This window comes from Burkholderia sp. 4M9327F10, assembly GCF_005503145.1.
GTDB lineage: Bacteria > Pseudomonadota > Gammaproteobacteria > Burkholderiales > Burkholderiaceae > Paraburkholderia.
On the sequence record NZ_SCNV01000001.1, the window covers coordinates 459,179 to 514,763 of the forward strand.

At 62.2% G+C, this 55,585-nt stretch carries 57 protein-coding genes and 1 riboswitch (2 of these 58 cut by a window edge); of the genes, 27 read left to right on the forward strand and 30 right to left on the reverse strand.

Going from position 1 to position 55,585, the window contains the following annotated elements; all coding sequences use genetic code 11:
• The 4 genes from FFS45_RS02050 to FFS45_RS02065 form a co-directional block, all read right to left on the reverse strand.
• Positions 1–149: the beginning of a response regulator transcription factor gene (locus FFS45_RS02050; RefSeq protein WP_137952994.1), read on the reverse strand. Its footprint begins 532 nt before the window's first position; 149 of the gene's 681 nt are visible here — the first part of the coding sequence; the start codon lies at positions 147–149; its stop codon lies off the left edge, out of view.
• A 13-nt stretch (positions 150–162) separates the two neighbouring features.
• Positions 163–1,560, reverse strand: a complete 1,398-nt coding sequence (locus FFS45_RS02055) for a HAMP domain-containing sensor histidine kinase (RefSeq protein WP_137953107.1) — start codon at positions 1,558–1,560, stop codon at positions 163–165.
• Between the two features lie 358 nt (positions 1,561–1,918).
• Positions 1,919–3,064: a porin gene (locus FFS45_RS02060; protein ID WP_137952995.1), complete on the reverse strand. Its 1,146-nt coding sequence runs from the start codon at positions 3,062–3,064 to the stop codon at positions 1,919–1,921.
• Positions 3,065–3,606: 542 nt separating this feature from the next.
• On the reverse strand, positions 3,607–3,906 hold the full coding sequence (locus tag FFS45_RS02065; protein WP_137952996.1) for a hypothetical protein: 300 nt from the start codon (positions 3,904–3,906) through the stop codon (positions 3,607–3,609).
• Positions 3,907–4,420: 514 nt separating this feature from the next.
• On the opposite strand from FFS45_RS02065, the gene FFS45_RS02070 reads away from it, so the two are divergent.
• From FFS45_RS02070 to FFS45_RS02080, 3 genes are all read left to right on the forward strand, one after another.
• Positions 4,421–6,436 (forward strand): bifunctional DedA family/phosphatase PAP2 family protein, encoded by a 2,016-nt coding sequence (locus FFS45_RS02070; protein WP_137952997.1) that lies wholly within the window; start codon positions 4,421–4,423, stop codon positions 6,434–6,436.
• A gap of 97 nt (positions 6,437–6,533) precedes the next feature.
• The gene (locus tag FFS45_RS02075) at positions 6,534–7,610 is read left to right on the forward strand and encodes a VTT domain-containing protein (protein WP_137952998.1); all 1,077 of its coding nucleotides are present in this window, start codon (positions 6,534–6,536) and stop codon (positions 7,608–7,610) included.
• 264 nt (positions 7,611–7,874) lie between these two features.
• Complete coding sequence (locus FFS45_RS02080) at positions 7,875–8,078, forward strand: cold-shock protein (RefSeq protein ID WP_074266324.1); 204 nt, start codon at positions 7,875–7,877, stop codon at positions 8,076–8,078.
• Positions 8,079–8,162: 84 nt separating this feature from the next.
• On the opposite strand, the gene FFS45_RS02085 is transcribed toward FFS45_RS02080, so the two are convergent.
• From FFS45_RS02085 to FFS45_RS02095, 3 genes are all read right to left on the reverse strand, one after another.
• Positions 8,163–8,816, reverse strand: coding sequence for an H-NS histone family protein (locus tag FFS45_RS02085; RefSeq protein ID WP_137952999.1), 654 nt, complete (start codon positions 8,814–8,816; stop codon positions 8,163–8,165).
• 382 nt (positions 8,817–9,198) lie between these two features.
• On the reverse strand, positions 9,199–11,007 hold the full coding sequence (locus FFS45_RS02090) for a GGDEF domain-containing protein (RefSeq protein WP_171029540.1): 1,809 nt from the start codon (positions 11,005–11,007) through the stop codon (positions 9,199–9,201).
• A gap of 342 nt (positions 11,008–11,349) precedes the next feature.
• Positions 11,350–12,291, reverse strand: coding sequence for a LysR substrate-binding domain-containing protein (locus tag FFS45_RS02095; protein ID WP_137953001.1), 942 nt, complete (start codon positions 12,289–12,291; stop codon positions 11,350–11,352).
• Positions 12,292–12,788: 497 nt separating this feature from the next.
• On the opposite strand from FFS45_RS02095, the gene FFS45_RS02100 reads away from it, so the two are divergent.
• On the forward strand, positions 12,789–14,375 hold the full coding sequence (locus FFS45_RS02100; RefSeq protein ID WP_137953002.1) for an inorganic phosphate transporter: 1,587 nt from the start codon (positions 12,789–12,791) through the stop codon (positions 14,373–14,375).
• 156 nt (positions 14,376–14,531) lie between these two features.
• On the opposite strand, the gene ppk2 is transcribed toward FFS45_RS02100, so the two are convergent.
• Complete coding sequence (gene ppk2 / locus FFS45_RS02105; RefSeq protein WP_137953003.1) at positions 14,532–15,458, reverse strand: polyphosphate kinase 2; 927 nt, start codon at positions 15,456–15,458, stop codon at positions 14,532–14,534.
• A 313-nt stretch (positions 15,459–15,771) separates the two neighbouring features.
• Between ppk2 and FFS45_RS02110 the strand changes: the two genes are divergently transcribed.
• Positions 15,772–16,860, forward strand: coding sequence for a trypsin-like peptidase domain-containing protein (locus FFS45_RS02110; protein WP_137953004.1), 1,089 nt, complete (start codon positions 15,772–15,774; stop codon positions 16,858–16,860).
• Positions 16,861–17,061: 201 nt separating this feature from the next.
• A complete protein-coding gene (locus tag FFS45_RS02120; protein ID WP_137953005.1) occupies positions 17,062–17,331 on the forward strand; it encodes a hypothetical protein in 270 nt (89 codons plus the stop codon).
• A gap of 29 nt (positions 17,332–17,360) precedes the next feature.
• On the opposite strand, the gene ggt is transcribed toward FFS45_RS02120, so the two are convergent.
• The 6 genes from ggt to FFS45_RS02150 form a co-directional block, all read right to left on the reverse strand.
• Complete coding sequence (ggt, locus tag FFS45_RS02125) at positions 17,361–19,088, reverse strand: gamma-glutamyltransferase (protein WP_137953006.1); 1,728 nt, start codon at positions 19,086–19,088, stop codon at positions 17,361–17,363.
• A gap of 104 nt (positions 19,089–19,192) precedes the next feature.
• Complete coding sequence (locus FFS45_RS02130) at positions 19,193–20,596, reverse strand: MFS transporter (protein ID WP_137953007.1); 1,404 nt, start codon at positions 20,594–20,596, stop codon at positions 19,193–19,195.
• Positions 20,597–20,813: 217 nt separating this feature from the next.
• Positions 20,814–21,578, reverse strand: coding sequence for a phosphocholine cytidylyltransferase family protein (locus FFS45_RS02135; RefSeq protein WP_137953008.1), 765 nt, complete (start codon positions 21,576–21,578; stop codon positions 20,814–20,816).
• A 25-nt stretch (positions 21,579–21,603) separates the two neighbouring features.
• Positions 21,604–22,608, reverse strand: coding sequence for a flippase-like domain-containing protein (locus FFS45_RS02140; protein ID WP_137953009.1), 1,005 nt, complete (start codon positions 22,606–22,608; stop codon positions 21,604–21,606).
• A complete protein-coding gene (locus FFS45_RS02145) occupies positions 22,605–23,426 on the reverse strand; it encodes a 2OG-Fe(II) oxygenase family protein (protein ID WP_137953010.1) in 822 nt (273 codons plus the stop codon). Before FFS45_RS02145 ends, FFS45_RS02140 begins: the two co-directional genes overlap by 4 nt.
• Complete coding sequence (locus tag FFS45_RS02150) at positions 23,423–24,106, reverse strand: CDP-alcohol phosphatidyltransferase family protein (RefSeq protein WP_137953011.1); 684 nt, start codon at positions 24,104–24,106, stop codon at positions 23,423–23,425. Before FFS45_RS02150 ends, FFS45_RS02145 begins: the two co-directional genes overlap by 4 nt.
• 230 nt (positions 24,107–24,336) lie before the next feature.
• Between FFS45_RS02150 and FFS45_RS02155 the strand changes: the two genes are divergently transcribed.
• Positions 24,337–24,771, forward strand: coding sequence for a hypothetical protein (locus FFS45_RS02155; RefSeq protein WP_137953012.1), 435 nt, complete (start codon positions 24,337–24,339; stop codon positions 24,769–24,771).
• Between the two features lie 47 nt (positions 24,772–24,818).
• On the opposite strand, the gene FFS45_RS02160 is transcribed toward FFS45_RS02155, so the two are convergent.
• The gene (locus FFS45_RS02160) at positions 24,819–25,349 is read right to left on the reverse strand and encodes a hypothetical protein (RefSeq protein WP_137953013.1); all 531 of its coding nucleotides are present in this window, start codon (positions 25,347–25,349) and stop codon (positions 24,819–24,821) included.
• A 622-nt stretch (positions 25,350–25,971) separates the two neighbouring features.
• Between FFS45_RS02160 and FFS45_RS02165 the strand changes: the two genes are divergently transcribed.
• From FFS45_RS02165 to FFS45_RS02175, 3 genes are all read left to right on the forward strand, one after another.
• A complete protein-coding gene (locus FFS45_RS02165; protein ID WP_137953014.1) occupies positions 25,972–27,129 on the forward strand; it encodes a porin in 1,158 nt (385 codons plus the stop codon).
• Positions 27,130–27,391: 262 nt separating this feature from the next.
• On the forward strand, positions 27,392–27,739 hold the full coding sequence (locus FFS45_RS02170) for a sugar ABC transporter ATPase (protein WP_137953015.1): 348 nt from the start codon (positions 27,392–27,394) through the stop codon (positions 27,737–27,739).
• Positions 27,740–27,937: 198 nt separating this feature from the next.
• Positions 27,938–28,459: a metal-dependent hydrolase gene (locus tag FFS45_RS02175; RefSeq protein ID WP_137953016.1), complete on the forward strand. Its 522-nt coding sequence runs from the start codon at positions 27,938–27,940 to the stop codon at positions 28,457–28,459.
• Between the two features lie 361 nt (positions 28,460–28,820).
• Here the strand turns inward: FFS45_RS02175 and FFS45_RS02180 are convergent, their stop codons facing one another.
• The gene (locus tag FFS45_RS02180) at positions 28,821–29,045 is read right to left on the reverse strand and encodes a hypothetical protein (protein ID WP_137953017.1); all 225 of its coding nucleotides are present in this window, start codon (positions 29,043–29,045) and stop codon (positions 28,821–28,823) included.
• Between the two features lie 681 nt (positions 29,046–29,726).
• Positions 29,727–30,425, reverse strand: coding sequence for a DJ-1/PfpI family protein (locus FFS45_RS02185; RefSeq protein WP_137953018.1), 699 nt, complete (start codon positions 30,423–30,425; stop codon positions 29,727–29,729).
• 72 nt (positions 30,426–30,497) lie between these two features.
• Here FFS45_RS02185 and FFS45_RS02190 point away from each other — a divergent pair, with 72 nt between their 5' ends.
• Positions 30,498–31,487, forward strand: a complete 990-nt coding sequence (locus tag FFS45_RS02190) for a GlxA family transcriptional regulator (protein ID WP_212745680.1) — start codon at positions 30,498–30,500, stop codon at positions 31,485–31,487.
• A gap of 11 nt (positions 31,488–31,498) precedes the next feature.
• Here the strand turns inward: FFS45_RS02190 and FFS45_RS02195 are convergent, their stop codons facing one another.
• Both FFS45_RS02195 and FFS45_RS02200 read right to left on the reverse strand, forming a co-directional pair.
• Complete coding sequence (locus FFS45_RS02195; RefSeq protein WP_137953019.1) at positions 31,499–31,945, reverse strand: hypothetical protein; 447 nt, start codon at positions 31,943–31,945, stop codon at positions 31,499–31,501.
• Positions 31,946–32,059: 114 nt separating this feature from the next.
• Entirely contained in the window at positions 32,060–32,911 is an 852-nt protein-coding gene (locus FFS45_RS02200; RefSeq protein ID WP_137953020.1) for an FCD domain-containing protein, read from the reverse strand.
• A 243-nt stretch (positions 32,912–33,154) separates the two neighbouring features.
• On the opposite strand from FFS45_RS02200, the gene FFS45_RS02205 reads away from it, so the two are divergent.
• Genes FFS45_RS02205 through FFS45_RS02230 form a run of 6 tightly spaced genes read left to right on the forward strand, consistent with a single transcriptional unit; the run spans position 33,155 to position 39,302 of the window.
• On the forward strand, positions 33,155–34,363 hold the full coding sequence (locus FFS45_RS02205; RefSeq protein WP_137953021.1) for an ABC transporter substrate-binding protein: 1,209 nt from the start codon (positions 33,155–33,157) through the stop codon (positions 34,361–34,363).
• Between the two features lie 57 nt (positions 34,364–34,420).
• The gene (locus FFS45_RS02210; RefSeq protein WP_137953022.1) at positions 34,421–35,281 is read left to right on the forward strand and encodes a branched-chain amino acid ABC transporter permease; all 861 of its coding nucleotides are present in this window, start codon (positions 34,421–34,423) and stop codon (positions 35,279–35,281) included.
• The gene (locus FFS45_RS02215; RefSeq protein WP_137953023.1) at positions 35,278–36,327 is read left to right on the forward strand and encodes a branched-chain amino acid ABC transporter permease; all 1,050 of its coding nucleotides are present in this window, start codon (positions 35,278–35,280) and stop codon (positions 36,325–36,327) included. The genes FFS45_RS02210 and FFS45_RS02215 overlap by 4 nt, the downstream gene beginning before the upstream one ends.
• Entirely contained in the window at positions 36,324–37,091 is a 768-nt protein-coding gene (locus tag FFS45_RS02220; protein ID WP_137953024.1) for an ABC transporter ATP-binding protein, read from the forward strand. The genes FFS45_RS02215 and FFS45_RS02220 overlap by 4 nt, the downstream gene beginning before the upstream one ends.
• Positions 37,088–37,789, forward strand: a complete 702-nt coding sequence (locus FFS45_RS02225; protein ID WP_137953025.1) for an ABC transporter ATP-binding protein — start codon at positions 37,088–37,090, stop codon at positions 37,787–37,789. Before FFS45_RS02220 ends, FFS45_RS02225 begins: the two co-directional genes overlap by 4 nt.
• Before the next feature lie 31 nt (positions 37,790–37,820).
• On the forward strand, positions 37,821–39,302 hold the full coding sequence (locus tag FFS45_RS02230; protein ID WP_137953026.1) for a M81 family metallopeptidase: 1,482 nt from the start codon (positions 37,821–37,823) through the stop codon (positions 39,300–39,302).
• A gap of 46 nt (positions 39,303–39,348) precedes the next feature.
• Here the strand turns inward: FFS45_RS02230 and FFS45_RS02235 are convergent, their stop codons facing one another.
• Complete coding sequence (locus FFS45_RS02235; RefSeq protein WP_137953027.1) at positions 39,349–40,248, reverse strand: LysR family transcriptional regulator; 900 nt, start codon at positions 40,246–40,248, stop codon at positions 39,349–39,351.
• Positions 40,249–40,352: 104 nt separating this feature from the next.
• On the opposite strand from FFS45_RS02235, the gene FFS45_RS02240 reads away from it, so the two are divergent.
• The 4 genes from FFS45_RS02240 to FFS45_RS02255 all read left to right on the forward strand — a co-directional run bounded on the left by FFS45_RS02240 (position 40,353) and on the right by FFS45_RS02255 (position 43,151).
• On the forward strand, positions 40,353–41,420 hold the full coding sequence (locus FFS45_RS02240) for an alkene reductase (protein WP_137953028.1): 1,068 nt from the start codon (positions 40,353–40,355) through the stop codon (positions 41,418–41,420).
• A complete protein-coding gene (locus tag FFS45_RS02245; protein WP_137953029.1) occupies positions 41,417–42,340 on the forward strand; it encodes an NADP-dependent oxidoreductase in 924 nt (307 codons plus the stop codon). The genes FFS45_RS02240 and FFS45_RS02245 overlap by 4 nt, the downstream gene beginning before the upstream one ends.
• A 223-nt stretch (positions 42,341–42,563) precedes the next feature.
• Complete coding sequence (locus FFS45_RS02250; RefSeq protein WP_137953030.1) at positions 42,564–42,785, forward strand: hypothetical protein; 222 nt, start codon at positions 42,564–42,566, stop codon at positions 42,783–42,785.
• Between the two features lie 108 nt (positions 42,786–42,893).
• Complete coding sequence (locus FFS45_RS02255) at positions 42,894–43,151, forward strand: hypothetical protein (RefSeq protein WP_137953031.1); 258 nt, start codon at positions 42,894–42,896, stop codon at positions 43,149–43,151.
• A gap of 4 nt (positions 43,152–43,155) precedes the next feature.
• On the opposite strand, the gene FFS45_RS02260 is transcribed toward FFS45_RS02255, so the two are convergent.
• Positions 43,156–44,070, reverse strand: a complete 915-nt coding sequence (locus FFS45_RS02260) for a CHAD domain-containing protein (RefSeq protein WP_171029541.1) — start codon at positions 44,068–44,070, stop codon at positions 43,156–43,158.
• Positions 44,071–44,404: 334 nt separating this feature from the next.
• Between FFS45_RS02260 and FFS45_RS02265 the strand changes: the two genes are divergently transcribed.
• Positions 44,405–45,859 (forward strand): alkaline phosphatase family protein, encoded by a 1,455-nt coding sequence (locus FFS45_RS02265; RefSeq protein WP_137953033.1) that lies wholly within the window; start codon positions 44,405–44,407, stop codon positions 45,857–45,859.
• Between the two features lie 102 nt (positions 45,860–45,961).
• On the opposite strand, the gene FFS45_RS02270 is transcribed toward FFS45_RS02265, so the two are convergent.
• Positions 45,962–46,546 carry a TetR/AcrR family transcriptional regulator gene (locus FFS45_RS02270; protein WP_137953034.1) on the reverse strand — a complete coding sequence of 195 codons (585 nt, stop codon included), beginning with the start codon at positions 46,544–46,546 and terminating at the stop codon, positions 45,962–45,964.
• A gap of 223 nt (positions 46,547–46,769) precedes the next feature.
• On the opposite strand from FFS45_RS02270, the gene FFS45_RS02275 reads away from it, so the two are divergent.
• Positions 46,770–47,546, forward strand: coding sequence for an SDR family oxidoreductase (locus tag FFS45_RS02275; RefSeq protein ID WP_137953035.1), 777 nt, complete (start codon positions 46,770–46,772; stop codon positions 47,544–47,546).
• Between the two features lie 97 nt (positions 47,547–47,643).
• On the opposite strand, the gene FFS45_RS41550 is transcribed toward FFS45_RS02275, so the two are convergent.
• The 5 genes from FFS45_RS41550 to FFS45_RS02295 form a co-directional block, all read right to left on the reverse strand.
• Positions 47,644–47,796 (reverse strand): hypothetical protein, encoded by a 153-nt coding sequence (locus FFS45_RS41550; protein WP_171029523.1) that lies wholly within the window; start codon positions 47,794–47,796, stop codon positions 47,644–47,646.
• A gap of 39 nt (positions 47,797–47,835) precedes the next feature.
• Positions 47,836–48,921, reverse strand: coding sequence for an iron ABC transporter permease (locus FFS45_RS02280; RefSeq protein WP_137953036.1), 1,086 nt, complete (start codon positions 48,919–48,921; stop codon positions 47,836–47,838).
• Positions 48,922–48,975: 54 nt separating this feature from the next.
• Complete coding sequence (locus FFS45_RS02285) at positions 48,976–49,893, reverse strand: ABC transporter substrate-binding protein (RefSeq protein ID WP_249362552.1); 918 nt, start codon at positions 49,891–49,893, stop codon at positions 48,976–48,978.
• 61 nt (positions 49,894–49,954) lie between these two features.
• On the reverse strand, positions 49,955–50,755 hold the full coding sequence (locus FFS45_RS02290) for an ABC transporter ATP-binding protein (RefSeq protein WP_137953109.1): 801 nt from the start codon (positions 50,753–50,755) through the stop codon (positions 49,955–49,957).
• Positions 50,756–50,925: 170 nt separating this feature from the next.
• A riboswitch (adenosylcobalamin (AdoCbl) riboswitch) is annotated at positions 50,926–51,017 on the reverse strand.
• Positions 51,018–51,130: 113 nt separating this feature from the next.
• Positions 51,131–51,925 carry a helix-turn-helix transcriptional regulator gene (locus FFS45_RS02295; RefSeq protein WP_137953038.1) on the reverse strand — a complete coding sequence of 265 codons (795 nt, stop codon included), beginning with the start codon at positions 51,923–51,925 and terminating at the stop codon, positions 51,131–51,133.
• Between the two features lie 151 nt (positions 51,926–52,076).
• Here FFS45_RS02295 and FFS45_RS02300 point away from each other — a divergent pair, with 151 nt between their 5' ends.
• From FFS45_RS02300 to FFS45_RS02310, 4 genes are read left to right on the forward strand one after another with little or no spacing between them, the layout of a single operon-like run.
• Complete coding sequence (locus FFS45_RS02300; protein ID WP_137953039.1) at positions 52,077–53,285, forward strand: NAD(P)/FAD-dependent oxidoreductase; 1,209 nt, start codon at positions 52,077–52,079, stop codon at positions 53,283–53,285.
• A gap of 9 nt (positions 53,286–53,294) precedes the next feature.
• Positions 53,295–53,699 (forward strand): hypothetical protein, encoded by a 405-nt coding sequence (locus FFS45_RS02305; RefSeq protein ID WP_137953040.1) that lies wholly within the window; start codon positions 53,295–53,297, stop codon positions 53,697–53,699.
• Complete coding sequence (locus FFS45_RS41555) at positions 53,696–53,857, forward strand: hypothetical protein (RefSeq protein ID WP_171029542.1); 162 nt, start codon at positions 53,696–53,698, stop codon at positions 53,855–53,857. Before FFS45_RS02305 ends, FFS45_RS41555 begins: the two co-directional genes overlap by 4 nt.
• 15 nt (positions 53,858–53,872) lie before the next feature.
• Positions 53,873–54,496: an ATP-binding cassette domain-containing protein gene (locus FFS45_RS02310; protein WP_137953041.1), complete on the forward strand. Its 624-nt coding sequence runs from the start codon at positions 53,873–53,875 to the stop codon at positions 54,494–54,496.
• A gap of 82 nt (positions 54,497–54,578) precedes the next feature.
• Here the strand turns inward: FFS45_RS02310 and FFS45_RS02315 are convergent, their stop codons facing one another.
• The 3 genes from FFS45_RS02315 to FFS45_RS02325 all read right to left on the reverse strand — a co-directional run.
• Complete coding sequence (locus FFS45_RS02315; RefSeq protein WP_137953042.1) at positions 54,579–54,989, reverse strand: DUF2000 domain-containing protein; 411 nt, start codon at positions 54,987–54,989, stop codon at positions 54,579–54,581.
• Between the two features lie 148 nt (positions 54,990–55,137).
• Entirely contained in the window at positions 55,138–55,536 is a 399-nt protein-coding gene (locus FFS45_RS02320; RefSeq protein ID WP_137953043.1) for an AraC family transcriptional regulator, read from the reverse strand.
• A gap of 12 nt (positions 55,537–55,548) precedes the next feature.
• A protein-coding gene (locus FFS45_RS02325) for a sugar efflux transporter (RefSeq protein WP_137953044.1) crosses the window boundary here: on the reverse strand, positions 55,549–55,585 show its 3' end. It continues 1,250 nt past the right edge of the window; the window shows 37 of its 1,287 coding nt (coding positions 1,251–1,287); its start codon lies off the right edge, out of view — the gene reads right to left on this strand; it ends in the stop codon at positions 55,549–55,551.

Here is a 55,585-nt window from a genome sequence, read left to right on the forward strand (position 1 = left end):
ATCACGATCGCATCGAATTCTTCGTGCGCCGCAAGGTAAAGGGCATAGCGCAGGTTGTCCGCTGCATGCACGCTGTGCGCGCTTTCCCTAAACGCCTTGTGTAGGTAAACCGTCTCCGCCTCGGAGGACGAAACCAGCAGGATTCTCATCTAAGCCTATGACCTACTGCAGGTTGTGTGGCCAGCAATCGATGGTGATGGTCGTGCCGCGATCTTCGCCGCCAATATGCAGCTCGAAGTCGTGCAGCCGGATGACGGCCGAGACAATACCCAGTCCGAGGCCAGTGCCCGGCACATCGCGCGTCTGTTCGACGCGATAGAAGCGGTTGAGGACCGCGTTGCGCTCGCTGACCGGAATGCCCGGTCCGTTATCGGCGATCACCAGTTGCGGCCCGGCCCGCCCTGCATGCAGCTCGACGCTGACATCGCCGCCTTGCGGGGCAAACTTGATCGCATTGTCGAGCAGGTTGCTGAATGCCTCGAACAGCAAGGCGCGGTCCGCATGAACCGGTTCGACCGCTTCGATGCGCGACGCCAATACGATCGCTCTCTCCTCGGCAAGCGGCTGATACAGGTCACACAGTTCGTCGACGAGCGTCTGCAAGGCCACCTCATCGAAGCCGCTGCGCCGCTGCAATGCGCCGATTTCCGAAATGCGCAGCATCGCGCCGAAGCGTTCGAGAATCGAATCGGCTTCCGCCCGTGCATTGGCAAGCAGTGCGTTAGCGGGTTCATCGCCGCCCATGCGCACGCGTTCGGCAAGATTCGCCAGTTGCAGGCGCATGCGTACCAGCGGTGTGCGCAGATCGTGTGCAATGCCGTCGCACGCACCCTTGACCTCGTTCATCAAACGCTCCACTTCGTCGAGCATGTGATTGACGAGGTGGCACAGCATGTCCAGTTCGTCGCGGCCGCCGGTCGGCAAGCGTTGTGCAAGATCGCCGTTGGCGATGCGCGTCGTCACGCGCCGCATGGCCGTGACACGGCGCATCTGGTGCAGACTGAGCAACAAGCCGGTAGCAAGACTGAGAACGAGGCATAGCAAGCCGCCGCCGATCAGCGCCTTGGTCAATTCCTCGCGCACGTGCCGCACGTCGGCGAGGCTGCGGCCGATCACGAGCTTGACGCCGTTGTCGCGCGTCTCCCCCATCACCCGTACCGTGGGCATCGAAGGGTTGTCCGCCAGCACAAGCGTGCGGCCAGTCGACGCACTATGCGATTCGCCCGCCTGATCCAGCTTCAGACCAGGCGGCATGGCGACGATATCTCCTGCGAGACGATGTCCGTCTGGCGCAAACAGGCCGTAGTAATTCGAGTGCCCATTCTCGTGTTCGAGCCTGCGGCCAATCACGAGAGCGACCTGATCGTCGCTTTTCGAATCGAAATAGCGCATCTGCCAGCGAATCCCGCTGTCGGCCTCGCGCTCCATTGCCGCGCCCACCGAATACTCGAGAAAACCCAGCAAGGCCATGAAACACAGCGAAAAGATCGCGGCGTAAGCGGAGAGCCATCTAAAGGTTGTCGTATGCCAGCGCTGGTCCGAACGGGGCGTTGAAGGCATATGCTGGGTGTCGGTGGAGATCGTCGTTCCCCGTACCTTGCCAAATTCCAGAGCGGACACCGTCATCGGCTCCTCGCTTGTTGATGCGTTAAGAACGTGAGCCTGATCGGCTTGGTTTCGGCATCATAGCCCTGCGTGAATAAATACCGGGCGGCACAAAGATGAAAAACCCGTCACTTTGATGTGCATTGGATGAAACACCAAGACATGTTCTTTACAGCGAGCCTTCTGAGTCCTATTGAACGGAAACAAAGCAAGCGAATCGAATCAGAATAACCGCTAAAACACGCAATAGTAAAAAAACACGGGCCGCAATGCGGCCCGTGTTTTCCGGTGCTGAAGCTAAAGCGCGTTGGCTTTAGAAGCGGTGCATCATCGCGATGCGATACACCATCTGATTGCAGCTCGACGACTGGCTCGGCGCACCCATGATGTTCGCATAGTCGAAGTCCTGGCCGGTCTTGCCGTCCGCGTGCTGGTAGGCTCCTTGCACGTAAACCGAGGTGCGAGCGCTCAGGTCGTAGTCGAGCATGAGCGACAGCTGGTTCCAGTTTGGATCCGAGCTGCCCGTCACCGTGGAAACGTGGGCACGCGTAAACGTATAGGCGGCGCCAAGCCAGAAATCATGCGCAAAGAAGTACTGGCCGTTGATTTCGAAGTTATCGAACTTCCATGAGTCTTGCGTGCCGGCCGCCGGCTGCGTAGTGAAATAGGCGTTGTACGTCGGGTTATAGATGTCGACGTGCGAATACGCCAGCGAGACGATCGCCTTGTCCGCGAACTTGTACGACACGCCCGCGTCGATGTTCTGTTGCGAAGTGCCGATAAACACTACGGTCGCGCTCGGCGCTGCACCACCGCTTGTGGCACCGCCGTTGTTGGTCCTCATATACGCCAGGGCCGCGGAAAGCGGGCCCATCTGATACTGGAGCGCCGCGCTGTACATGCGGTTATCCGCGAAGCCACCGGCCTCGTTACTAAAGCCGTACATGGCTTCGCCCGTGAAGCCTGCCACCGTCGGCGAAACGTACTTGACCGAGTTCTGGATGCGGTAGTCCCAGTCCGCGTTGTCGTTGTCATACGGGTGCGAGCCGAGATCGCCTTCCCAGTTGCCTGCCGCGGTGTAGCCGCTCCACATGTCGATGGTCGGATCGTACTGGCGCCCCATCGTGAATGTGCCGTACTGCGCCGACGACAAACCGACATACGCCTGGCGGCCGAACAGCAGATCGCCCTGGCCCATCGCCCCGGTGTTGGTGTTAAAGCCGTTTTCCAGCTGGAAGATAGCCTTCATGCCGCCGCCCAGATCTTCACTGCCTTTCAGGCCGAAGCGGCTGCCGGCTGTGTCGCCGCTCACCATCTGGTAGCTCCGGTTGCCGCCTGCGTTGGTGGTAAAGTCCAGGCCCTCGTCGATAATGCCGTAGAGCGTGACACTGTTCTGAGCATGCGCGACATTGCACAGCGCGACTGCGGACAACAGTCCGGCCAAACACGTTTTCGTCATTTGCCTTGTACCTGATGAGTAAAGTGGAGGGATTTGCCGTTTCCGTCTGTGCACTTCTGCGCTCTTCGGCGACGCGCCGCTATGTGTGCGGCGGCGAAATAAAAGTGCAAGCGGAGTTTAAGGAGCAACCCTCTCTTACGAGAGCGGTACAGACGAAACTCAGTCTTTCAACAAGTGCAAGTACGAAACGCGGAGCCGCAATCGCCTTTAGCGACGGGGGCTCGTGTTTCGTTTTGGAAAAAAATGTCTGATTTAGCGCTTGATAAGTGTCGTAAAGGAACGACAGCTTCGGTCTTGAGGAGAATTACAAAGGCTCCGGCGGCGGCACTTCCGGCGGCGATGATGACCCTCTGTACGGCCATATCCAGCCGGGTGCTCTTATGAGCATTCAGCATTCCTTCTGAATTCGCCATCTATCCCGGGGTTTTAGCGTCCCCTCAAGTTTTCACCCCGCGGTCAGAAGCGCGTCGCGGTGCAGCGCCAGACCTGGCACTGCACCGTCTGTTTGTTCCCGGTTTTGCCCCCATCGAGCCTGCGGCTCGTCAGCGGCCGCGAAAAATGCTGCACTGCGGCCCCGTGACACAACGGGGGCCGCCCGACTCGCCCGTGAAATCGGCCGTGCCACCATACGAGACATTGTTGACGCGCGCCGGCAGATTGCCGGCTTGCCCGGTTTCGCTATACGACATGTCAGTCGCGTCCTGCGCGGACTCGTTTGCGTTCTGCTCGAGAATTGCGCGGCCGCGCGCTTGCATGTTCGTCTGGACGTCTTGCCCGTTTGCGAGAGCAGTTGCCAGAATCAGCCCCGCTCCCGCCAACGGCACCACGAAAAGTAATTTCATCTCGACACTCCTTGCATCGGGTACCCATTGCCTGAGTCCGTTGCCCGGCAGTACGCCAATCTGAATGAAGGTCGGCTCCCCTATGCTTTGCCTGTCAACCCAACTGCGCGCCCCGGAAGCAGGATGGACCGGCATGGTCCACCGGAGCATGCTCCCGTCGCGCTACCTAAGTAACGACTCCACTGGCTCATCCTCATTGCCGGAAGTTGCAGGAAAGACCCGTGCGGTGCGGTGCACAAAAATTGCTCTGAACCGTCTGTGCCCGGTCCCGGCGCAGACGTTGACCGTGCCGCACCTCCGTTATAGGTCAAGTTCGCAGGACGTCAACGCCGCGCCGACGAGGCCTGCAGCGGGGCGCCGCCACGGGCCGGAAGCCTGCCGCGGCGGCGCCTCACGGCCGCCCGGCGGCTGCGGGCGTGGGCACGGCACAGCGCCGCTGAGGTTATATTTCGACATGGCGCGCGATCCCGCTCGCGCGCCTCACCCCAATCGCGCCGAACCGCCGGAGAGGTAGATGGAGCACGCATATCTTCACCTGTTGCACCTGCTCGGCGGCCATGCGGGATGGACGCTGGCAGTGGTGTTCCTGGCCGCCTTCCTGGAGTCGGTTGCCGTGATCGGCACGTTTATCCCGGGCAGCACGGCCATGTTTCTGGCGGGCGCGCTGGTCGGCACCGGCTCGCTCAACCTCGGCTGGCTATTTGCCTGCGCGCTCGCGGGCGCCATCGGCGGCGACGGCCTCAGTTACTGGCTGGGCCGCCGCTATCGCAACACGCTCGTCCAGCTTTGGCCGTTCTCCACCCATCCTCAGATTCTCGAGACCGGAAAGCGCTACTTCGCTCAGCACGGCGCGCGCAGTGTCGTGTTTGCCCGCTTCATTGCACCGGTGCGCGCCATCGTGCCGGTTGTCGCCGGAATGCTCGGCATGACGCCGGTGCGCTTCTACGCGATGAACGTTTTGTCCGCGCTGCTGTGGGCGCCTGCGCATATTCTTCCGGGCGTCGTGTTCGGCGCGTCGCTGCAACTGGCGGGCGCGGTTTCGTTTCGTCTGGTCGCGGTCATCGCGATTCTGGCTGCGCTTGGCTGGCTCAGTTTTCGGGCGATGCAGGTGGTTCTTTCGCGCGCCCATGCATGGACCGTTGCCTCGCGCCGCAAACTCTTCGCCTGGGCCTGCGGCCGCAAGGGACAGGCCGCGGCCATCCTGCTGCTGGTGCTGGATCCCGAGCGGCCGGCAATGGGCATCGTCGCCGCGATCTCGGTGCTGGTGCTGCTATTCGCAGCGATCTTCTTCGGCGTGTTTCAGGGCGTCGCCAACGGCGACCCGCTGGTACAGGTCGACATGTCCGTCTACCGCTTCCTGCAATCGATCCACTCCCCCTGGGCCGACACCGTCATCTCGGGCCTCGCGACCTTGGGCAGCGTCCCGACGCTGGCCGCTGTCGTGATCACCGTGATTGTCTGGATGGCGTATGAGCGGCGCTGGCTCGCCGTGGCCTACTGGCTCGCCGCCGTCGCCTTCTCGCAGCTGCTGATTTTCGCCATTCAGCTGACCATACGACGCGCGCCACCCGGCTACGCGGGTCCCGACGTCTACGCGTTTCCCAGCAATCACGTGGCGGCAAGCGCGATTGTCTACGGCTTCCTGGCGTTCCTGCTGGCGCGGCGCGTCGGCAAGGTAGAGGGTGTTCTGGTGACGACCATCGGCACCGCGATCGTCGTGGCTGTGGCGTTCGCCGGGCTTTACTTCGGGCGCTTTTCGTTTTCGGATGCCGTTGGCGGCGCGGCGTTCGCGGCCATCTGGGTCGCAGTCGTCGCCCTGACCGCCGTATGGCGCAACCCCAAGACGCCCGCGCCGCGCAAGTTCATGCCGCTCGTGATGCTGGCCGTAATCTGCGCCAGCGCGACACCGCAGATTGCGGTACTGCGGCCGGCCAGCGCCTCGTCGAACGCACCAGTTCACCCACTGCACGTGGTTAGCAAAGCGCAATGGACGGACACGCTCTGGAAAACCTTTGCCTGCTACCGGTCCGATATGACCGGCGAGCGGCGTGAGCCGATCACGGTGCAATGGGCCGCGAACCGCGAGCAGATCGAAAGCCAGCTAAACAGCCGGGGCTGGACTGAGGGCACCCAGTTGTCGGTACGCTCATTGCTGTATCTGGTGGCGCCGGATCCCGCTGCCACCGCGCTGCCGGTTTTGCCGAAGCTCGACAACGGCCAACCGTCCGCTATGGTGTTCACGCGTGCTCGCGATGCGCGCGACGAACGCGACGTGCTGCGTTTCTGGCCGACCGACTATGCGGTGCAACGCAAAAGCGACGCGCCCGCCACGCCGATCTGGCTCGGCTCGCTGGTGCATGAGCGCTTGCGCCGCCCTTCATGGCCGTTCAATGTGTTGCGTCCGGACAGGCAAGTCGATCCGCTGATTTCGGTGCAGGGACAAGCGAGTGCATGGCGCGAACTGGAAGTATCGAGCATTAGCGGATGCGAAGGCGTGCGCGTGACGCTGATCGATTCGAACCTGAAATGAAACCGTAGCGAGCCTTGCCAGGATTCTCCTGACACAGGTTCAATACTCCACGCAGCCGGCCGCGGCGGCCGTTAGCGTGACCTGGGGAGCACCGCAATTGATAGAGTTTCCGCAATCGGAGATTTCGACCTGGGGTGGCGGCGTCGTCTTTCTAAACGTTCTTCTAACCCGGCTTGGCGTCCCTATTCCCGCTGTACCCGTTCTGCTGTTTGCCGGCTCCGCGATCGCCAGCGGCGCCCTGTCGTTCTGGTACGTGATGCCATTGGCCGTGTTGGGCGCGCTGATCGGCGACGGCGTCTGGTTCACAGCTGGGCGCCTCTATGGCCATCGTCTGATTAGCAGCCTCTCGCGGCTTTCGATGTCCGTCGGCCAGCACGTGCGCACCACACGCTCGCTATTCGAACGCTTCGGAGCGCCAATTGTATCGATGTCCAAATTCATTCCCGGTCTTGCGATTGCCACGCCACCCCTGATGGGCACGACACGGGTCGACCCGCGCATATTTATTGGCTGGGACATGCTCGGTGCGGCAGCATGGGCCACCTTCTGGCTGCTCGGCGGCGCCGTCTTCGAGAAGCAGCTAGGCATGCTGGTGCTGGCCGTGCGCGCACACGGCACGACAGTGATCGATCTGGTGCTGGCCGCTTCGTTTCTTTATTTTGTGTTTCGCTGCATCCAGCGCTGGCGCTTCAAACGCTGGCTCAAGCAGGTTCAGATAACCCAGCAACAGCTTGAAGCGATGCTGCGTACCGAGTCGCCCCCCGTCATTCTGGATGCACGCCCGGAATCGGCATTGCTGGACGAGACGTACCGGATTCCCGGCGCGCAGCCACTCGACGCGACTTCGCCGGCGGACATCGAAGCGGCTTTGCCGGCTGCGCGCCGTGTGGTGTATTGCGTATGTCAGGATGAGGCGACGGCCATGCGCATTACCCAACATATGCGCCATAGAGGGTTTACGAGGATTCGCGCACTGAGGGGTGGACTGGATGCCTGGGCACGCCGCGGCTATGCGTTCGAACCGTTCTCCCACGAGGCGCATGCGGCCACACTTGCGGCGCGGGTGAAAAGCCTGCGCAACGAGACAGAAGCGGTCACGCTGCGCGGTGTCGCACCGCGCCGGGGCGCCCCCGGCAAGGCCGAGCCCGCCCAGACCGAGCACCAGCGCAATTGATTCACTGCCGCAGCGCCGCGGCGCTAAACGTCAAGCGTCACAACCCGCAGCGCTAGCCATTGCGCGCCTTGCATTTAGTTAGCCATGCAGTCAATCTGCATCGTTTTAGCGCGATTTTTACGCATTTTTAATGCGTTTATAGGCGCACGGTAGCGGCCCTGGTTGTGAATTGTCATTTTCCTGTGGTAAAAAGCGACGTCGTCTCTCGCCGATCCCGGCTAAGCGATACCAACACAACACAGTCTTTTTTGGAAATTCAGGAAAATGGCAACTGGTACAGTAAAGTGGTTTAACGATGCAAAGGGCTTTGGTTTCATTACGCCGGACGGCGGCGGTGAAGACCTGTTCGCGCATTTTTCTGAAGTCCAGGGAAGCGGCTTCAAATCGTTGCAAGAAAACCAGAAGGTCAGCTTTGAAGTGAAGCAAGGCCCGAAGGGCAAGCAAGCGGCCAATATCACGCCGCTGTAATAGGCCGGAACTCTCGTTCCGTAGCCACATTGGCCCGCCCTGGCGGGCCAACAATGTCGTTTCAGGAGCGACGAATCGTCTCTGTCACGCTGCAGCGCGTGGCGCCGCCTTCCTCGCAGCCTGCTTCGCCGCGGAAGCTTTTTTCGCAACCGTGCGCTTAGCCACCCCTTTCTTCGCTGCCGCCTTCTTTGCGGCGGGATGCTTAGTCGCGGCTTGCTTTGTAGCCGCTTTCCTTGCCGTCACTTTCTTTGCCGTCACTTTCCTGGCTGCAACCGGTTTGGCCGCGGCGTTCTTCGCAGGCGCTTTCCTGGCGGCGGCTTTCTTCGCGGACACCTTCTTTGCTGCCGCGCTCGCCGTACTTGCGCCGCTGCCGTTCAGCGCAACCGCAGCGCTCTGGTCAATCAGGTAGCGGGTACGGTCTTTCACATTTTTGATCCAGGCCGGTGGCCGGGCATGACCGCTCCACGTTGCGCCAGTTTCAGGATCCCTATATTTCGGCGGCATCTTGCCTTTGGCACTCAGGGCATGCTTCGCCGCGCCATTGCCAGCACGGCGTCCACTGGCTCTCGCCTCACGTTTGGCTTTGGCGCGCGCCTCGATGTCGGCAGTAGTCAAGCCATGCTTGAGCATCAATTCGCGGATCTGGTCGACGGCCGCTTGCGCCCGTTTGGCAAGCAACGCTTCGGCTTGCGCCTGAAGTTTCTTCATACGTGCTTGAATCTGTTCGAGAGTGGCCATTACCGCCTCCTTATGTGTGGGTAATGGACGCACTATGCCATGAGCGCATAGCGGAACGCTACGGTTTCGCGTGTGAAAATGCGTGAAGTAGCGGGTTTTAGCGCTTCTAGTCCCGCCTTTAGTCGCGCTTCTAGTCCCGCTTCCAGTCCCATCAACGCCACAATTGACTCAAGCTCGTATTGAGCCGAAATGTCCGGTTAGCATCTGTCATATATACCGCGCGCCGGTCGAGGCAGGCGTGACGATGACGCAATTGACCCGGCGCCACGCCGCTCCCCTTGCCGGCAATTGTTTCATTAATAGAACTGACTATGCGTGAATCCAAAGCGTTGCTGCGGCAGGATCTGGCAGCAATGAAGATGTTTCTGGCCGACCTGAAGCCTCAGTCAAGCGGACCCGGTCCTGCATCGTCGCTCCCGGCCACGCAGGTCTGATTGCGGCCTCGCCGTTTGGCGAGATAGAGCGCGCGGTCCGCTGCCGCCACAAGGCTGTGTGCGTCGCCACCCTGGCGCGGCTGTTGAGCGGCGACTCCAAGGCTCACGGTAACCACGCCTTCATTGCTGGCGAGGTGGGGTACATGAAGGGCTTCGACTGCGCGACGGATGCGTTCGGCCACCACATGTGCGCCTTGCAGATCGGTATCCCTAAGGATCAGCGCGAACTCTTCGCCGCCGTAGCGCGCGACGATATCCGTGGGACGTCGCGCGGATGTCGCAATGGTCCGCGCAATGGTGCGCAGACACTCGTCGCCGTGTTGATGACCGTAGTGGTCGTTATAGTTCTTGTAAGCGTCGACGTCGATCATCACGACAGCCGTAAATCCCAAGCCATCCCCACCCGCGAGTTGACGCCATTGCAGCTCCAGTTCGCGGTCGAAGTGCCGGCGATTGAACAGGCCCGTCAGTCCGTCTCGAAACGCGAGTCCCTGCAGTTCGAGACGTTCGTCTGCAAGACGCTGCTCGGCGGCTTTGCGAGCGGTAATATCGCGAGTCGTCGCGGTCAGCGTTTCCGGTTGCCCTGAATACGGATCGATCACCGGCCTCAGATAGGTTTCCAGCCATAGGACCTGGCCGTCCGAGCGGCGGAAGCGGCTGACTTGCGAAACCTCGCTTGCGCCCGTGGCGAGTTTCTCGATGGCAGCGGCCAGCGCATCGCGGTCGTCCACCATCACCAGATCCGGCAAGTACGCGCCGATCAGATCGTCGGGGTCGCGCAGCATGACTGTCTTTACGCGCGGCGAAACATAGGTGAGCCGGCCGTCAAGCGCCACGCTCATGACGATGTCCGTGGCGTTTTCGGCGAGGATCCGATAGCGCCGCTCGCCTTCGCGCAACAGGCCCACCAGCCGCCTACGCGAAACCTGCGTGACGCTGATCGGCAACGCAATGCCCAATGCGGCAAGAAAAAACAGTTGCAGCGAAAAAATGCGCGAGCCCATGTTCGGGTACGGAAACATCCACAGCGGTCCAATGCCGCGCATGGTGAACGAGACGGCAATCGCAAGACACAGCAGCAGGCCGACGAGGACACCGGCGATATCGGCCTGAAACGCCAGCAGCACGATAGGCAACAGCGCCCAGTAGAGCAACGGAAATCGGCTTTGCCCGAATACGCCGGTCGTCACAACACACACCAGCAAGAGCAATCCGATATTTTTCAGGCGACCGTCTGCGCGCAACAGGTTCAACGCTTCGCCGCTCCAGATCACCACCGCAGCGGGCGTAAAGACTGCGAGACTGAGTGCGTCCGCGACGAACCAGTTAGCGAAGTTGGGAAGAGGCTGGCCGTTCAACTGGCCGCGTAGCAAGGTGGTGGCAAGCGCTCCTGAGACGAGCGGCGCGAGGATCACACCTCCGGCCAAAAACCGCACGAGCGCTTTAGGACGAAACAGTTCGGCGATTGCGTCAAGCCGGGGCGCAAAGGCGAATGCAATCAGCACTTCGATCGTATTGGCGAACGTATAGGAGAGCGACACAGCCAGGTTTTCGCCCAGCAGATTGGCCGCCAGGTTTCCTGCTATGCCACCGGCGAGCACCCAGTCACGCTGCCTCGGCGCGGCCACCAGCATCTGGCCCAGCAATACCGCGTTCGCCAGCCAGATTGCCGCAATTTCCCCCGCCATGCTTTTTAGCGCGCCGCTCAACCTGCAAGAGAGCATTGTCACCACGAACGCAAGCAGCAGAGCGCGCACCGTTGACGCCATTTGCTGCGAAAGCATTGCCTGCAGACATGATCGAGACTCTACCGTTGGCCCTTCGACCGGCTTCCCCATACGCTTGCTCTCAATTCTTCTCGTTGGTGCCGGCTTGCACAGCACGACCCAATCGTTACCCGTTTGTTGCCCGTTGCGTGGCTTAAACCTTGCTCTCCGAGACGATGGTGTAGTTCGCCTCGATGCGCTCAGTGTATCGACATTCGGGCGAATCCGGCGAGCAGAGCCCGTCGCGCTACGTGCAGAACCCCGCAGAAGTCAAACGTTTAGACGCGTGTATCAGTCTGGCAGGCGCAAGCCCAAGGGAGCGGGAGCAAGCGCTCAATGGCCGCTGATCAGCCGCTCCGGCGACGAGGCGGACGGCTCCAGGTTGCGTTCAGTCGACCACACCTCGTGCTGCAGCCAGTCGCGAAACAGGGCCAGTTGAGGCAGATCGCCCTGCTCCGGACGCGTCACCAGCCAGTACGACTGATGACCGTCGACATGCACGTTCAGCACCTGCACGAGTTCGCCGGTGGCGAGTTCGCGGGCAATCATATGGCGGTCGGCAATCGTGATGCCGAGACCGTCGACGGCCGCGCGAATCGCCAGATCCAGCAGATCGAACTCGTAACCGCCGCTCGTATCGACACCCTCGATGCCGGCCGCCTTGAGCCAGTGCTGCCAGGTCAAATAACGCTGATCGTCGCTCGCCAGCACGTGTAGCAAGGTGAACTGATTCAGGTCGATCTCCGCCTGCCCCGAATGCCGCGCGAGCAGTGCCGGCGAGCAGACCGCCACGTGACGCTCGCTCATCAACAGGCGATTGTCGAAGCCTTCCCATTCGCCGTCGCCGAAACGGATCGCGCAATCGAGCACGCCCGACTCGGCGAGCTTGTCCACGACGCGTGTCGACAGGCTCAGTTCGAGTTCCGGATGCTCGTCGCGCAAACGCCCCAGGCGCGGCATCAGCCAGCGGCTGGTAAACGTGGGCGGGGCGTTGAGGCGCAGACGGTTCAGATGGGTCTTTTCCTGAATGCTGCGCACCGTCAGTTCGATTTTGTCGAACGATTGCTGCAACGCCTGCAGCAGCAGCCGTCCGGCCGCGGAAAGCTCGAGGTGATGATGCCGGCGCTGCAGCAGCGATTCGCCGAGTTGCTCTTCCAGCTGGCGCACTTGCCGGCTAACCGCGCTCTGCGTGACGTTAAGCAGTTCCGCGGCACGGGTAAAGCTGCCGGTGCGGCCGGCAACTTCAAAGGCTTTGAGCGCGTTAAGCGCAGGCATTTTTCGTTTCAAGGGCGTCTCTGATCGAATGCGGCAAACCGGAGCGCCATTTTACGCGTTCGCGGCCCATGTCTTGCCAGGCGTGGACCGCCGCGAGATCCGGCATCAGGTCAATGGCATGCGCGGATACTATGCAGTCCGCAACGAATCACACCGTTGCGTGGCTTGCGCGCGGGTGTTCAACCCGATGGTTGCGCCTGCATCCATTTCGCTGAAACACCTTCGCAGCAAGGTCTGATTCGTCTGGAAAAGCATTCGCTTTGCTCATATCAATTCAATTCCTGCCTGCACGTACCCAGCGGGCATGGAGAAGAAGGCCATCGCATTCGCATACTGGTCGCCACCGTTATGCGATTTGACGATGCCACCCCCGCGCCACACAAGGCGCGAGCCTTTCGTATCCCTACAAAGGGCCCGAATGACATATATTTGTCATGGTATCGACATGTGGATGAACCAGCATGAAAAGTTGACGCGACTACTACAGGGAACACGCCATGCCGGAACTTTCGTACCCGCAGACGACCGACACCCATGCCCGGGGCCGCAGTATTGGTCTGATTATTTTCCTGCTTGTGATCGGCATCGGAGCGGCGTATTGCGCCGTTCATCTGGTCAGCGATCTGCAGTCGGTTCAGGCACTCAGTTTTCTGCCTTACCTGTTGCTCGCGGTCGCTTTGCTCATCGCGCTCGGCTTCGAGTTCGTCAACGGCTTTCACGACACCGCAAACGCCGTTGCCACTGTTATCTACACGCACTCGCTAACGCCGAATCTCGCGGTCATCTGGTCCGGTACGTGGAACTTCCTCGGTGTGCTGACCTCGACCGGCGCCGTTGCGTTCGGCGTGCTGCAGCTTCTGCCGGTTGAACTGATTCTGCAGGTCGGCAGCAGCGCAGGCTTTGCGATGGTGTTCGCCCTGCTGATCGCCGCGATCATCTGGAATCTCGGCACGTGGTACTTCGGTTTGCCGTCCTCGAGTTCGCACACGCTGGTGGGATCGATCATCGGTGTGGGCCTGATGAATCAGTTGATGCACGGCGCCAGCGGCACCAGCGGCGTGGACTGGAATCAGGCGCTGGGCGTCGGCAAGTCGCTGCTGTTCTCGCCGATCGTCGGCTTCCTGCTCTCGGGCCTGCTGCTGCTCGTGCTGAAAGCCGTCGTGCGCGTCCCGGCGCTGTACGCCGAACCGAAGGGCGCCGAGCCGCCGCCGTTCTGGATCCGCGGCCTGCTGGTCCTGACCTGCACGGGGGTCTCGTTCGCGCACGGCTCGAATGACGGACAGAAAGGCATGGGCCTCATCATGCTGATCCTGATCGGCACCGTGCCGACCGCATATGCCTTGAACAAGGCTGTCACGCCCGCGGAGACGCAAACCTTCCTGGCGGTGGCGCACGAGGCTTCTGCGACATTCGGCAAATACACCAATGGAGCATCGCCCTCGGCCCACCCGCGCGCCGCAGTCGAAGATTACGTGCGGACCCGTCAGTTGACGCCTGAAACGTTGCCCGCACTCCAGCAGCTCACCAACCAGATCGCCCAACAGGTCGGCCAATCCGGCTCGCTGGCGAGCGTGCCGCAGGATGTCGTCGATAACGTGCGCAACAATATGTATGTGGCGTCCGAAGCCGTGCGCCTGATGGAAAAGGCCAAGCAGCCCGCCTTCGCGGCGGACGACGGCAAGGTGATCGACAACTTCAAGAAGCAGATCGATCACGCCACCAAATTCATTCCGACATGGGTCAAGGTCGCGGTCGCGATCGCCCTTGGGCTGGGGACGATGGTCGGCTGGAAACGCATTGTCGTGACGGTCGGCGAGAAAATCGGCAAGCAGCATCTGACCTATGGGCAAGGCGCCTCGGCGGAACTGGTGGCGATGCTGACCATCGGTGCGGCCGACGTCTATGGCCTGCCGGTCTCGACCACCCACGTGCTGTCCTCGGGTGTGGCCGGTACGATGGCGGCCAATGGCTCCGGGCTGCAATGGAGCACCGTGCGCAGCCTGCTGCTGGCGTGGGTACTGACGCTGCCCGCTTCGATCGCGCTGGCGGCCGGCTTGTATTGGGTGTTCCGGCACGTGTTTTAATCGAGTGGGGAGAAACACATCCCCATTGCGGCGCGGGTTGGCAACGACTGGCGCGCCCACCCCTCTCATCCGTTTTCTGCCCTGCCGAACAAAAAGCCCGGCAAGTCTATGACTTGCCGGGCTTTTTTAACCGGATCCAACGGTCCAATCCACCGGTCAATACACTTCCGGCACGATCATATTGGTCGGCACCGGCTGGCGGATGTACTCCGTGTTGTACACCCGCTCCGGCAACGTGATGGCCGGATGCTCGACCTCGTGGTACGGCACCTGGCTCAGCAGATGGTGGATGCAGTTCAGCCGCGCGCGCTTCTTGTCGACCGCCTGCACGACCCACCACGGCGCCTCGGGAATATGCGAGCGCTGCAGCATCACTTCCTTGGCATGGGTATAGGCTTCCCAACGGCGCCGGCTCTCCAGGTCCATCGGGCTCAGCTTCCACTGCTTGAGCGGATCGTGGATACGGGTCTGGAAGCGAATCTCCTGCTCTTCGTCAGTGATCGAAAACCAGTATTTGACAATCTGTACGCCGCTGCGCACGAGCATCTTTTCGAACTCCGGCACGGAGCGGAAAAACTCCTCGTACTCGGCGTCCGTGCAGAAGTTCATCACACGCTCGACGCCCGCGCGGTTGTACCAGCTACGATCGAACAGCACCATCTCGCCGCCCGCCGGCAAATGCGAGACATAGCGCTGAAAGTACCATTGCGTGCGTTCGCGATTGCTAGGCGCCGGCAGGGCCGCTACCCGGCACACGCGCGGATTGAGACGCTGCGTGATGCGCTTGATCGCACCGCCCTTGCCTGCCGCGTCGCGCCCTTCGAAGATCACCACCATCCGGTGCCCGGTGGCGACAATCCAGTCCTGCAGCTTCACCAGTTCGCCCTGCAGACGAAACAGTTCGCGGAAGTACCGTTTGCGCGCCTCGCGATGCTCGAGCGAGAAGCCCGCATCGCCGTCGCTGATGCGGTCGTCCACTTCCATTTCGAGTTCTTCGTCGTACGCATCGATGAGATCCTCTTCAAAACGGCGCTGCCGTTCGGCCATCGATGCCGTATCGGCAATCGGATCCTGCTCTTTCATCGCGACTCTCCTGGAAACTGGAATGGTTAAGCACGCCGTGCTGAGCGCAGCGGCGACCGCCCGATTATCGAAGCCCGAGGTGTCATTGTTGTTACTGGGGCGGTATGGGGCGTTATGACGCGCCGCAGCGGCCGGCCATGCAGCGGGGCCAGGGCCAGCGCGACACCCTTCCGGTCGGCAGCAACCGGACCATCATAGCGAGTTTTGTCCACCGTCAGATTGTCCGGCGGACCGTTTTTCGCGTCCTAGGCATTGTCTTGAAAACAGGCGACCCGCCCCGCAGTTAGGCTCCCGCCTAGTCCGGAGCTTCGCCATGGGAAGCCGTCCCCGTTTTATTGATGACCTGTCGCGCGCCTCGTCCGACCCTGCCGGAGCGCCTGAGCCCGCGGCTTCCGCCGCGCCGGCGCAGCCGCCGGCCGGGCAGCCCGCAGCGCCATCCACACTCAGCGACGACGCCTTGCTCGACGCCTACTCGCGCACCGTGATCGGCGCGCTGGAGCGCGTCCAGCAGGCCGTCGTCTTCATTTCGGTCGAACACGGCACGCCTGCCCATCCTGACGGACGCGGCATGCGTAGCGGCACCGGCTCGGGCTTCCTGTTCACGCCGGACGGCTACCTGCTGACCAATAGCCATGTCGTCCACGGCGCGACGCAGATCCACGTCACGCTCGCCGACGGCGGCAGGTTCGCCGCCGATCTGATCGGCGACGACCCCGGCAGCGATCTCGCCGTGCTGCGCATCGGCTCGGCCGAACCGCTCCCGCACGTCGAACTCGGCGAATCCGGACGGCTGCGGGTCGGTCAGATTGCCATTGCGGTCGGCAATCCGCTCGGGCTGCAGCAGACGGTCACCACCGGCGTGGTATCGGCGCTCGGGCGCTCGCTGCGCTCGAACTCAGGCCGCATGATCTACGACGTGATCCAGACCGACGCGGCCCTGAATCCCGGCAATTCCGGCGGCCCGCTGATCAACTCGGCGGGTCAGGTGATCGGTGTGAATACCGCGATCATCCCCGGTGCTCAGGCCATCTGCTTTGCCACCGCCATCGACACTGCCAAGTGGGTCATCATGCAGATTTTCGCGTATGGCCGCGTGCGGCGCGCCTATATTGGCGTGGCGGGCACCACGACCTCGCTGTCGCGACGCGTGCAGCGCTACTTCAACCTGAGTTCGACCAGCGGCGTGCGCGTCATGGAGATCGTCAAGGCGAGCCCGGCCGCGCTCGGCGGCCTGCGCACCGACGATACGATCGTCGCCATCGACGCGCTTCCCGTCGATGGCGTCGACACGTTGCAACGCGTGCTGGATGCGTCGCGTATCGACCGTCCGGTCGGTGTCACGGTGTTGCGCGGTACGCAGCGGCTCGAATTGACGCTGACGCCGGTCGAGCAGACAAGTTGATCGCGTGAGGCAGAAGCGCCGCGAAGAAGCGCAGCAGTGTCACAGCGATTTTCTATACTGGGAAAACGGCTCTCAGCGAGCAGCCATCCTTGCATGGGATCATGGGTAAGCGCTAAAGCGCCAACTCGGGTCGACCGCGATGAAACTGCATGGGACCCGAGTAAGCGCTAAAGCGCTAACTCGGGTCGACAGGAGAACAATGTGACAGGCGACTATCAGGTGCGAGTCACGCGGGACACCGCCGACTATGACGACTACGGCGTTCCGCGCGTGACCAGAACGCCGGCGCATGTGGAAATTGCCGCATCGCAGCGCAAGCTGGTGTTTGCGGATCGCGCGGCCTTGCAGGAATTTATCGATGCCTGCATCCACGCCCGTGAAGAAGCCTTCGGCGCGGCTTCGGACCCGGCGCTGTCCGAAGCGGACAAGGCAGCGTGGCGACGGTTTTTCGGGCGGTTTACAGCGCTGTAAACACTGCGCCCCGCCGCCGCATCAAACGCTCACTGGATCACGCGCGTCACACCGCGGCCGCGTGGATCGGCAGCCGCTTCCGGTGTATCGCCGTTCACCTTGATCACCTGGATGTCGCCGCTGAAGTCCTGGCCTTTCAACGTGTAGCCCTTCGCTTCGATCTGCTGTGCGAGTTCGCCGGTAATCGGATGATACGGCTCCCAGAAGATCGTGTTCGGCGGCAGCAACTGGTGATGGAAACGCATCGCAGCTACCGCGTCGGGCAACGGCATATTGAAGTCGTAGACGTTGTTGATCACCTGGAAGATCGACGTGAAGATGCGCGAACCGCCCGGCGTGCCGATCACAAGCGCTACCTTGCCGTCCCTGGTGAGGATGGTCGGCGTCATCGACGACAGCGGACGCTTCTTCGGCTCGATTGCATTGGCGTCGCTACCCACCACGCCGAACATGTTCGCCACGCCCGGCTTGGCCGAGAAGTCGTCCATTTCATCGTTGAGCACGATACCCGTGCCGTCCGCCACCACGCCCGAGCCGAAGTAGCCGTTGATCGTGTACGTGTTCGATACCGCGTTACCCCACTTGTCGATCACCGAGAAATGCGTGGTCTCGGCCTTCTCCGGCATCGAGGTACCCAGTCCGGGTTGCACGCTCTTCGTGTCCGACGGCGTGGCCGGGTTGACCTCGGCGGCCCGCTTGGCAATGTACGCGTCGTCGGTCAACTGCGCGACCCGCACCTTGTAGAAGTCCGGGTCGCCCAGGTACTGCGCGCGATCGGCGAACACACGCTTCTCGATCTCCGCGATCAGGTGCACGTACTGCGCCGAATTAAGCGGCACGTCCTTGAAGTCGGGCGCGAGATCTTCCTTCATCTTCAGCAACTGCACGAGGCCGATGCCGCCCGAGCTCGGTGGCGGTGCGGTAATCACGTGATAGCCGTTCCAGTCTGCCTGGATCGGCTCACGCCAGACGGCCTTGTATTCCTGCAGATCGCGCTTCGTAATCAGGCCATGGCCGCGCATGGATGCGGCGATCAGATCGGCCGTCTTGCCGTCGTAGAAGTCTTTGGCGCCCTGATTGGCAATGCGCGTCAGCACTGCGGCGAGTTCCGGCTGCTTGAAGTTGACGCCTTGCTTGAGATTGCCGAAGTAGGCGTCGAAATTGGTCTTGCCCGCGAAGTCTTTGGCCGCGTCGTCACGGCGCTGCTGCAACTGTTCGCTCACTTCGAAGCCGTCGGTGGCGTACTTGATGGCGGGCGCCAGCACCTGCTTCCATTTCAGCTTGCCGAAGCGGCGCTGCGCTTCCCACATGCCTTCGACCGTGCCCGGCACACCCACCGCACGATAGCCGAACAGGCTCATGCCCTTGATGACCTCGCCCTTGTCGTCGAGATACATGTTGCGCGTGGCAGCAAGCGGCGCCTTCTCGCGATAGTCGAGAAAGTAAGGCTTGCCGTCGACATACAGCGTCATGAAGCCGCCGCCGCCAATGTTGCCCGCTTCCGGATAGGTCACGGCAAGCGTAAAGGCAATCGCCACGGCTGCATCGACTGCGTTGCCGCCTTCCTTGAAGATCTGCTCGGCGGCGTCGGCGCTGAACTTGTCGGCCACCGCGATGGCCGACGCATTGAGAACGGCCGGTTGCTGATCCGTGGTCTTGGCGTAAGCCGGCGCGGTTTCGAGAAAGCCGCTCGATACGGTAAGGAATGCAGCTAACGCAAGCGCGCTAGCGGACAACTTTACGTTACCCAATGACATTGACTACCCTCCTCCATGACCATTCTTTAGCTGAAAAGAAAACGTCTGCCTTGGGCTTATAGCATGCAAAAGCCGGTTTTGCGAAGCTTAGGGGTAGTCCTAACTTACGCTTTCCCTCTGCCGCCATTGGCAATCTCAGCGCCGCTGCCCTGAGGCAAGCGTGCCGTCACCGGAATCGAGCCGAGCGAGAACAGCCCCACCACCAGAAACGCCGGCCAGAAGTCGGACCACACAATAGCCGGATGCCCCTGCAGGTGATGCGAGATCTGCAGTACAACGCCGCCGATCGTGACGCCAAGCCCCAGCGAAATCTGCTGTATCACGCTTGCTACGCTGGTGGCGCGGCCGATGTCGCGGCTCGGGATATCCGCATAAGCCAGCGTATTTAACGAAGTGAACTGCAGCGACGGGAAGAAGCCGCCGAACAGCACCACGCACCAGATCGTCCAATGAGACATGCCTGGCGAGAACAAGCCATAAACGGCGATCGCCAGTCCCGCCAGCGCCGCATTGACCATCAGCACCTGGCGGAAACCGAAACGTCCAAGCACACGCGAGGCGACCGCTTTCATGAAGATCGAACCGAACGCCGACGCACAGGTGATCGAGCCGGACACGAAGGCGGTCATGCCGAGTCCTTCCTGCAGTGCAAGGGGCAGCAGGAACGGCACTGCACCAAGGCCGATGCGAAACAGCGACCCGCCCAGCACGCTCGCGTGAAAGCTCGGAATGCGCAGCAGCCGCAAATCGAGCACCGGCAACTCAACCCGGCTCGCGTAGAGCCAGTAGACGAGCAGCAGCGCCGCGCCGAGCACCGACATGCCCAGAGACAGCGTGTTCGACACCAGGTCCCCACCGATCAACGAAAGCCCGAGCATAAACAGCGAAGCTCCGGCAGCCGACAACACGAACCCAGGCCAGTCGAGACGGCCCGGATGCGGCTCGCGCACATTGGCAATGTGTTTGTTGGCCAGATAGATACCGAGCAGGCCAATCGGAATGTTGATAAAGAAGATCAGGCGCCAGTGCAGATACGTGGTGATGAACCCGCCCAGCGGCGGCCCCACCACCGGGCCAAGCAGCGCGGGCACCGTAAGGTAGTTGACGGCGCGAATGAATTCCGACTTGGGGATGGAGCGGAAAATGATGATGCGGCCCACCGGCACCATCAGCGCACCGCCCAGCCCCTGCACGAAACGCGCAAACACGAAGGTGCCGAGCGAAGTGGACGCCGCGCACATCAGCGAGCCGGCCATGAAGATGCCGATTGCCGTGCGAAACACCGAGCGTGAGCCGAAGCGGTCGGCCACCCAGCCGCAAATGGGAATGAAGACGCCGAGACCGATCACATAACTCGTGATGGCAAGCTTGAGAGTGATGGGACTCTGGCCGAGGTCCCGCGCCAGAACGGGTAGCGACGTCACGATGACGGTGCCGTCCACGTTTTCCATGAACATCGCGCACGCGACGATCAGCGGAACGATGAATGCACCCAGATTAAGAGGCATTGGCAGGACGACGGAGGACAAAACCGTCGGCGTAAAGCTAAGATTATCGCATTGCCTCGGCAACAGATGTTGTTAAGGAAGGCAATTTGCACAGCACGGTGTGCTGCGGGCAATGGTTGAGGGCGCAACGAAAGCGGCCGGCTGATACGAATATGCCGGCATCAGCCGGCATATTCGCTTTACAAACAGGAAGAGCAGCAGGAAGAGCAAGCGCAGCTTAACGCGGCACGCTCACCAGCGGCTGCAACTGCGGCAGGATCTCAGTGCGAGCACGCACGACATCGTTCGGGAAGTCGATCTCGATCCACGGCGCGCCGGTCACGTCCGCCGTATCGAACACCTGGCTACGCTCGAGCAGCAGGTCGCGCACGGCCTCTTCGTGCGGCATGTTCGCGCGGCCGCCGTCGATATAGCCAGCAACGATCTGCGCGAAGCGCTGCGCGGTTTCCTGGCGCAGGCGGAAGAAGCCGACCGACTCGCCAATGGTGTCGTACTCGAGATTCACGGCGAGCTGCTTGCGCAACTCGACCGGCACGCCGTCCTTCAGGCACAGCTTGACGGGTTCGTCGCCCGCTTCGAAATCGCGGTCGATCAAGAGCCGGTTGACCGTCTCGCCCGCCACCAGGGCGTTCAGGATGCGCTCGTCATACAGCACGTCCGCGTCCATCAGCAGCACGTCGCCGCCGCGCGTCAGCGGCTCGGCCACGGTGTGCACGGTCAGCACGCTACCCAGGTCGAAACGCGGGTTGATCACCGTCTCGACCGGATGCGGCCAGTTGATGCGCTTCAGCTCAGCCTCGACCAGTTCGGGCTGGAAACCGAGCGCCAGCACGACGTCGGTCACGCCCGCATTTTCGAGCATCTGCAGATGCCGCTCGAGCAGGCTCACGCCGTCGAACTGCAGCAGGCACTTCGGAAACTGTTCCCCCGGCGGGAGCTGGAGACGCAGGCCAAGGCCCGCAGCGAGAATAATGGCACGCACACGTGGCCCCTTTCTAAAAGTAGCGTTAATCGACAGCCGGCACACGCACCGCGTGCCGACGCTGCCAGTTTCTTTCACTGAAATGCAGGTACAACAGACCCGGCAGACCGAGCAGGACCTCGCGGGCGCGCTTGGCAAGCGACAACGCCAGTGCGGCATCCGGCGGCAGGCCGACGAGCGGGGCGAGCAACAGGTAGCCGCCCTCCTGCACGCCGAGCGAGCCGGGAATCGCGAACGCCGCGCCGCGAATGGCCTGGCCGAGGCTTTCGAGCAACAGCGCATCGACCCAATCGACCGGATGACCGAGGAAGCGCAGCGCGAGCCACACCTCCACGGTGCCGACGATCCAGCCCACGAGACTCAGCGCAAAGCTCGACAACACCCGGGCGCGGTCGCGATAGAGCGACTGCACGGCCTCGTCGACAGCGTCGGCGCGCATGGTTAGCGCCGACCAGTCGCGCTTGCCGAACACCTTCGAGACCACCCGCAAAAGCCGTCCGAACAGGCCGCGCCGCTGGGCAAGGAAAAACAACCCAATCAGGCCCGCCAGCACGACGGTAGCGATAAAGGTAGCGGTGCGCAGGTCGTGCAGCGCGCCCTGCGCCGTGTAGGCGCCGAACAGCAGCAGACCGAGCAGGGCAAAGACGATTTGGGCGAGCGCCTGCAGCGTGGTGCTGACGGTGATCGTCGCCGCGGCGTCGCGCATGCGCATGCCGTGTTGCGACAATTGCCGCACGATCACCACCGGACCGCCAATCTGACCGGCCGGCAGCAGGCTGTTGACCGACTCGCCCGTCCAGCGCGCCAGCAGGGCGTTGTGCAGGGCGACGTCGTCGCGGCGCCGGTCGATCAGCACGGCGATCGCGGCCGAGTCCAGCACCAGCGGCACCAGATGGAAGGCGGCCACCAGCGCGAGCCCCCAGCCGGCCGCGAGCAGCGTGGAGGTGACGGAGCCGAGTCCCTGCCACGCGAGCAGCCCAACGAACAGCGCGACGCCGATCGACAGCAGGATCATGGCCGCGCGCGTCATGCCCGGGCCCCTTTGCCTTTGGTCATCTGCCGGAACACCTGGCGAAAGCCGAAATACGCGATCGCATCTTTCATGTTGGAGATGAAACGCCGCCACGGGCGCATGTTCGGATCGGTGACGTATTCGAATGTCAGCGACACGCGAAATTCGTTGGCGGCCGCCGGCGTGACGCGGTGGCGCAGCTTGTCGCCGTCGAAAAACACCAGGCCGCCCGGCGGAATCTGCACGGAGCCGGGCAGATCGGGCACGTCCGGGTTGCGCGTATGCAGTTCGTAGTCGAGCCGGCACGACGAGTCGTCAATCACGCCGAGCAGCAGCGTATAGCGGCGGCCGTCGTAGTACGAGGTGTCGTAATGCCAGCCGATATGGTCGCCAGGCCGCGTGTAGTAATAGAGCGCATAGGCATGCGGATCGTCGGGCGGCGAGACCATCAGCTTGTCGCCGCTCAACTGCCCCAGCCAGCCGATCAGTTCCTTCGAGCGATACAGCTCGGCAATAAAAGGCGCGAGGCGGTCGATTGTATGGCGGCTCACGCTGCCGCCCTGCTTGTGGCCCGGCAGGTAGTTGCGGTTCACCTCGTCGACGAGCGCGCGGGCGCTATGCACCAGCTGCGCAGTGACCTCGGGAGCAAGGAAGTCTTCCATATAGAGGAAGGCGCCCTGGTCGGCGAAGTCCTTCCGCAGGCGCGGCGTATCGAACTGGCGCGTACGGCCGGCGACCGCGCTGTCCGCCTCGGGAGCAGCGGGCGCCGGCGAGACAGGTCCGCGGTCGAACGAGGAGGCCTGGCTGATCACGTCGTCTTCGGCCTGCGTACTCATGGGCTGACCTGCATTTGAGGGGTTTCGCCAGCGGGACGCGCGGCGCGGCGCAGCGCACGGCGATAGTCCACGATCACCCAGATGGCAAAGAGCGGCGCGCCGATCGAGGCCACCACCACGAAAGGCGTCACGACGCCCGTCAAGGTGACGAGCGGCAGCAGATACAGCACGTCTTCGGTCTCGAAGCCGGCCACGGACGCCTGTTTGGTGCCCGCCTTGCCTTCCATGTCCTCAATCCGCATACGCAGGAAGAAAATCACCGCGACTGCCACCCCGGCAAGACTGCCGAGGAATACCCCGGGAAAAACCCGGCCGGCCGCATGCACCGTGCCTATGCCAAGGCCCATGCCGACGAACAACAGGATGGTTACCAGGGCGTCGCAGGCCAGATCGTAAAAATGACCGATCCGGCTCGACTTGCCGCTGATGCGCGCGAGCTCACCGTCCGTGTGGTCGACAAAGTTCGACAGCACGATCAGCAGCGCGCCCGCGTTGGTCCACGCAAAACCGCCGTGGGCCAAACCCAGCGCGCCTGCGAGGCCAATCAGCAGGCGCAGCGTGGTGAGGTGATTGGGCGTGACAAACGTGTCCACGAGCGGCGTGACGAGCCGGCGGGCGAGCCGCGCGTCCCACGTTTTCGGGACTGGAACGTTTTTTAGGGAAATTGGTCGAGAATTCATAACCCGGAAATATATACGGTTACGGGAAACCTTGCAGTTTTCGGTGACAATTTCCCGCTCCCCCTTGACAGACGGCATTCGCAGCAAGAATGCTCGAAGGTTGGTAAAGTGCGAAGCCTGTTGCGCCCGTAACGCCGTGTAATCCCAATGCGCAACCCGGTGCGGCGGCCTTTCCATCCCGTGCCGCCCCGCTGCGAACCTGCCATGATGGATACGCGACTCTGAAGCTTATGAAGCACGTTTTTTCTTCCGCACTCCTCGCCCTGTCGGCGGCCGCGCTGCCGCTTGCGTGTCACGCCACCGCGCTCGATGCGCAGTTGGCCTGCAACGAATCGGGCCATCAGTTCATTGCGGACCTCGCCCAGCAGCAACTGATCAATCCAACGCCCATGCGGGTGGAAAGCAATTCGATCAATGCGTTCCGCCCCGCCAAGGACGCGGATCTAAGCGCCTTCGGGTTTCATGTGTTTGCGGTGGTCGGTTTCGAGAAAGACGATCCGATGTTCCAGACCGGCAACGGCGAACCGGTGGCCAATTCGGCCTACGGGGCCGTGGTGTTCGGCAGCGACACCAGCGTGCAGAATGCGGTGACGCAGGCGGGCAGCACGGCCATCGTGCATCACGTGGCGCCGCACATCACGGCGATTTTCTGCAAGCGCAACTGAGGCGGATCGACCTGCCGCGGCAAAGCCTTGGTTACTTCGTTAGCTAGTCAGCCGGGACGGCGAAAGCCGTTTTCCACCCAGGCGGCAGCATTCGCCTTGCCCAGCTTGAAGTTGGGCGCCACCTTCACCTGGGCGAGCTGTTCGCCGAAAGCGTCAAAGGCGCTCAGCAGCGCGTAGGGATCATCCTCGCTCGGCACGATGTCCAGCGTGATCTCCAGCTCGCCATCTGGCGATTCAACCGTCACACGCTTGTGCAGCATCGCGTGCAACTGCTGTTCGTGACGTCGCAATACCTCCGACGCAGTCTTCACAAGCGTATTGAAAGCCGCGGTATCGAGCGGCTTCGGATTCTTCTTGTCACGCCCCATGGTCCACGGCCCGACGAGAGCGGGCTCCGGCTCGCCGTCCTTGATCATCTCCACCGCCCAGCCATCGTCGTCTTCATTCTTGATGATGCGCGCCGTCCAGCCGTCATCGCGCCACAAGCGTGCGTCGTGCAGGGTCTCGGGCGTGTCGAGGAGCGCTTCCGTCGCGGAATCAGCAGCGGTGTCGGGCGAAGGAAGGGGCGTATCGGTCATTGCAGGGTCGCTCAGGTTTGGACAGATTCATCAACACAAGGGCTGAATTCTACCTGTGCGCGCCGCCCCGAGGGACGGCCTACGCCGAACGGCCAGGGTTGCCGATTATTTCCGTTTGCAGAAAAATATTTTTCCTGATTACCTGGAACTTATAATCAGATCCAGGACAGAATAAAAAAACGCGGCCCGGAGGCCGCGTATAAACAGATGAAAAAGACACCCTTGGTCAGGGGGCGAGCCAGATTGTAAAGCGAGTAAGCCGGCGTAATCACCGCAATAGCTGGAATACTCTCTTTCAGAAAACTGAGTAATCGGAATTTCACTGCTCCGAATCACTTGATAAGCCGCAGAGCCGCCAGGGGCGGACGTCGCGCATGTGCAACAGGAGAAGCGGTTGACAGATTGTCGCACCTCATAAATAAAAATCCGAAATCGCTTTATTTACCTGCACTTACGGCGATCCAATCCGCCATTCCTGATTCCGGAAAGCTTTGTTGCGCGATATAGGGTTAATCAATTTATCAGAGGGAATACACTTCGCTGCGAATCCTCAGGCGGCCGGCGGTATAGGCATTAAGCCCTGCAAGACGATTCTTTACAGACTGACTCGGAGTAAAAAAGCATGAAAAAAACCCTCATCATCGCGGGCATCATGGGCGCGTTCGCCATCAATGCTCACGCACAAAGCAGCGTTACGTTGTACGGCACGCTGGACGCCGGCCTGGTCTACTCGAACAACCAGGGTGGCCACAACAACTGGCAACAAGGTAGCGGCACGGTGTCGGATACGTACTTCGGCCTGCGCGGCAGCGAAGACCTCGGCGGCGGCCTGCATGCCATCTTCACGTTGGAAGACGGCTTCAACCTGAACAACGGCAAGTTCACCGAAAGCAACACGATGTTCAATCGTCAGGCTTTCGTCGGTCTGCAAAGCGACCAGTACGGTACGCTGACCCTCGGCCGTCAATATGACTCCGTGGTCGACTACCTTGGCCCGCTGTCGGAAGCAGGTTCGGGCTACGGCAACAACCTGGCCGCTCACCCGTTCGACAACGACAATCTGGACAACTCGTTCTCGATCAAGAACGCAGTCAAGTACCAGAGCGCGAACTATTCGGGTATCCGCTTCGGCGGCCTGTACGGCTTCAGCAATGACGCTGGCCAGTTCGCCAACAACCGTGCATGGAGCGCCGGCGCTTCGTACACCAACGGTCCGTTGAACGTTGCTGCTGCTTACCTGCAACTGAACAATTCGCTGGGCAGCTCGAACTCGAGCGGCGCAGTCTCGGCTGGCGACGGCAACAACGCCAACCTGACGGCAGCCCTGCAGCGCACCTATGGCGTGGGCGCGAACTACTCGTATGGCCCGGCTACGGTTGGCTTCGTGTGGACCCACACGCAAGACGACAACCTGATCGCCGGCAACCAGAACGGCGTTGGCTTCACGGTCCCGACGGGTACGAACCTGCACCTCGACAACTATGAAATCAACGGCAAGTACGCGCTGACTCCGGCTCTGAGCCTGAACGGCGCATACACGTTCACGGACGGCAAGGCGACGGGCGGCACGACGTCGGGTGATCCGAAGTGGCATACCGTTTCGCTGCAAGCCGACTACTCGCTCAGCAAGCGCACCGACGTTTACCTGGAAGGCGTGTACCAGCACGCTTCGGGCCAACTCGGCGATGGCAGCGCGAACGTGGCTATGATCAACACGCTGTCGCCGTCGTCGACCGGCAACCAGGTGGCAGCGACCGTCGGTCTGCGTCACCGCTTCTAATGAGGCTGCAGACCGGATCGACCGGTCCGGTCTGTTGAAAAACGCGCGCGTGACACAATCACGCGCGCGTTTTTTTATGTGGAGATCGAATACGCAAGCATCGAATCTTCATGTGCACGCAGGTATACTCGATGAAGCCGCCTTCCGCGCGGCGGGCCTCATCAGTCGCTCGCCGCGGTCGCCCGGCGGCTTCGTCGCGGAGCACCCTGTTCCGCCCGTGCCCCTGTTCCTGCGTCCGATCGGGAACATCGACGATCCGATCATGAAAAAACTTCTTCTCGCTCCCGCTGCTGTCGCTGCTCTTACGTTAGCTGGCTGTGGCTCATCCGGCCCCACGCGCGATGCCTCGCAACCTCTGGTGTACGTCACCTCGGCGCGAACCACCTCTGACATTACCGAGTGCCTTGAAAGCCGTCTGTCACGCGTACGGGCGTCGTCGGTGGGCAGCGCGACCGAACTCGCCATTGGTTCGGATTCGAACACCGCTTACTTCGTCACGCTGACGCCGACCAGCGCCGGCTCGGAGATCAAGGTGATGCGGCCCGCCAACGCACCGGACGATCCACCGGAGCCTGAAATGCGCTTCGATATCGCGCGCTGCGCAACGTAAGCGCGGGGCGTCCGCTCTGAACGTTTCGTTCGAGTGTCGGGCATCGAGTGCTGCCTGACGATCGAGTATTCTGCGCCGCGCCTGTTTCGACACGCGCGGCGCTGTCTTTTTGTACTGTTTTTTTGCGCCGGCATCTGCGAACATAACCGCCCTTTGTATTCCTTCGGGCGGCGCGTGCAGCGCCGTGCGCTCCTCTTCATGGCATCAAACAAGGCACATCACGCCACCGGCTTCGCGGCCGGCGTTATCGCTGCTGCTATCGTCGCGCGCAGCAATGCGGGCGGTCCCTTTCATCTGTGGGTGCTGTTGAGTTTCATCGCCGCCGTGGCAGGCGGTACGGCTCCAGACTGGATGGAAGTGGCGTGGTGGTCACGCAAGCGGCGCTTATGGATCACACATCGCACGGTCACGCATTGGGGGATTGGATGGATCGTGCTTCTGGTGTTTTCGTACCGGTGGCTTGGGCATCAACATCATCCGTTCGCCGCGCTCGCATTTGGCTTCGCTTGCGGCGGGCTGATGCATCTGCTCGCGGACTGGCCTAATCCACTTGGCGTACCGTGGATTGCCGGGCGGCACTCGCTTAACTGGTGGAATAGCGGGCACTGCGATTTGCTCGTGGTCGGAGCTTCGTGGATCGCGGCGTGGTTTGTTGCTGGCCATGTGTGGTTGCATGGCGTGCGTGGGTTTGCGTTGTTGCGGCATTTGAGGGTGGGGTAGGCGGGTTATCAACGGAGCGTGATCCGCACTACTGCCATGCTTGACGCCGAGCCATGCCTCCATCCATAACGCCATTTCCCACTGCGCTCATTGAGCAGACCCGAGAGCCCGCAGGCAAGTTTGTCTGCGTCCGCGAGAATCACACCTCGTGATTTTTGCGGCCAAGATGGCGTTTCCTTAAATGTCGTCGCAACTGGAACAGCGCGATCCCCACCGCGGCAGCGACGACAAGGGAACAAGCGATCCATCGGGCGAGAAGGCGAGATATCTCGATGTCTTCGGGATCAAGCAGGTCAGCTAGAACCAAGACGGCATCATGACCGGCGTGCAGAACGTACGAGAAGCCGCCAGTGATCGCGTGTTACTGCAAGGCCCGCTTGAGGGATCTGAGCTGCGAGGTCAGTTGTAGCGCGCTTCCTTCCATGCAAGCTTGCTGTGCGCTCATCTGTGCCTTCTGCACGTTGATCTGCGCGTACTGTGCTAGTACCAGTTCGCCCAGTTCGTCGATTGCGTCGAGCAGCGGATCGGAGAGGTGCACGGCGAGGCTGCCTTCGTGTCGGGCAAGCGGCATCGATTTCGCGTTCATGTCTGACTCACGGGAGAAGTGGGTCGGCAATGATCGCATGCCGCACTCCGGCTCCATCCTGGAATAAGACGTCATGTCCTCGATCCGCATCGACGACGCTGCACACCGAACACCGTGCAAGGCGCCACGCAGGGGTACAAAAGCGCGAATACCTTCTAATTGTTCAGTATAACGAATGGTTTAGATACTGGCGCTCAGCTCTAACCGAGGCAGCGTCACTAACGATTGCGCCAACATTCCCCCCCGATATTCCCCACAAAGCAACTGTGCAGTCCCGATGATGCAGGCAACCGGAGGCGACGCTCCAACAGATAAACGGGTGAATTTAAAGAGAACAGATGCTTGTGGGCCTTGCGCGAACACGGGATGAACTTATCCCCACTTTTTGTTCGCAAGCTTGTGGATATCCTGCGGACTACTAGCCCAAGTATTTGATCGCGCTGGAATTGTCGGGCTTGCCTCAGACGCCTCGTGCCCGCTCGCGGACCTCATAGGCTCCCGGCTCACGACGGTTATCAACAGAAATTGTTCGCAAGCCTGTGGATAACATTAGGGCAAGCGCGCCAAGCCATTGATGCAATGGGATTCTGGCACGCTGCTTCGAAGACGCGGCTTCTGGTGCGCCGCCCAGCCTGCCCGCGGAGCGGTCTGGTCCAGGCGGAACTCCGCCAACACAAGTGACTAGCGCGGCCCCATCCGGCGATACTCAGCAGCCATCTTCTCCGCCACCGAACGACGCTGCGGCAGCATCTGCGCGTTGCGCGCCATCACCCGTTCGAGCACCTCAGCCGGAGCCGTCTCGGGCCGCCCCGCATGGAAGGGCGGCTGCGGCGCGTACTCCAGCGCGAGCTGCACGGACTGCGCCGTGAGATCGTCGGTCAACTCGGCGACGAGCGTCAGCGCGAAATCGATCCCCGCCGTCACCCCGCCGCCCGTGATCACGTTGCCGTCCCGAACGACCCGCCCATCATCGGCAATCGCACCAAACAACGGCAGCATCTCGCGCCACGCCCAGTGGCACGCCGCCCGCTTGCCTTCGAGCAAGCCCGCCGCACCCAGGACCAGCGAGCCGGTACACACCGACGTGATGTAACGCGCCTCGAGCGCCAGACGCCGCACGTGACGCATGAAGAGGTCGTCGAGTATCGCGTCGGTGACGCCGCCTCCGCCTGGCACGCAAACTACGTCGCAGCGCTCAATCGTTTCGAGAGGCGCCAGCTCCGCAAACGTCAATCCATCCGCGCTCACCGGTCTGCCGCCGACCGATGCGACGGTAACGCTCACGCCCGGCGTGCGCGCCAGCACCTGCTGCGGGCCGGTGAAGTCCAGATGCGTTACGCCGGGGTAAATGGGAAATACGACCGTAAATGGCTGAGTCATCGAGCAGTTCTCCGTGGGATTGACGAACCCAGTCTAGCGTCGCAGACTCGCGTCTGAAATGACATTAATCCCATGAATACAGACATGACACGCGTCATCGCCATTCCACTGTTTCCGGAGTTCCAGTTGCTCGACATGAGCGGCCCGCTCACTGCGTTCGATTACGCCCGCCAGATCGTTCCCGACGCGTACCGCATCGAGCTTGTGTCGGCGCAGGGCGGTGCGGTGGCGAGTTCAAGCGGCGTAAGCGTCGCCACCGAGCGGCCAGGCAGGGACGCGCCCGACACCGTGCTGATTCCCGGCGGCCAGGGCGTGCATGCCTATGCGGCATCGGAGGAGGGCCTGGCGCTGGTGCGCAGCCTGGCGGCGCAGGCACGGCGCACCACGAGCGTATGCACCGGCGCCTTCATGCTGGCGGCCGCGGGTTTGCTGGAGCGGCGCCGCGTCACGACGCACTGGCGGCACGCCGCGCGTCTGCAGGCGGCTTATCCGGCTTTACTAGTCGACCCGGACAAGATTTTTATCGCGGACGGCCCAGTGTGGAGTTCAGCCGGCGTGAGCGCCGGCATCGATCTCGCGCTCGCCTTGATCGACCAGGACCTCGGACTCGAAGTCTCGCGCACAGTGGCACGCGACATGGTGGTCTATCATCGCCGCCCCGGCGGACAGACGCAGTTTTCTGCGCTACTCGATCTCGAGCCGGCTTCCGACCGCATTCGCAACGTCTTGCGCTTTGCCCGCGAGCATCTGCAGGAGCCGTTGCCGGTCGAGCGGCTCGCGGAGGTCGCACGACTAAGTCCGCGGCAATTTGCACGCGCGTTTCTGGCGGAAACTGGACAGACCCCGGCGAAAGCCGTCGAGCGATTGCGCGCGGAAGTGGCGCGCCCCGCAGTCGAAGACAGTAAAGCGCAACTGGAGTGTATTGCCCGTGAGGTCGGGTTTGGCGATCCGGAGCGGATGCGGCAGGCTTTTATCCGCGCCTTCGGCCAACCGCCGCAAGCGCTGCGGCGAGCGGCTCAGGCACAGGTCCCGCCGTATCTGTTTGCTCAGGAATCCGACTGAATTTCTGGCGGCTACTTGCCGCTCACAACCAGCCTCAGCTTGGTCGGCCCGGCTGTCGTTGCGGTGATCTGCGTGCGCTGGTCGCGTGGGCCAAGGTAGAAATGCTGGCGTGCGGGTGAATTCTGGTCGTGCGTTGCATTGGGCAAGCATGAGGCGATATCCGCCGCGACAGACTGCAACGCATCCGCGCTCGAGCCAGAATCGTGATGCGGCGTCCACAGGCATTGGTAACTGTCGTGGCTCGCAGTACATTGCGCGTCGTCGCCGTATGGTTGCGCAACACCGTTCACCTCTGCCTGGCTCAGGCCAGTAAAGCCATCCGGCGCCGCAGCGACGATCCGTTTGAGAGCTGCGCAGGGCGACGGGGCGTCATCGGCCGTTGCGATGGCCGGCAACAAAGCGGCCGCTATGGCTGCGACCAGCGCAATGCGCAGCATGGGACGAGTGACACATTTCATTGGCGTGGTTCCGCAGGAAGAATCTCTTAGGGGCCGTGGATTCAACGCAGCCCCTCCCTTCCTCAAGCTCAGCACGATTCGTGCCGCGCGGCACCCCTCCACGCAACCCCTTCGTCACTCCTCGATATCTTCACCATCCTCCACAGGCGCCGCGCTGCGCGTGCGGAGCCTTTTGCGAATTTCCGAGTCGAGAATCAATCGTCCGCGCAACTTGCCCTTCATCCGCTTCACGTAACGCGGTGCCTCGGTCATATGAATCACCATCAATTCGCGCACCTTCTCCACATCGCGAGCGCGCGCCGCCTTCGTGATGGCCTTGTGGATCTTGACGTTCGCTTCGCCGAAGCGCTCATGCTCGGACAGTGGCGTATCGTTGCGAAACTCGATCAACTGCCGGATCATCTCGTTGATCAACTCGCAACTAAAACGCAGGAACGGATTCGGATTCGCAGCCGCGAGGATGTCGTGGAAATTCACGTCCTCCTGACGCTGCTTGAGAATGTCGCCGCTGCCATGCGCCGAAGCCGGCCTGTCGCAGCAAGCGATGCTGGCTTCCAGCGCATCGAAATCCTGCTCGGTCAGGTGCGGCACCGCGCCCGCTGCAAGCTCCGGTTCGAGCAACTGGCGCACCGTATAGATGTCGTCGATGGTGACGTCCTTGAAGAACAGATAGTTCTGCATCAACTGCAACGTGCGGGCGAGCGGCACCTCGACCACCATGCCGCCGCCATTCGGCCCCGTCGTCACCTTGATGAGGCCCTGCACCTCCAGCGACTTCAGCGCCTCGCGAATCGTGCTCTTGCTCACTGAAAACAACGCCTGCAATTCCACCTCGCGCGGCAGACGGTCGCCCGGCTTCAGGTCTTTCTCGGTGATGAGCCGCTTGATCTCTTCAGCGACCAGATCGGGGCGCTTCTGCTGCTTGATCTCGATCGCGACGCCGCCCTTGGCTCGATCCATGACCATCTTCCTTGCTCCTCATAAGAAAGCTTCGGGCAAACCCGCGGTGGCCGCCGGCCGGTAGCCGGCTTGTCGCGGGACGGGAATTTTGCCTTATTGACACCCGAATTTATTGTACCTAGCATCGGGATCATTCTATTTATCATGATAAATAGATCCCAGTCGGCGCGGTCAAAAAAGACCGCGTAGCGGCCAGCCAGGTTTCGAAATCGGTTGCATACGTGTCTCTTCCCAGCAAGGAGCGTCATTTTGAATCGCCGAAATATGTTGAAGCTGGCCGCACTGTCGGCCGTCCCGGGAACACTCGGCTCGCTGGTCGCGCGCACTGCGTTTGCCCAGGGTGCGCCGCTCCAGTTCGCTTGCCCCGTGCCGATGTCAGGCGCTTTTGCTGCCAACGGCAAATACGCCGATCTTGGCATGAAGCTCGTCATCGAGCAGTACGGCAAGGTACTCGGCGAACCGCTTTCCTATACCGTGCTCGATACGGAAGGCAAGCCGGCCACCGCGGTGCGCCGCGTCCAGGAAGTCGCTCAACAAAAGAACGTGCGCTATTTCGCGGGCGGTATTCTGTCCTCCGAAGCGTTGGCCATGGGCAACGAGGTCGAGAAGGATGGCGGTGTCTTCATCACAACCGCGGGAGCCGATGAAATCACCGGCAAGGACTGCAACAGCGCAACGTTCCGCTGGTCGGTGCCGACCTTCGGCGCGATCGACCAGACCGTACGCCCGCTGATCCAGATGCTGCCCAAGGCCAGGCGCTGGTACACCATCACGCCGCAATACGTATTCGGCGACGGTTTGCTGTCGGCCGCAAAGGCGGTGTTCCAGGAGAAGGGTATCGAGCACGTGGGCAACAGCTATCACTCGCTCAACGAGAAGGAGTTCAGCGGCTATCTGACGAACGCCGTGGCCGCCAAACCCGACGTGCTGCTGATCCTCAATTTCGGCTCGCAGTCCTCGGATACGCTGCGCCAGGCCGTCAGTTTCGGCATGAAGAACAACTGCACGATCCTGATCGCGTGGGCCTCCGGTCTCGAGCAGTTCCAGTCGCTAGGCGCCGATCTTTGTGAAGGGGTGTACTTCGGCGCGCAGTACTGGCATGGCATCGACTCGCCGCTCAATCACGATCTGGTTGCGCGCTCGAATGCGGCGTTCAAGGAGAACCCCAACTACAGCCTGGCGGGGTCCTATATCTGCACAAAGATCCTGCTGGACGGCATCGTTAAAGCGGGTTCTGCCGACCCAAAGAAGGTGGTCGCCGCGCTCGAAGGCATGAAATACGCCGGCCTGACGGGACCGGAAGAAGTGCGCAAAGGGGACCATCAGGTCATCAAGAATTACTATTTGCTCAAGGGCAAGGCGAAGAACAAGATGAAGAACGCCGACGACTTCGCCGACATCGTCAGTTCCGGCCAGTCGTTCCTGCCGCTCGACAAAACCGGCTGCAAGCTGGCCTGAGATGCCTTGCGTCAGGCCGGCGCACTGTCCGCAGCGCAACCTTCAGCGACGAACGCCATGAACGTCTATCTCCTTCAGGTCGTCAACGGCATCGGAGTGGGAATGTTGTATTTCCTGCTGGCGGTGGGCCTGTCGATCGTGTTTGGCCTGCTGCGCTTCGTCAACTTTGCGCACGGCGCGTTCTATCTGCTCGGCGCGTACTTCTGTTATCAGGCGCTGCAGTGGTCGATGAACTTCTGGACCGCCCTCGCGATCGTGCCCATTGTGGTTGGCGCGCTCGCGTGGGTGGTGGAAAAGCTGATCCTGCGCCACGTGTATGAACAGCAGCACGAATTCCACATTCTTGTGACCGTGGGCCTCGCTCTCGTGTTGCAGGAATGCGCCATCCTGATCTGGGGGCCGCTCGGCAGCAATGTACCGGTGCCCGATTCGCTCAACGGTGTGGTGATCTGGGGCAGCTTCGTGTATCCGAAATATCGTCTGTTCGTGATCGGTTTTACCGCCGTGCTGGCCGCCTTGTTGTGGTGGGTGCTGGAAGGCACGCGCCTGGGCAGCGCTGTGCGGGCCGGCAGCGAATCGACCGAGATGGTCTCCTTGCTCGGCATCAACGTGCTGCGTGTGTTCAGCCTGGTGTTCGCGCTAGGCGCTGCTACCGCTGCGCTGGCCGGTGTGCTCGCAGCGCCGATTCGCGGAGTCGATCCGTTCATGGGCATCGAGGCGTTAAGCGTCGCCTTCGTGGTGGTGGTGGTCGGCGGTCTCGGCAATTTTCTGGGTGCGCTGGTCGGCGGTCTGCTGGTCGGGATCGTGCAGAGCGTGATGAGCACGCTCTGGCCGGAAGGCGCACGCCTCATGATCTACGTGGCAATGGCCGCCGTGCTCCTGTTGCGCCCGAACGGACTGCTCGGGAGACCTGCATGAACGACACATCGAAAACGCTCGCGACGGATGACGCGTCACAGCCAGACGCGAAGCGCACGTTCAGGCAGACGTTGCATCGTTATCGTTTCATGTTGCTTGCGCTGCTCGTGGTCTGCGTGTTGCCGCTCACCTTGCGCTCCGGCTCGCTTGCCACCGAGGTGCTGGTGTACGCGCTCGCCACGCTCGGCTGCAACCTGTTGCTGGGCTTTACCGGACTGCTTTCGTTTGGCCAGGGGATTTTCTTCGGGCTTGGCAGCTATAGCGCCGGCATCGTGCTCACCCGGCTCGACGGCGCACCGGTGTCATTGGCATTGCTGGCGGCGATTGTCGTCGGCGCCGCAGCGGCCGCCCTCGTGGGATGGTTCTCGATCCGCCAGCGCGGCACCTACTTCGTCATGCTGACGCTCGCCTTCGCGCAGATGTTCTATTTTCTCGCCTACACGACGCCTAACCTCACGGGCGGCGACGACGGCCTGCTCGACATCCCGCGTCCGGCCCTCTCGTTGTTCGGCAAGCCGCTGGTGCCGCTTGCTTCGCCCTGGCAATACTACGGCTTCGTGGCGGTGCTGTTTCTGCTGGCGTTCTGGCTGCTGCTGCGCGTGTCGCACTCGGTCTTCGGCCGCACATTGCTGGCGATTCGCGATAACGAAGTACGCGCCGCCGCGGTCGGTTACGACGTCAAGCGCTTCAAGCTGATGGCGTTCGTGATCTCGGGCGCCGTGACAGGGCTTGCCGGCGCGCTGCATGCGCTGATGACCGGCATCGCGCCATTGTCGAATATCGACTACCACACGAGCGAGATGATCCTCGTGATGACGGTGATCGGCGGCACCGGCAATCTGTTTGCCTCTGTGCTCGGCGCGGCTTTCTATGTGCTGTTCGCGGACTGGCTCTCTACCTTGTGGCCGCGCTGGTTGCTGCTGCTCGGACTGGTGCTGATCGCCGTGAGCCTCTTCATGCAACGCGGGCTTTGGGGTCTCGGCGAGCGTGTCTGGCAGGCGGTACGCGGCGAGACCCCGGCAGATTCCAGCGAGGAGCGCGCATGACCGAAGCCCTACTTCAGGCAAGCGGCATCGTGAAGCGCTATGGCAAATTCACAGCGCTCTCCGAGGTCGACCTGCGTATCTTGCCGGGCACGGTACATTCGGTGATCGGACCAAACGGCGCCGGCAAGACCACGCTGTTTCACGTCCTCACCGGCACCTTGCCGATTACCGCGGGCAAGATCGCGTTCGACGGCCACGACGTGACGCATGAGCCCGATCACAAGCGCGTGCGTCGCGGCATCGCGCGTTCATTCCAGGTGACGAGCCTGTTTGCCAATCTGAGCGTGCACGAGAACCTGCGCCTCGCGGCGCAGGGCGTGGATGCCCGGCGCGCGCTGAATGCGTGGACACCGCCGCACGGCGCGCTGGCGCATACCGAGCTGGTGGACGGCGTGCTGGAACGGCTTGCGCTGCAGCGCTTTGCAGGCACTGCTGCGGGCGCGCTGTCGCACGGCCAGCAGCGACGTCTCGAAGTCGGCATGGCGCTCGCCGCGCGCCCCAAGGCGATCTTTCTGGACGAACCGACCTCGGGCATGGGGATCGACGATCTCGACAACATGAAGCAGCTGATTCGCGGTCTGCGCGACGACTACACGGTGGTGCTGATCGAGCACAACATGGGCATCGTGATGGATATCTCCGACACCATCACCGTGATGCAGCAAGGACGCGTGCTGGTGGAAGGCAACCCCGATGAGATCCGCGGCGACGAGCGCGTGCGAACCGCTTACCTCGGCAACATGATTACGGGAGGCCGCGCATGATCCTCGACGTCGAGCAGATTCACGGCTTTTACGGCAAGAGTCATATCCTGCAAGGGGTGACGCTGCGCGTCGGCGAAGGCGAGACCGTGACGCTGCTGGGCCGCAACGGCGCAGGCAAGTCGACCACGCTCAAGAGCATTGCGGGAGTGGTGACGCCGCAGCGCGGCACGGTGACCTTTAAGGGCGAACCGATCCACAAGCTCGCGCCGCATCGGATTGCCTCGCGCGGCGTGTGCTTCGTGCCTGAGCATCGCGGCATCTTCCGGTTGCTGACAGTGGAAGAAAATTTACGGCTCGGCGCCCGCAAAGACTCGCCGTGGCAACTCGCCGATATCTACCGCATCTTTCCGCGCCTGAAGGAGCGGCGTACGAATGGCGGCGCGCAACTGTCCGGGGGTGAGCAGCAGATGCTCGCGATTGGCCGCGCGTTGCTGAACCATCCGCGCCTGCTGATGCTCGATGAGCCGGTGGAAGGACTCGCGCCTGTGATCGTGGAAGAGATCGTTGCGCAGTTGAAGCTGATCAAGCAGGCGGGTGTCGCGATCCTGCTGGTCGAGCAGAACCTCGAGGTCTGTTCGCAACTCGCGGACAGGCACTACATCATCGAGCAAGGGCTGATCGTATACGAAGGCGATAACGCGGCCTTTGCCGCCGACGAATCGATCAAGGACCGCTATCTGGGCGTGGGTGTCGTCTGAAGGCCGCGCCGTTTATTGCGAGGAAGCGTTGATGAGAGTCCTCATCGCAAGAATGAATCACGAGACCAACACGTTCTCGCCTGTCGCGACACCGCTCGAAGCCTTCGGGCGCGACGGTCCGAGCTACGGCGAAGCCGCATGGCGCGAGAACAAAGGCATGCAGACCGCGATGGCTGCGTTTATCGATGCGGCCGAGCGCGAGCAGGCGCAGATCGTCACGCCGGTATCGGCCTCCGCCAACCCGAGCGGGCCGGTTGCAGCGGTCGCCTACGACGCGATCTGCAGCGCGATCGTCGCGGCCGCGCCCGGTTGCGATGCCGTGCTGCTCGATCTGCATGGCGCGATGGTCGCGGAAAACTCGGCCGACGGCGAAGGCGATCTGCTCGCCCGCATGCGGGCCGCGCTGCCGGATGCGCCCATCGCGGTAGCCCTCGATCTGCATGGCAACGTCACGCAGAAGATGATCGACAACGCCGACGTCATCGTCAGCTTCAAGACCTACCCGCATGTGGATATGTATGAAACCGGTGCACACGCCGCGCGTTTGCTGTTCGATCTGATCCATCGACGGGCGCGGCCGGTGATCGAGTGGCGGCAGCCGCCGCTGTTGACGCACACGCTGCGCAGCGCGACCGCCGAAGGGGCGATGAAGCGCGCGGTCGACGCTGCGCGTGCGGCCGAGGCGGAGGGGATGCTGGCGGTATCGGTGTTATCGGGTTTCTCGCTCGCGGATATCGCTGCGCCCTGCATCAGCGTCGTGGTAGTGGCTAACGGCGATCGCAGCGCAGCGGAACGGGTCGCACAACGCATTGCACGGCAGATATGGGACGACCGAGACGAATTTTTCTATCGCAGCGCTGCACTGGCAGACTCGGTCGCACAGGCTGCGAGGCTTGCCGACGGCGCCGGCAAACCGGTGCTGCTGCTGGATCACGGCGACAACTGCATGTCAGGCGGCACGTGCGACACGATGGATCTGCTCGCCGAGACGCTCAAGCAGGGGCTTGACGGCGTAGTAAGCGGGCCGCTTTGCGATCCCGAGGCGGTCGCCGTGTTGCAGAGCGCGGGCGTGGGCGCCACCGTGACGCTTCCCATAGGCAACAAGCTCACCGGCAAGGCGGCGACGGCGCAAGCGCCGCTAATGGTGACGGGCGTGGTGCGCGCACTCACCGATGGCGAATACACCATCAGCGGGCCTACCTATACCGGGCAGCGCGCCTTCATGGGACGCGCCGCCGTGCTCGATATCGGGCCGGCAACCCTGGTCATCACGGAGCGCACGCATGAGCCATGGGATCTGGGCGTATTCGAAAGCGTCGGTATCGATCCAAGGCGCGCGCGTTTTCTGCTGCTCAAATCGCGCATGTATTGCCGGCCGGTGTTCGTGCCGATTGCCGCAGCGCTGGTGGAATGCGATAGCCGTGGAGTAACGAGTTCCGACTATGGGCTGTTCAACTTCGAGCGGGTGAAGCGGCCGGTTTATCCGCTGGATGCCGGGGCCGTGTGGGAATAACATCCTGCGCTGTGAGAGTGCGCTGTGAGAGCGCAGCAAAGACGGTTCACGCGCCACTCGAAAAGCGCGTCTTCAGAAACTCGATAAACAACCTCGTGCGCGCCGGCAGCAAGCGGGTTTCCGTAATCGCATGCACCTGCACGGGCTCGAGGCTCCACTCCGGAAGCACTCGCACCAGCCGGCCCAGGGCAACATCGTCTCGCGCGAGCTCAGTGTCCAGCACGGCGATGCCCATCCCGTGCGTCGCCAGCACGCGGCCCAGCCCAACACTGTTCATCGCAAACCGGGTAGAGATCATCACGTCGACCGTCTCTTCGCCGCGATACAGCGTTCGCCAGACATCGCCTTGCCGCACCGCCCCTCCCACAACACACAACACGTGCTGGCTGAGATCGTCAGGATGGGAAAGCGGCGGCGCCTCTTTCAGATAACTGGGCGCGGCGTACAGGTATCTTGGCAGCAGCGCGATTTGCCGCGCCACCAGCATGGAGGGCGCCGTGGGCGGCGGCCCGATGCGGATAGCGAGATCGAACGGTTCCGCCTGCAGGTCGACACGGCGCGGCGTCAGGTCAAATTCAAAAGCGATCAGCGGATAAGCCTCCGCGAAATCGACGAGGATTGGCGCCAGATAGCCGGTGGCGAGATCGACGGGCATCGAGACCCGCAGCGTACCGCTCGGCCGCTCCACCACCTCCAGCAGCGACTCATGCGCCATGCGCGCTTCCTCGACAATGCTCTGGCAGCGCTTGAAATACACCTCGCCCGCCTCGGTCAGCTCGACCTTGCGGGTCGAGCGGTGCAGCAGCCGCAAGCCAATGGTCTTCTCCAACTCCGCAATATGCCGCGAGAGCGTCGAATTCGGCATATCCAGTGCCTCCGCCGCGCGGCGGAAGCTGCGGGTGCGCGCCACTTCGACGAACAGGCGCATATAGCTCAACAGTTCCATGCCGATTGCTCCACTGATGGATCACTGTATTCAATTGTAGATCTTTATCTCTCCAATGGATCAGTCCATTCTGTCGATACACCTTCACTCACCAAGGAATAGACATGAACCCCCTCTACCAAAGCACCCGTATTGGCCGCCACACCTTGCGTAACCGCCTCGTCATGGCGCCGATGACCCGCTCCCGCGCCGACGATGCAACCGGCGTGCCCTCCCCGCTCGCCGAGCAGTACTACGCCCAGCGCGCAGAAGCCGGGCTGATCGTGACCGAAGGCACCTTCCCGTCACCGATGGGCAAAGGCTACGTGCGCACGCCAGGCATCCACTCCGCCGCGCAGATCGAAGCCTGGAAGCGCATCACCGCCGCGGTCCATGCCAAGGGCGGCGTGATCTTTCTTCAATTGATGCACACCGGTCGCATCTCGCATCCAAGCCTGCTGCCGGACCATGCAACGCCGGTCGCGCCTTCGGCGATTGCGGCGCAAGGCAAGGTCTTCACCGCCTCGGGACCGCAGGACTTCGTGGTGCCGCGTGCGCTGGAAACCGATGAAATCCCCGGCATCGTCGAGGAGTATCGGCTTGCCACACGTCACGCCCTCGAAGCCGGTTTCGACGGCGTCGAGTTGCATGCCGCCTCGGGCTACCTGCCGGAGCAGTTCCTGTCCTCCGGAACCAATCAGCGCACCGACCGTTACGGCGGCTCGCTCGCCAACCGTGCGCGCTTCGTGCTGGACGTGCTGAGCGCCATGGCCGAAGAGGCCAGCGGCGATCGCGTCGGCATCAAGATTGCGCCGGAAATGGGCTTTAACAGCGTGAGCGACGCCGCGCCGCAGGAAACCTATCAGTACCTCGTCCAGCGCATCGGGGAGCTCAAGCTGGCCTATCTGCACGTGGCGAAAACCGGCAGCCCGTTCGACTACCGCGCGCTCCTGCGTCCCCTGTTCGACGGTCCATTGCTGCACGGTGGCGGTCTCGGCAAGGACAGTGCGCAAACGCTGATCGCAGAGGGCGGTGCGGATGCAGCCGTATTCGGCAGCCTCTATCTCGCCAACCCTGATTTGCCGCAGCGCTTCGCGAAGAACGCGCCGCTCAACACACCTGAGCGCGACACCTTCTACTCGGCCGGCCCGCAAGGCTATATCGACTACCCCGTTCTGGAGAATGCACAATGAACCGCGCGCTTCGCATCCACGCTTACGGCCGAGCCGATGCCGTCTCGATCGACCCTATCGGCGTGCCGTCGGCCGCTGCCGGTGAAGTCGTCGTCCGGGTTCGCGCGGCCGGTATCAACCCGCTGGACTGGAAAATCCGCGACGGCCTGCTGCAAAGCGTTTTCCCGCTGCCGTTGCCGGCAACGCTTGGCGTCGAACTGGCCGGCGAGGTCGCCGAAGTGGGCGCAGGCGTGACACGCTTTGCTGTCGGCGAGCGGGTGATGGGCACATTGGGCGCCATTGGTACGTATGCCGATTACGTGACGATCACTGCCGACAAACTGACGCCCATCCCCGATAACCTCAGCGATACGACGGCCGCGGCCATTCCGGTCGCCGCGCTGACAGCATGGCAAGCGCTGTTCGAGGCGGGCGAGTTGAAGCGCGGTCAAACTGTGCTGATTCACGGCGCAGCAGGCGGCGTCGGCAGTTTCGCGGTGCAACTGGCGCGGCGTGCCGGAGCGCGCGTCATCGCCACTGCGCGGGACATCCATCACGCTTATCTGCGCAACCTGGGCGCCGATGAAGTTATCGACTATCGCACCACGGCTTTCGCGGAAGTCGTGCAGAACGTCGATCTGGTGCTCGATCTTGTCGGCGGACCTGTGCTGACCGCCTCCTGGCCGATCGTTGCTGAACATGGCCGAATCGTGAGCACGGCTGCGCCTGAGATCGCAACGCAAACGCCGCCGGGCAAGCGCGGCATCTGGCTTCAGATGCGCCCGGATGCCACGCAGCTTGCACAGATTGCGCGCGAGGTCACCCTGGGCGAACTCAAAGCCGAGGTCTCCGAAATCGTGAACCTGAGCGAAGCGGCCGAGGCAATCGAGCGGAACAAGACGGGGCATGGCCCAGGCAAAGCCGTCGTCAAATTCCAATAGTTGAGACCGTAGCACGACCAAACGCATGGCTGTCATAGGCTCATTTCGATTCGTTGTCCGAATGAGTCTATGAATTTCCGGAATGCCCACGCAATGCGTCAGCTAATGTCATGAAAAAATAATCTAAAAAGGATGTTGCAGCGCAGCATTTATGCGCCTATGCTGAGTGGAGCGGAGCTTGGGGCCTGCGTGCCTATCGGGCCCCCTTACTGCGGAGGCATACATGACACATCCGCGCATAACTGATTTGACGCTGCACGTATTTGAACAGGAAGGCGGCTGGCACTGGGCACTGACAATCGAACGGTTGCAGGGCACCGGCAAAAAAGTGGTTGCTTTTAGCGAGGAGGTATTTTCCTCGCAGGCGCAAGCACGTGCTGACGGCGAGCGAGCCGAAGCACAATGGGAGCATGACGGCGGACTGCGGCGCTCGGAGCTGGCATAGCGGCGCTATTTCCGCCGGGCGGTAACGCTTTGTTTCTTTTTCTTCCGTTGACTTGCTCAATCCGGTTCGGTAAGTTCGTCGCCTAACGTATTTGCAGGGCGGCAGTAGATGGACGCAAGTTATGAAACCACCAAAGAAATCGAAATCGAGCTAAACGGCTCGCACCACCGCGGCCGCTACCGCGTGATGATGGGCACCGTCATCGTCTACTACGAGAACGAAATCAAATTCTCCGACTTCGGCATGAACGCGCCTGAAGTCGTCGCAAGGTGGCTGCTGACCGATATGTCGCGGCGCGCCGAATCGAAAAAGCGCAAGACCGGCGCAAGCACCTCCAACGCAGGTACAGGACGCGCCAAACGCTGACGCGCTACGCTTCTTTACGCAGTATTTCGTGAACGCGGTGCATGTGATCCGAGGTCTGCTTTTGCAGGTAGGTAATCGCTTCCTTGACCCGCTTCGCCTCGCCTAGCTGGAATGCATACTCGCGCAGCAACGCTTCGCTCGTCACCTGGTCATTCAGCGTACCGAGTTCATCCTGCAGCGCAGTCAGATGTTCGATCACAGCCTGATGGCCGCCGTTCAGCACCGGCGCAAAGAACTGCAGCAGGTAACGCAGTTTTTTCCCCGCAATCCTGACCTCGTGAAGCGCGCCGTAATCCGAATCGTCGGCTGAAATTGCGCGTTTGACGCGCTTGTTCAAGGCCATTTCGGCGACTTGCACGCGCTCTTCGGCGAACGCCGCGATGGGTTGGCTGGCGCCATGCACCTCGAGCTGCACACGTGCTGCGGCCACCGCCCGCAGAAGTATCCGCTCGACACCTGCGTTGCCGATTGCCTTCAGGCTGAACGACAAGGCATCGGCGCGGTGCGCCTCGATGGCCTCAATCAGCCAGGCAAACGAACGCTTATGCGATGGCGCGGCGGCCGCAATCAGCTCGTGCAGGACATCCCAGTCGCGCGTCCTGCCGGCGGCGTCCGCCAGCGACTTGAACTCGCGGCGTTGCAGCTTCGCGTCGTGTTTGTCGAGTAGCGGGTCGTAGGCCCACCAGAGTGTCCGCAAGCGGCGCATTGCCACCCGGAGCTTGTGCAGATCCTCAGGGGCGGCGCCGGCTTCGAGCTTATGCACACGGTCTAGCGCCTCGCCGCAAACCGACTGGGCAAGCAGTGCAAACGTGTCGGCAACAGTCATTGAAACGTCGATCTGCCCGGCACGGCCAACGCTGGCGGCAAGCGATGGCGAACGGGTGTCTGCCGATTCGGCGGTAACCGGACGAGTGCTCATGATGGGGTGCGCCTTTTGGGCCATGATCCTTTTCAATCCTACAACGCGCGACCGCTACAGCCAAACAGAACTCAAGCATGACCACTGTGCGACATCAAAAAGTAACGAAGCTGTGAAACGTTTTGGGTTGGCACAACGAATGCGACGGCCTGCCGAACCTGCAGCGAACCTCAATGTCGAAGCCTCGGACGCATGACTGTGGAAACACGAAACCGCGCGTGTCCGAACCGTATTTCGAACGGACGCTCTGGCGCACTCCGAAGCAGTGACTTGCAACGAGCTTGCTGCGTCATGCATACCGGGTATCGAAACGACATCAACCAAGGAGTTATCTATGGCTAACCAGCTTGGCGAGATTCAGCATATCGTGGTCCTGATGCTGGAAAACCGTTCGTTCGATCATATGCTAGGTTTTCTTTATGCGGACCGGAATAATCAATCGCTTTCGGGCCAGCCTTTCGACGGGCTGACCGGCAACGAATCCAATCCGTCTTCTAGCGGCGAAGCGGTACAGGTGTACGCCATTCAGGCCGGCGACAACAACGCCTATTTTCAGCCAGGCGCCGATCCCGGCGAAGGCTATAGCGCGACCAACTCGCAGTTGTTCGGCACGGTGGCCGCACCCACGCCGCCAGTGGCCACCAACCAGGGCTTCGTGACCGACTATGCGTATACGCTGGGTTGGGAATCGAAGAAGCCGAGCTGGTCGGTGTTGCCGGGCACCGTTGCCTCGGACATCATGGGGATGTTTACACCGGAGATGTTGCCGGTGCTCTCGGGGCTCGCGCGTGGCTACGCCGTATGCGACCAGTGGTTCAGTTCGGTGCCCACCGAGACCATGCCGAACCGCGCGTTCGTGTGCGCTGCCACCAGTCAGGGGCACATGGACGACAACACCAAGACCTATACCTCGCCGAGCATCTTCGGTTTGCTGTCGCAACACAATCAAAGCTGGGTCATCTACGGTTACGACCAGCAACCGCTGACGCGGCTCAACTTTCCAGACACCACCCACGCGTCCGACGACCACTTCGGTCTGTTCACCGATTTCCAGACCGCCGCGAAAAACGGCACGTTGCCGGCTTATACATTCCTTGAACCGAGCTGGGACGCCGCCGGCAACAGCCAGCATCCCAACTACGATGTGGCCTTGGGCGAGCAATTTATCCACGACGTGTACTACGCTTTGCGCAGCAACGAGGCGCAGTGGAACCAGACCCTGTTGATCATCACCTACGACGAGCACGGCGGTTGCTACGACCACGTGGCGCCGCCGTCGGGCGCCGTGCCGCCGGATAACTCGGCGGGCGAGTACGGTTTCGACTTCACGCGTTTCGGTCTGCGCGTGCCGACCGTGCTGGTCTCGCCGCTCATCGCGCCAGGCACGGTGTTCCGCGTGCCGGCAGGCACGATGCCGCTCGATCACACCTCCATCCTGAAGACGGTCGAAACCCGTTGGGGTCTGCCCGCCCTGACCGCACGCGATGCCGCCGCCCCCGATGTGGGCGACGCACTAACGCTCACTACACCGCGCACCGACGATCCGTTGGCTTCGGTAACGGTGCCGACTTCGGGCGGCAGCAACAGCGCGGCGGAGCAACCCTCGCATCTGCAGCAGGTGCATGCCGAACTGGTGTCGCGCTTGCTGGTGCCGGACGCAAATGGCGGCACCTATCATCAGATGCCGGCTTTGCGAACCAATGCCGAATACGCGCACTACATTGCTTCGCGCACCGAAGCATGGCTCAAGAGCCGCGAGACGCTGGATACCGTGCATGTACGCGGTTGAGTGATGCGATGCAGGCGCTGCTGCGACGCCGCTTAGGTGAGGGCATGCACCAGGCACGCGCGGCCTGGGCGGGCCGCGCATACCGGCATCGGCGGCGCTGACTTACTCCCCCCTTGCCCTATCCTGCGTCATCACCAACGCGAGCGACGAAGAGAGAATCGACCGGGCCAGTTTGTCATCGTCCACGGCACGCGCCAGCGTAATGGCGCCCACGATCGTCGCGACAATGCCAAGCGCGGATTTTTCGTTTTCGCAGGATGCGGCCTGGGCAACCAACGCGGTCAGTTCGCGCAGATACTTCGTCAGCATTGCACGGATATCTGCACTCGCATGCCGCGCCTCGCCGGCCAGTGCACACAGCGCGCAACCGTTACCCGGGTTATCGAGGTGCTGCTCGCTGAGAAAAGTCTCGGCGATCGACTGTAGCGTGATATCCGCACGCTTGCCCGCATGGATACTGCGCGCCGCCATGCGCTCCTTGCTCTGCTTCAGCGCGTACTCGAGCGCTTCCACGATCAACGCATCGCGCGACGAAAAATGCCCATAAAACGCGCCGTGCGTTAGCCCCGCGCTACGCATGCAGTCCGCCACGCCGAGCGCTTCGATGCCGTGCTCGCGAATCTGCCGAGACGCGTTCTCGAGGACGCGTTGCCGGCTCTCAGCCTTTTGTGCCTGCGAATAGCCCATTTTTCATCCCTTCCTTGCACCCGTGACGCTTGACAATCTGCATGATGGGCATAATACTGAAATTGTGCATGACGATCAACATGCAGATTTGCGATGTTGACGATGCTCGTACCGATTCGACTGCGGCTGCCATCCGGCGCCGCGAAACAGGTTTCAGGCTCATGCGACGCGAGCAGATGCGGCTTTGGCCATGATCTCGCGCTGCCTACACAGGAGAAGGAAGATGCGTTTTACCGGGAAAACAGCGCTCATCACGGGCGGGAATAGCGGGATTGGCTTTGCTGCTGCAAAGCGTCTGGTCGCCGAAGGCGCCCGGGTGGCGATCACCGGGCGCGATCGCGCCAAGCTCGACAGCGCGGTGGCCGAGCTCGGGCCAAACGTACTTGGCATCCAGGCCGACCTCGACGATCCCAGCGCAATCGACGCGGTGATTCAACAGATCAAAGACGCCTACGGTTCGCTCGACATTGTGTTCGCCAACGCCGGCATCTCCGGTCCGACACCGCTCGGCGGCACAACCGCTGCCGCATTCGAAGCCGTTCTGCGCACCAACCTCACCGCTGTTTTTCTCACGGTTCAGGCAGCTTTGCCGTTGATGGGCGCCGGCAGCTCGATCATTCTGAACGGCTCGGTCATGCGCGAACTCGGCTCACCGGGCTCGGCGGCCTACTCCGCGACCAAGGCGGGGATCACGGGGATGGCGAAGGTTTTTGCGGCCGAACTGGTGACGCGCGGCATCCGCGTGAACACGGTGATCCCCGGCGGCACGCGCACGCCGATCTGGACCCGCGGGGCGCGAGCCGGCGCGACCCTCGACGGAACTGAAGCAGCGCTCGCGCCGCGTATTCCGCTGGGCCGTCTCGCGACGCCGGAAGAAGTCGCTGCGGCTGCGCTGTTCCTCGCCTCTGACGATGCAGCGGGGATTACCGCCGCGGAGATTGTGGTCGACGGCGGCACGACCGGCGCACCGTGGGGTTCGCAGGTGTTGCGTCAAGCCTGATGTGTTAGGTAGTAAAGCTAATCTTTTTGGCTGAAATTTTCCCGCCGCCGACGCTCGGTGAAGCGCGTCAGCGGCGGGCGGTGGTGGCTCAGCGTTTTTAGAAGCTGTGCTTGATACCCGTGACGATCGGCATCTGGCTCTTCGTCGAGGAGGCCTCGTCGAGTTCGGCAATCTCGGCGGTCTGCGCATCGCCCGCCGCGCAGGACAAACCGGCCACGGTAAATGCGGCCAGTAGTTTTCGGACTTGCATCAAATACCTTGGAGAGAGTTGAGAAATCCGTGTAGCGAACTAACGCCGCTTCATGAGCCAGACAAAAAAGACACCGCCGATTGCGGCCGTTGCGACGCCGATCGGCAAATCCTCCGGCGCGATCACGGTGCGTGCGGCGACGTCGACCCAGATCAGGAAAATCGCGCCCAGCAGCGCAGAAACCGGCAGTAGCCGGCGATGATCAGCGCCGACAAGGCGGCGCGCGATATGCGGAATCATCAGGCCGACGAAGCCGATGGAACCGCTCATCGCAACCATCACCCCCGTCATCAGCGAAGCCACCACGAACGCCTGAATCCGCAATGCCGACACGTTGATACCGAGCGTCGCGGCGGTCTGGTCGCCCGCCATCACGGCGTTCAATGAACGCGCCGTCGCCGTCAGGAACACGAAGCCGGCAGCGAGGACCAGCGCTGGAATCGTCAACAGATTCCAGCGCGCGAGGCCGAGGCCGCCAAGCATCCAGAACAGCACCGAGGACGAAGCACGATGGTCGCCCAGGAACAGCAGCAGGTTCGCCATTGCCATCACGAAGAACGACACTGCCACGCCCGACAGCAGCAAGCGGTCGGAATTCAGCCGCCCATGGCGCATCGCCACTGAAATGACAATGAACATGGCCAGCAACGCACCGGCAAAAGCCGCGATCGGCAGCGTGGCAATACCGATCGTTTCGCCGAGATACAGAATGACCGTCACGGCGCCTAGCGTCGCGCCCGAGGTCACGCCCAGCAAATGCGGATCGGCCAGCGAATTGCGGGTGACGGCCTGCAGGACCGCACCGACCAGCGCGAGTCCGGCGCCGACCAGGCCGCCAAGAATCACGCGTGGAAAACGGATCAGCCAGACGATCGTGTCCTGTCCGCCGGACCACCCACCGGTGCTCTCGTGTCCGGTCAGCAAACGCAGCACATGGCTGGAGAGAATCTTCCATGTCACCGCCGGCGCAATCTGTACCGGGCCGATACCGATCGCCACGAGCACGGACAACGCCAGCAGCGCCGCCAGGCAGAGCAGCAGCACGCTGGAGCCGTAAGCCCGCTCGCCCGCGGCAAACCATGCCCGGGTGGCCAGCGCGCCGCTCAGGCTGTCATGACGTCGCATGAAGACCGGCGCCTAACGCGAAGCGGATGGCGCAATGCCGGGCTGGCCAGGCTGTCATGGCTGGAACGCCGCCGGGTGCAGCCCTTTCGCCAGCGTGTCGATCGCGCGCACATTGGCAACGCCGGGGGTCGCGTCGTCATAAGGCAGGACGATGAAGCGGTTGTTCTTTACGGCGTCCATCTTGTTGAGCGCCGGGTTGTTACGCAGGAACGCTTCCTTTTGCGCCGCGGTGACGCTGCCGTAATCGACGATCACAATCGCCTGCGGGTTGCGCGCCACCACCGTTTCCCAGTTCACACGCGTCCAGCTGTCGTCGAGATCGTCCATCACGTTGCGCCCGCCGGCGGCAGCGATCAACGCCGTGGGAATCGCTTCCCGTCCGGCCGTAAAAGGACGGTCCTCGCCGCTGTCGTAGACGAACACGCTGACCGGCTTGCCATCGCTGCCGGCTTTCGCGGAGACGGCCTGAATCCTGGTCTGCATGTCCTTGATCAGCGCATCGGCCCGGCTCTCGACATTGAAGATCTTGCCGAGGTTGGCGAGGTCGCGGTAGACATCATCAAGCGAGGCCGCCGGGCGCTTCATGACATGCGCACACGACTCGGTCAGCTCATATACCTGAATCCCGAGCGGCGCGAGCGTAGCGGGCGTAACGTCGCCACCTACCTTCATGCCGTAGTTCCAGCCGGCGAAATAGAAATCGGCATTTGCGCCGACCAGCGTCTCGACCGACGGATACTCCTTCGACAGCTCAGGCAATGTGCCGAGCGATTCCTTCAGTTCCGCGGTGCCGGTATTCCAGCCGCTCACGCCGGTGTATCCGACCATGCGGTTTTTCAGGCCGAGCGCGATCATCATGCCGGTCAGGTTCACGTCATTGCTGATTGCCCGTTGCGGCGGCCCTGCAAACGTGACGTCACGGTTGCAACTGCGGATCGTGACCGGATAGGTGGTTGCCGAAGCATTCGACATGGTTGCGGCCGCCAGCAGGCCGGCAACGAGCGCGCCGCTCAAGCGGCGGGCAAAGAGGTGCTTAGGCACGGGGGTGTTCTCCATGAGTGAGTAGGGTAATGCGGGGATGGCGGGACACCGGATGCGCATCGACGATCGCCGCTACGCCGAAGACGTCGGCCAGCAACTGCTCGGTGATGACTTCGTCAGGAGTGCCATGCGCGACGATCTCGCCCTGGTGAATGACGTACAGGCGATCGCAATAGGCTGCGGCCAGGTTCAGATCGTGGATCGTCGCCAGTGTGGTGATGCCCATGCGGCGCACAAGCGCCAGCAATTCGATCTGATGCTGAAGATCGAGGTGATTGGTAGGTTCATCGAGAATCAGCAGGGTCGGCTGCTGCGCGAGTGCTCGCGCCAGCAGGACACGCTGCTTTTCACCGCCCGAGAGGGTGTCAAAATTCCGTTCGCGGTATGCCGACATGCCGACCTTCTCAAGCGCGGCATCGACGATGCCGGCGTCGTCAGGCGTATCGCTGCTAAAGAGCGTCTTGTGCGGTGTGCGTCCCATGTAGACGACATCGAGCACGGTCAGCCCGAAATCCTCCGGAAACTCCTGCAAAACGACTGCGGCGCGCTGCGACTGCCACTTCGCCGATTTCTTCCAGATGTCCTCGCCGTCGATCTCAATGGTCCCGGCGAGCGGCGCGTTGAAGCGAAATGCGCAGCGCAACAGGCTGGTCTTGCCGCTGCCGTTCGGTCCCACCAGGCCGACGAACTCGCCCGGCTTCGCCGCCAGACTCACCGCGCGAAGAATCCTGGACGCGCGCTCGCCGTTCGCGACGGGCGACCAGTCGATTTCGGATACCAGCAATGACGACATGCCTGCTTCTTTCATGGAATCGCGGTCCGGCCAGGACGGGGTGTCTGGGATACGGTAAGGTGGGGCTAACGAACAAGGAACGAACGGTCCGGCCGGTAGCCCGGATCGAGCGAAGCATGGGTCATACGGGCATCTCCCGGGGATAGCGCGCCCCGAAGCTGGAAAGAGGGATACGACGCCGAGGTCTGACTTCCGGTTTCGCTTGAAACCGGTCACAGTGGCGCGACCGCGCTGGATTTGCACCAGCTTCCACGAGTCGTATGGGCGGCATTTTACGTGCGAATCAATGCCGGTTGGATTTATTGTGAAGCATCAACGGCGCACTGACGCGAGCATCAGATGCATCCGATGCATCGGGTCTGCTTCGCGCGCGGCCTATTCCGTATCGCGCCGCTTCGAGAAATAGCGCGCCGGCGATTCACCGAACGCCTTGCGAAACATCGCAATGAAATTGCTCGGCGTGGCATAGCCCAGCGCATCCGCCACACTCGCCACCGCTTCGCCGCCGGCAAGCTGCTCAAGCGCGAGCGCGAGGCGCGCCTGCTGGCGCCAATGCACGAAACTCATCCCCGTCTGCGCGGCGAAGTGGCGGCGTGCGGTGCGCGCCGAAAGACCCGCCCACGCCGCGAGCTCGTCGAAGGTGCGTTCGTCTTCCGGATGCTCGATCAGCAGGTTGGCCATCGCAAGCAGGCGGCGCTCGACAGGTAACGGCAAATACAGCGCTTCACGGCGAGCGAGCCGGATTTCATCGAGCAGCACGCCGACGATGCGCTCCTGCTCAGGCTGCAGATCCGCCTCTGCGCCCCAGCTGGCGGCACGCCGCACGAGGGCGCGCAGCATCTCGCTCACGCCCATCACACAGGGCTCGCTGGGCAGGCCGTGAAGCACATCCGGCCGTAGCATCACACCCCACCCGCTCAGCGCACCGCTCACGCTCGCCTCATGATCGACACCAGCCGGAATCCAGCCTGCGCGATGCGGCGGCAACAACCACGAGCCTCGTGCCGTGCGGACTCGCACGAGGCCGCTTTCGATGCAGAAGAGCTGGCCGCGCACGTGGCGATGCCACTCGTATTCCCGCGTGCCGAGACGGAATTCGTTTTCAGCCGCCTCGGTACCCCAGAACGCGTACAGCGCGGGGCCGTCTGGCCGATCGCTTAGATCTGTCATGCACTTACCCCTCCGAGGCGAACCTGATCGACTTTGGCCGAATTTCATTGTTTATCGTCCGACTGTCATTATCAGGCTAACGCGCCTGGCCGTTAGCCTAGACAGCATGAGCAGCAGGGGAATGGCTGCTCCTGACGCAACGGGAGAACGAATGCAACACCGGCATGTTTCGATCATCGGCGCTGGGCTGGGCGGTTTATGCCTCGCGCAAGGCCTCAAGCGGGCGGGGATCGCCTTCGATGTCTATGAGCGCGACCCTGAGGCCGCTGCCCGCAACCAGGGGTATCGGATCAGGATCAACGCCGACGGGCAGCGCGCGCTTGCGCAGTGCTTGCCCGCGCACCACTACGAACTGTTCCGGCAAAGCTGCAGCGTCTCGACTCAGGTCCGGTTCCTGAACCACGACATGGAGCCGATTGAAGGGCGGCCGGCACGGAGCTGGCAGGCAGCAGAGGCCGCCGGCAACCTTCAGGCCGAGGTTCCCGACCTCAGCGCAAACCGGCAGAGCTTGCGCGAGATCCTGCTCTCGGGCATCGAGGAGCGGGTGCATTTCGGCGCGACGTTTCAGCGCTTCGATGCCAGCGCAGAGGACGGGGTACGCGTGCGCTTCGAGGATGGAAGCGAGGTGGCGTCAACGCAGCTGGTCGGCGCCGACGGCGTGAACTCCGCGGTGCGCAGCCAGCTCCTGCCCTCGGCGCGGCCCGCCGATACCGGCGCGGTTTGCCTGTATGGCAAGTCGATCATCACTGCGGGGCTGCGCAACCTCATCGGCACCACGCTGAGCACGGGCACTTCCGTGATCTTCGCGGACGGTTTCACAGCGATTCTGGACGCCATGCAGTTTTCGGCGCCGCTACCCGCCATCGCGGCCAGGCTTGCACCGGAATGCCGGTTGAGTCCGGTGCATGACTACGTCTACTGGGCCTTCATCGGCCCACGCGCCACGCTGGGCGTGGGCGCGATCGGGACGCTCGACCCGGCGCGCCTGGCGGCGCTCGTCGCCAGCCTCGTGCACCGCTGGCATCCGCAACTGCGTGCGCTCTTCGCGCACGGCGACCCCGGCACCCTCGCGGCGCTGCCGGTTCGCAGCGCTGCGCCGGTGATTGCAACGTGGCGTCCCGGTTGCGTGACGCTGCTCGGCGATGCGATCCACGCCATGAGCCCGGCCGGCGGAGTAGGCGCCAACACAGCGCTGCGCGATGCCGCAGCGCTCGCTGAAGCGATATCGGCACCAGGCGAGCTGGAACACGCCGTCACCACCTATGAAGCCGCGATGCGCGAGTGGGCGCAAGCCGCGATTCTGGCTTCCGAAGACGGTGCGCGCCGTTTGTTCGCCACCATCAATACTAGCGATGCGTAAAGGAGAGCTATGCAGTCAATCGTCCGCTTTATCGTACATGACATCGAAGACTTCCCGATCGTCTGGACACGCCGCAGCGAGATCAAACCAGGCTATGCGGTGCAGTGGGAGCACGAAATGGATGCGCTGATGACATGCACCGATCCGTTCGTGATCATTTTCGAGGAAGGCCAGCCGGAGGAGGCGCACGAAGACCGCAAGACGCGGGGCCTCTGGCTCAAGCGCAACAAGCTGCTGCTTGCGGAGCAATGCAAGGCGGTTCTGGCGATCGAACCGGACAGCATCAAACGGGCTGCATTGAAGCTGCAGTCCGCCCTGGTCGCCAAAGCGTTCGGCGTGACGATGGATATCGCAGCGTCCGCGGAGGACGCGCGCTCGATGGCCTATGGCCTGCTCGGCGCATCGCCGCGTTGAGCCTGCACGGACCCGTTCGCACGAAACACCGCTTTACGGCGCGTGTTGCGCAGGATATCGTCGCGCTGCGGGACGTTCAGATCCAGGCCGAAGCGGGTAGCCGCGAGGCAACGGCGGCTGGACTCGCCGCCGCTTCACGGCGCATCTTCTTCGTCTGACAATCTGGATCATTCATGCTTCGATTCGAGAATCTGTGCAAACGCTACGGCGAGCACACTCTCTTTCAGGGCCTGCGTTATAGCGTGGACGCAGGGTGTATCGCACTGAACGATGAATCCGGCAGCGGCAAATCGACCCTGCTTGGCATTCTGGCCGGCGAGATCGAACCCGACGCCGGCGAGGTCTGGCTCGGTGGACATTCGCTGCGCACCGCTACGCTCGCGGCGAAGTCCGCAGTCGCCTACGTGCCTGAGGACTGCCTTGCATCCTCAATGCAGACAGGACGTGCGTTTCTCGAAGACGTCGCCGCGCAGAGGCACACCACGCTCGACAGCCGCACGCTCGAACTGGCCGACCGCTTCGGTCTGACGCCGCATCTGGAGAAGCGCTTCGAGCAGATGTCGTTCGGCACGCGCAAGAAAATCTGCCTGAGCGCTGCGGCGCTCGGCCGGGTTGCCGTCGTGATCGCAGACGAGCCGGGCGGCGGCCTCGACGCCGCTGGGCGTGCTGTCCTGATCGATCTGTTCAAGGAGTTGGGGCGAGACCGCGTGGTGTTCTTTACGAGCTACGACACGGCGTTGACGAATGCTTGCGAAGCGCAAGCGGTCAGCTTTGCGGATCTCACAGCGGGCGGCTAAGCGGCGCTCCAGACGCAACGCGAAGCAACGCTGCTGCTCGCCGCGACGAGGCACGGTAGCAGCCCGCGCCGCGGATACAACGTCACGGATGCAACGACAGGCCCTTGACGGCCTTATCGACCATCTTCCTCGGCCCGCGCAGCGCAATCCCCACCAGGTCGGGCCGGTCCGCCGGCTCGGCAAGGAATGCGACCCGGTTGTCGTCGTCATTGCCGGTGGAAAACATTGCTTTCACGTAGACCGCTAGCGTCAACTCTCTTTGCTGCCCCTGTTGAAATGCCCGCAGCAGTCCGTCAGCGTCGCCGCCATAGATCATGACGGGCTGCCCTAGCAACGCGGCATATTGCCTGCCGTTCGCGTCCGCGTAGGGTTTTCCGATCGCCTCGGGGGCCGCCGCCGCAATCCCGGTTGCCAGAAACGCCGTGACATTGAGCTTCTGCCACGACGCCAGGTCGTCGCGAACCACCAGCGCGACTTTTGTATCGAACTCCATCCCTTCCATTCCTTTGCCAGTTCACGTTGATTCGTCCTGCGGGCCAGGGTGGCCGTAGGGTGACGCGGTGCGAAACCCCATTGCGCAGATCCCGACGGCCTTCCTCAGGAAGGACCGTTTCCCGGCAAGCGTAATCGTAGTCGGGCGCTCAGTCTGGTACGTTTGTGCAGCGCTTGCTGTAGTGACCTGGCGTCAGGTCGTAAGCACGGCGGAACCAGCGGCCCAGGTGGCTCTGGTCGGCAAAACACAGCGCATGCGCGACCTCGGCCGGCGCCATGCCTCGCGCCAGCCATTGGCGTGCTTTGGCAAGTCGCAACTGAATCAGATAGGCATGCGGCGCCAATCCAAAGCTGGCCTTGAACGCACGCGTCAGGCGAAAGCGGTAGACGCCGCAGGCGATTGCCAGATCATCGAGTCCAATGTCGTCGTGCAGATGGGCGTCCAGGCATTCACGCTCGTAGGCATGGCCTTCAAAATGCGCACGTAGCGTTTCTATTCCGCTGCTTGCGCGCTGGCGTAGATCCACCCAGTTGTGTGCGGTTATCACTGCCCTCGCGCTTTATCGGTTAGCCCACCAGTCCTGGGCATTCTGCGCC

Bases quoted from the DNA above. Each gene is read 5' to 3' on its own strand.
- ppk2 (WP_137953003.1), bottom strand. From the start codon at position 15,458: ATGAAAGAGCAGGATCCGATTGCCGATACGGCATCGATGGCCGAACGG.
- FFS45_RS02295 (WP_137953038.1), bottom strand. From the start codon at position 51,925: ATGACAGATCTAAGCGATCGGCCAGACGGCCCCGCGCTGTACGCGTTC.
- FFS45_RS02185 (WP_137953018.1), bottom strand. From the start codon at position 30,425: ATGACTCAGCCATTTACGGTCGTATTTCCCATTTACCCCGGCGTAACG.
- FFS45_RS02085 (WP_137952999.1), bottom strand. From the start codon at position 8,816: ATGGCCACTCTCGAACAGATTCAAGCACGTATGAAGAAACTTCAGGCG.
- FFS45_RS02170 (WP_137953015.1), top strand. From the start codon at position 27,392: ATGAAAAAACTTCTTCTCGCTCCCGCTGCTGTCGCTGCTCTTACGTTA.
- FFS45_RS02140 (WP_137953009.1), bottom strand. From the start codon at position 22,608: ATGACGCGCGCGGCCATGATCCTGCTGTCGATCGGCGTCGCGCTGTTC.
- FFS45_RS02285 (WP_249362552.1), bottom strand. From the start codon at position 49,893: ATGTCGAATGCTTCGGCAACCACCTATCCGGTCACGATCCGCAGTTGC.
- FFS45_RS02280 (WP_137953036.1), bottom strand. From the start codon at position 48,921: ATGCGACGTCATGACAGCCTGAGCGGCGCGCTGGCCACCCGGGCATGG.
- FFS45_RS02145 (WP_137953010.1), bottom strand. From the start codon at position 23,426: ATGAGTACGCAGGCCGAAGACGACGTGATCAGCCAGGCCTCCTCGTTC.
- FFS45_RS02175 (WP_137953016.1), top strand. From the start codon at position 27,938: ATGGCATCAAACAAGGCACATCACGCCACCGGCTTCGCGGCCGGCGTT.
- FFS45_RS02230 (WP_137953026.1), top strand. From the start codon at position 37,821: ATGAGAGTCCTCATCGCAAGAATGAATCACGAGACCAACACGTTCTCG.
- FFS45_RS02300 (WP_137953039.1), top strand. From the start codon at position 52,077: ATGCAACACCGGCATGTTTCGATCATCGGCGCTGGGCTGGGCGGTTTA.
- FFS45_RS02070 (WP_137952997.1), top strand. From the start codon at position 4,421: ATGGAGCACGCATATCTTCACCTGTTGCACCTGCTCGGCGGCCATGCG.
- FFS45_RS02225 (WP_137953025.1), top strand. From the start codon at position 37,088: ATGATCCTCGACGTCGAGCAGATTCACGGCTTTTACGGCAAGAGTCAT.
- FFS45_RS02095 (WP_137953001.1), bottom strand. From the start codon at position 12,291: ATGCCTGCGCTTAACGCGCTCAAAGCCTTTGAAGTTGCCGGCCGCACC.
- FFS45_RS02265 (WP_137953033.1), top strand. From the start codon at position 44,405: ATGGCTAACCAGCTTGGCGAGATTCAGCATATCGTGGTCCTGATGCTG.
- FFS45_RS02250 (WP_137953030.1), top strand. From the start codon at position 42,564: ATGACACATCCGCGCATAACTGATTTGACGCTGCACGTATTTGAACAG.
- FFS45_RS02210 (WP_137953022.1), top strand. From the start codon at position 34,421: ATGAACGTCTATCTCCTTCAGGTCGTCAACGGCATCGGAGTGGGAATG.
- FFS45_RS02245 (WP_137953029.1), top strand. From the start codon at position 41,417: ATGAACCGCGCGCTTCGCATCCACGCTTACGGCCGAGCCGATGCCGTC.
- FFS45_RS02190 (WP_212745680.1), top strand. From the start codon at position 30,498: ATGAATACAGACATGACACGCGTCATCGCCATTCCACTGTTTCCGGAG.
- FFS45_RS02255 (WP_137953031.1), top strand. From the start codon at position 42,894: ATGGACGCAAGTTATGAAACCACCAAAGAAATCGAAATCGAGCTAAAC.
- FFS45_RS02165 (WP_137953014.1), top strand. From the start codon at position 25,972: ATGAAAAAAACCCTCATCATCGCGGGCATCATGGGCGCGTTCGCCATC.
- FFS45_RS02290 (WP_137953109.1), bottom strand. From the start codon at position 50,755: ATGTCGTCATTGCTGGTATCCGAAATCGACTGGTCGCCCGTCGCGAAC.
- FFS45_RS02080 (WP_074266324.1), top strand. From the start codon at position 7,875: ATGGCAACTGGTACAGTAAAGTGGTTTAACGATGCAAAGGGCTTTGGT.
- FFS45_RS02150 (WP_137953011.1), bottom strand. From the start codon at position 24,106: ATGAATTCTCGACCAATTTCCCTAAAAAACGTTCCAGTCCCGAAAACG.
- FFS45_RS02260 (WP_171029541.1), bottom strand. From the start codon at position 44,070: ATGAGCACTCGTCCGGTTACCGCCGAATCGGCAGACACCCGTTCGCCA.
- FFS45_RS02055 (WP_137953107.1), bottom strand. From the start codon at position 1,560: ATGCCTTCAACGCCCCGTTCGGACCAGCGCTGGCATACGACAACCTTT.
- FFS45_RS02060 (WP_137952995.1), bottom strand. From the start codon at position 3,064: ATGACGAAAACGTGTTTGGCCGGACTGTTGTCCGCAGTCGCGCTGTGC.
- FFS45_RS02270 (WP_137953034.1), bottom strand. From the start codon at position 46,546: ATGGGCTATTCGCAGGCACAAAAGGCTGAGAGCCGGCAACGCGTCCTC.
- FFS45_RS02310 (WP_137953041.1), top strand. From the start codon at position 53,873: ATGCTTCGATTCGAGAATCTGTGCAAACGCTACGGCGAGCACACTCTC.
- FFS45_RS41550 (WP_171029523.1), bottom strand. From the start codon at position 47,796: ATGCAAGTCCGAAAACTACTGGCCGCATTTACCGTGGCCGGTTTGTCC.
- ggt (WP_137953006.1), bottom strand. From the start codon at position 19,088: ATGTCATTGGGTAACGTAAAGTTGTCCGCTAGCGCGCTTGCGTTAGCT.
- FFS45_RS02220 (WP_137953024.1), top strand. From the start codon at position 36,324: ATGACCGAAGCCCTACTTCAGGCAAGCGGCATCGTGAAGCGCTATGGC.
- FFS45_RS02100 (WP_137953002.1), top strand. From the start codon at position 12,789: ATGCCGGAACTTTCGTACCCGCAGACGACCGACACCCATGCCCGGGGC.
- FFS45_RS02110 (WP_137953004.1), top strand. From the start codon at position 15,772: ATGGGAAGCCGTCCCCGTTTTATTGATGACCTGTCGCGCGCCTCGTCC.
- FFS45_RS02160 (WP_137953013.1), bottom strand. From the start codon at position 25,349: ATGACCGATACGCCCCTTCCTTCGCCCGACACCGCTGCTGATTCCGCG.
- FFS45_RS02065 (WP_137952996.1), bottom strand. From the start codon at position 3,906: ATGAAATTACTTTTCGTGGTGCCGTTGGCGGGAGCGGGGCTGATTCTG.
- FFS45_RS02315 (WP_137953042.1), bottom strand. From the start codon at position 54,989: ATGGAGTTCGATACAAAAGTCGCGCTGGTGGTTCGCGACGACCTGGCG.
- FFS45_RS02130 (WP_137953007.1), bottom strand. From the start codon at position 20,596: ATGCCTCTTAATCTGGGTGCATTCATCGTTCCGCTGATCGTCGCGTGC.
- FFS45_RS02240 (WP_137953028.1), top strand. From the start codon at position 40,353: ATGAACCCCCTCTACCAAAGCACCCGTATTGGCCGCCACACCTTGCGT.
- FFS45_RS02305 (WP_137953040.1), top strand. From the start codon at position 53,295: ATGCAGTCAATCGTCCGCTTTATCGTACATGACATCGAAGACTTCCCG.
- FFS45_RS02275 (WP_137953035.1), top strand. From the start codon at position 46,770: ATGCGTTTTACCGGGAAAACAGCGCTCATCACGGGCGGGAATAGCGGG.
- FFS45_RS02235 (WP_137953027.1), bottom strand. From the start codon at position 40,248: ATGGAACTGTTGAGCTATATGCGCCTGTTCGTCGAAGTGGCGCGCACC.
- FFS45_RS02180 (WP_137953017.1), bottom strand. From the start codon at position 29,045: ATGAACGCGAAATCGATGCCGCTTGCCCGACACGAAGGCAGCCTCGCC.
- FFS45_RS02215 (WP_137953023.1), top strand. From the start codon at position 35,278: ATGAACGACACATCGAAAACGCTCGCGACGGATGACGCGTCACAGCCA.
- FFS45_RS02200 (WP_137953020.1), bottom strand. From the start codon at position 32,911: ATGGTCATGGATCGAGCCAAGGGCGGCGTCGCGATCGAGATCAAGCAG.
- FFS45_RS02195 (WP_137953019.1), bottom strand. From the start codon at position 31,945: ATGAAATGTGTCACTCGTCCCATGCTGCGCATTGCGCTGGTCGCAGCC.
- FFS45_RS02155 (WP_137953012.1), top strand. From the start codon at position 24,337: ATGAAGCACGTTTTTTCTTCCGCACTCCTCGCCCTGTCGGCGGCCGCG.